The 41,253-nt window shown below is 68.5% G+C and carries 32 protein-coding genes and 3 pseudogenes; 15 read left to right on the top strand and 20 right to left on the bottom strand.

Going from position 1 to position 41,253, the window contains the following annotated elements:
• Both E1182_RS07855 and E1182_RS07850 read right to left on the bottom strand, forming a co-directional pair.
• Positions 1–457: cellulose-binding domain-containing protein (locus E1182_RS07855; protein ID WP_207921311.1), on the bottom strand; the 457-nt coding region annotated here is incomplete at its 3' end.
• Positions 458–902: 445 nt separating this feature from the next.
• Entirely contained in the window at positions 903–1,925 is a 1,023-nt protein-coding gene (locus tag E1182_RS07850) for a LacI family DNA-binding transcriptional regulator (protein ID WP_132262488.1), read from the bottom strand.
• A 441-nt stretch (positions 1,926–2,366) separates the two neighbouring features.
• On the opposite strand from E1182_RS07850, the gene E1182_RS07845 reads away from it, so the two are divergent.
• The 3 genes from E1182_RS07845 to E1182_RS07835 all read left to right on the top strand — a co-directional run bounded on the left by E1182_RS07845 (position 2,367) and on the right by E1182_RS07835 (position 8,299).
• Complete coding sequence (locus E1182_RS07845; protein ID WP_132262486.1) at positions 2,367–3,809, top strand: glycoside hydrolase family 43 protein; 1,443 nt, start codon at positions 2,367–2,369, stop codon at positions 3,807–3,809.
• Entirely contained in the window at positions 3,806–7,087 is a 3,282-nt protein-coding gene (locus tag E1182_RS07840; RefSeq protein WP_132262484.1) for a discoidin domain-containing protein, read from the top strand. The genes E1182_RS07845 and E1182_RS07840 overlap by 4 nt, the downstream gene beginning before the upstream one ends.
• Positions 7,088–7,435: 348 nt before the next feature.
• The gene (locus E1182_RS07835) at positions 7,436–8,299 is read left to right on the top strand and encodes an IS5 family transposase (protein ID WP_132262482.1); all 864 of its coding nucleotides are present in this window, start codon (positions 7,436–7,438) and stop codon (positions 8,297–8,299) included.
• A gap of 120 nt (positions 8,300–8,419) precedes the next feature.
• Here the strand turns inward: E1182_RS07835 and E1182_RS07830 are convergent, their stop codons facing one another.
• From E1182_RS07830 to E1182_RS07820, 3 genes are all read right to left on the bottom strand, one after another.
• Positions 8,420–9,697: a PP2C family protein-serine/threonine phosphatase gene (locus tag E1182_RS07830; protein ID WP_243706088.1), complete on the bottom strand. Its 1,278-nt coding sequence runs from the start codon at positions 9,695–9,697 to the stop codon at positions 8,420–8,422.
• A 340-nt stretch (positions 9,698–10,037) separates the two neighbouring features.
• The gene (locus E1182_RS07825; RefSeq protein ID WP_132262480.1) at positions 10,038–10,673 is read right to left on the bottom strand and encodes a response regulator transcription factor; all 636 of its coding nucleotides are present in this window, start codon (positions 10,671–10,673) and stop codon (positions 10,038–10,040) included.
• Positions 10,625–11,926, bottom strand: coding sequence for a sensor histidine kinase (locus E1182_RS07820; RefSeq protein WP_132262494.1), 1,302 nt, complete (start codon positions 11,924–11,926; stop codon positions 10,625–10,627). The genes E1182_RS07825 and E1182_RS07820 overlap by 49 nt, the downstream gene beginning before the upstream one ends.
• A gap of 126 nt (positions 11,927–12,052) precedes the next feature.
• Between E1182_RS07820 and E1182_RS07815 the strand changes: the two genes are divergently transcribed.
• From E1182_RS07815 to E1182_RS07775, 12 genes and pseudogenes are all read left to right on the top strand, one after another.
• Positions 12,053–13,072: an acyl-CoA desaturase gene (locus E1182_RS07815; RefSeq protein ID WP_243706092.1), complete on the top strand. Its 1,020-nt coding sequence runs from the start codon at positions 12,053–12,055 to the stop codon at positions 13,070–13,072.
• A 171-nt stretch (positions 13,073–13,243) separates the two neighbouring features.
• Complete coding sequence (locus E1182_RS32015) at positions 13,244–13,600, top strand: hypothetical protein (protein ID WP_243706087.1); 357 nt, start codon at positions 13,244–13,246, stop codon at positions 13,598–13,600.
• A pseudogene (locus E1182_RS32010) lies at positions 13,597–13,945 on the top strand (cation:proton antiporter); the annotation flags it as partial. The gene E1182_RS32015 and the pseudogene E1182_RS32010, both read left to right, overlap by 4 nt.
• Before the next feature lie 127 nt (positions 13,946–14,072).
• A complete protein-coding gene (locus E1182_RS32005; protein WP_243706093.1) occupies positions 14,073–14,543 on the top strand; it encodes a hypothetical protein in 471 nt (156 codons plus the stop codon).
• Positions 14,544–15,644: 1,101 nt separating this feature from the next.
• Positions 15,645–15,983: pseudogene (locus E1182_RS32925) on the top strand (DUF5994 family protein); the annotation flags it as partial.
• Between the two features lies 1 nt (position 15,984).
• Entirely contained in the window at positions 15,985–16,131 is a 147-nt protein-coding gene (locus E1182_RS30950) for a hypothetical protein (RefSeq protein ID WP_165942546.1), read from the top strand.
• Positions 16,132–16,551: 420 nt separating this feature from the next.
• Positions 16,552–17,907 (top strand): AI-2E family transporter, encoded by a 1,356-nt coding sequence (locus E1182_RS07800; RefSeq protein ID WP_243706086.1) that lies wholly within the window; start codon positions 16,552–16,554, stop codon positions 17,905–17,907.
• A 215-nt stretch (positions 17,908–18,122) separates the two neighbouring features.
• A complete protein-coding gene (locus tag E1182_RS07795; protein ID WP_243706085.1) occupies positions 18,123–19,019 on the top strand; it encodes a YihY/virulence factor BrkB family protein in 897 nt (298 codons plus the stop codon).
• A gap of 219 nt (positions 19,020–19,238) precedes the next feature.
• Positions 19,239–19,499, top strand: coding sequence for a hypothetical protein (locus tag E1182_RS07790; protein WP_132262474.1), 261 nt, complete (start codon positions 19,239–19,241; stop codon positions 19,497–19,499).
• 357 nt (positions 19,500–19,856) lie between these two features.
• A complete protein-coding gene (locus E1182_RS07785) occupies positions 19,857–20,090 on the top strand; it encodes a lipopolysaccharide assembly LapA domain-containing protein (RefSeq protein WP_132262472.1) in 234 nt (77 codons plus the stop codon).
• 114 nt (positions 20,091–20,204) lie between these two features.
• Positions 20,205–20,741: a DUF5994 family protein gene (locus E1182_RS07780; protein WP_132262470.1), complete on the top strand. Its 537-nt coding sequence runs from the start codon at positions 20,205–20,207 to the stop codon at positions 20,739–20,741.
• Between the two features lie 613 nt (positions 20,742–21,354).
• On the top strand, positions 21,355–22,128 hold the full coding sequence (locus tag E1182_RS07775) for a hypothetical protein (protein WP_371687523.1): 774 nt from the start codon (positions 21,355–21,357) through the stop codon (positions 22,126–22,128).
• Here E1182_RS07775 and E1182_RS07770 read toward each other — a convergent pair.
• The 15 genes and pseudogenes from E1182_RS07770 to E1182_RS07700 form a co-directional block, all read right to left on the bottom strand.
• The gene (locus E1182_RS07770; protein ID WP_132262468.1) at positions 22,114–23,139 is read right to left on the bottom strand and encodes a helix-turn-helix transcriptional regulator; all 1,026 of its coding nucleotides are present in this window, start codon (positions 23,137–23,139) and stop codon (positions 22,114–22,116) included. The genes E1182_RS07775 and E1182_RS07770 overlap by 15 nt on opposite strands.
• 87 nt (positions 23,140–23,226) lie before the next feature.
• Positions 23,227–24,006, bottom strand: a complete 780-nt coding sequence (locus E1182_RS07765; RefSeq protein WP_132262466.1) for an SDR family NAD(P)-dependent oxidoreductase — start codon at positions 24,004–24,006, stop codon at positions 23,227–23,229.
• Positions 24,007–24,565: 559 nt separating this feature from the next.
• Complete coding sequence (locus tag E1182_RS07760; RefSeq protein ID WP_132262464.1) at positions 24,566–25,558, bottom strand: MerR family transcriptional regulator; 993 nt, start codon at positions 25,556–25,558, stop codon at positions 24,566–24,568.
• 112 nt (positions 25,559–25,670) lie between these two features.
• The gene (locus tag E1182_RS32000; protein WP_243706090.1) at positions 25,671–25,880 is read right to left on the bottom strand and encodes a Scr1 family TA system antitoxin-like transcriptional regulator; all 210 of its coding nucleotides are present in this window, start codon (positions 25,878–25,880) and stop codon (positions 25,671–25,673) included.
• 123 nt (positions 25,881–26,003) lie between these two features.
• The gene (locus tag E1182_RS07750; RefSeq protein ID WP_207921310.1) at positions 26,004–27,731 is read right to left on the bottom strand and encodes an IS1182 family transposase; all 1,728 of its coding nucleotides are present in this window, start codon (positions 27,729–27,731) and stop codon (positions 26,004–26,006) included.
• Between the two features lie 110 nt (positions 27,732–27,841).
• Positions 27,842–28,114: pseudogene (locus E1182_RS07745) on the bottom strand (transposase); the annotation flags it as partial.
• A gap of 112 nt (positions 28,115–28,226) precedes the next feature.
• Positions 28,227–29,615, bottom strand: a complete 1,389-nt coding sequence (locus E1182_RS07740; protein WP_165942545.1) for a GH1 family beta-glucosidase — start codon at positions 29,613–29,615, stop codon at positions 28,227–28,229.
• 35 nt (positions 29,616–29,650) lie between these two features.
• Entirely contained in the window at positions 29,651–31,882 is a 2,232-nt protein-coding gene (yicI, locus tag E1182_RS07735) for an alpha-xylosidase (RefSeq protein WP_132262458.1), read from the bottom strand.
• Positions 31,879–32,754 carry a carbohydrate ABC transporter permease gene (locus E1182_RS07730; protein WP_132262456.1) on the bottom strand — a complete coding sequence of 292 codons (876 nt, stop codon included), beginning with the start codon at positions 32,752–32,754 and terminating at the stop codon, positions 31,879–31,881. The genes yicI and E1182_RS07730 overlap by 4 nt, the downstream gene beginning before the upstream one ends.
• Positions 32,754–33,731 carry a carbohydrate ABC transporter permease gene (locus E1182_RS07725; RefSeq protein WP_132262454.1) on the bottom strand — a complete coding sequence of 326 codons (978 nt, stop codon included), beginning with the start codon at positions 33,729–33,731 and terminating at the stop codon, positions 32,754–32,756. Before E1182_RS07725 ends, E1182_RS07730 begins: the two co-directional genes overlap by 1 nt.
• A 57-nt stretch (positions 33,732–33,788) precedes the next feature.
• A complete protein-coding gene (locus E1182_RS07720) occupies positions 33,789–35,084 on the bottom strand; it encodes an ABC transporter substrate-binding protein (RefSeq protein ID WP_132262452.1) in 1,296 nt (431 codons plus the stop codon).
• A 37-nt stretch (positions 35,085–35,121) separates the two neighbouring features.
• A complete protein-coding gene (locus E1182_RS07715) occupies positions 35,122–36,234 on the bottom strand; it encodes a LacI family DNA-binding transcriptional regulator (protein ID WP_132262450.1) in 1,113 nt (370 codons plus the stop codon).
• A 1,224-nt stretch (positions 36,235–37,458) separates the two neighbouring features.
• On the bottom strand, positions 37,459–38,475 hold the full coding sequence (locus tag E1182_RS07710; RefSeq protein WP_207921312.1) for an IS110 family transposase: 1,017 nt from the start codon (positions 38,473–38,475) through the stop codon (positions 37,459–37,461).
• 71 nt (positions 38,476–38,546) lie between these two features.
• A complete protein-coding gene (locus E1182_RS07705; protein WP_243706084.1) occupies positions 38,547–39,851 on the bottom strand; it encodes a glycoside hydrolase family 43 protein in 1,305 nt (434 codons plus the stop codon).
• A 720-nt stretch (positions 39,852–40,571) separates the two neighbouring features.
• Positions 40,572–41,253, bottom strand: a 682-nt coding sequence (locus E1182_RS07700; RefSeq protein ID WP_132262446.1) for a TetR/AcrR family transcriptional regulator, incomplete at its 5' end; no start/stop codon positions are given.

Below are 41,253 nucleotides of genomic sequence, written 5' to 3'. Positions count from 1 at the left end.
GGGTGGGTGCCGGGGTGGTCGGTGCCGGCGTACCCGGCGCGCCGGTGCACGTCACACCGTTGACGGCGAACGAGGTTGGCGCCGGGTTGTTTCCGCTCCAGGAACCGTTGAAGCCGAACGACGTGCGCGCTCCGGTGCTCAGGGCGCCGTTGTAGCTGAGGTTGGTGGCGGTGACCTGGTTGCCGCTCTGGGTGATGGTGGCGTTCCACGCCTGGCTGATGCGCTGCCCGGCGGTATACGTCCAGGTCAGTGTCCAGCCGTTGATCGGATCACCGAGATTGGTGACTGTGACGTCGGCGCCGAAGCCGCCGGTCCACTGATTGGTGATCCGGTAGTCGACCCGGCAGCCGGGGGCGGCAGCCTGCGCCCCGGCGGTCGTCAGCACTGCGCCGCCGGCGGTGGCCAGCGTAGCGATCACCGCGATCACGAGTCGCGCGCCGGTTCTGGGCAATGTCATGGGCGGTCCTCCAGTGGTCGGCCCGAGTGTCCGCCGGCATCGAGCACCCAGGGGGCATTGATTGGCTTCCATGCAAGCTAAGTGCGGCGCGGGGCGGCGGCAAGTGCCATGCGGTGGGGTTTCGCAAGCATCGGCGGAATTCGGCATTACCTCTTGCCGAAATGGTTTTCGTAGACAAAGGTGACACGGTTGCCCTGCGCTGCCCCAGGTGGACATGTCGGGTTTCGATGCAGCTGTGGCGGCCGGCGGGACGTTACGGAGGCTGGTCCAGGTGTGACCCGAAACCGCTTTCGGTGATCACTGCCAACGGCCCGGTAGGCCGAGCCGTCCCCATCACCAGCAGCGACCACGCCGTCGGGCTGATCGGAAGATGGAAAAGGCCTTCGATCTCGCGACGCGTAGGCGCGGTGGCAGGCGAACGCCCGTGCTCGCCGCCCCAATAGGTTCAGCGGTGTCGTGCGGGCCCGGTGGACTCGCGTACCACGAGGCGGCCGGGCTGCCGGATGACGCCGGTGCCGGGATTGCCGTCCAGGGCGGCGAAGAGGTGGTTCACCGCGGCGGTGCCGAGCTGTTCGAGATTGAGGTCCACGGTGGTCAGGGGCGGGCGGCAGTCGGCGGCGAAGAACTCCCAGTTGTCGTACCCGACGATTGCCACGTCGTCTGGGATCCGCCGGCCGAGGTCGCGCAGCGTGTCGGCGGTGCCGGCGGCGATCTGGTCGTTGCCGCAGAAGATCGCGTCCAGGTCCGGCCGGGCGGCCAGCAGCAGCCGGGTGGCGTGCCGGCCCCACCGTTGCGACCATTCGCCGTAAAGCGGGTCGCAGGCGAGGGCGAGCCCCGCCTCGGCGAGCACCGTTCGCAGCCCGGCCGCCCGGTCGCGGGCCGCGCGATAGGTGTCCGGTCCGGTGAGGTGCCCGATCCGGCGCCGGCCCTGGGACACCAGGTGCTCGGCGGCGAGCCGGGCGCCGCCCTCGTCATCGGCGACGATCGACAGATCGCGCGGGTCGGTCGACTCCGCGTAGGCGTACACCACCGGGACCGGGATGTCCTGGGTCAACGACGGGCGCAGGTCGTTGCTGTCGCCGACCACGATGAACCCGTCGACCTGGCGCGCCAGCAGGGTGCGGATGTAGTGCTGGCGGCGGATCCCGTCGCCGCGGGCGTCGCGCAACAGGACGGACATCTGCCCGTTGCCGAGGGCGTTCTCGGCGCCGAGCAGGATGGGGATGGCGAACCGGCCGCCAAGTTCGTCGGTGAGCAGCCCGACCGTGCGGGTGCGCCCCGAGATCAGGCCGCGGGCCAGCACGTTCGGCTGGAAGGACAGCTCGGCGGCGACCCGCAGGACCCGTTCCCTGGTGGCCGGGGCGACCTCCGCGCGGCTGTTCAGCGCTTTGGAGGCGGTGGCGACGGAGACGCCGGCGCGGTTGGCCACGTCGCTCAGGGTTACTGACTGGGATCGTCCTCGGCCCATCGAAACCCTTTCGGAAGCTTTTTCAGGATGGCCGTCAGTCGCTTCCTGCCCTCCGCTGCCCGCAAGCGTAGTGCGCGGCGTGGTCGCGGGGAAGGCGGAGAAGCCATCGAGGATGGTAAAAGTTTACCTCACCGGCATCTTGCCGAAACCGTTTTCGTGCTGCACGCTAACGGCGGGAAGTGATGGATGTCGATCTCTCGGAGGGATTCATGTCGTCCACCCTCCTGTCGGCCGCCCCCCCCGGCCGGAGCCCTCGCTCTCGCAGACGACCGCGATCGCGCCCGATGCCGCGGCGAACCCCACCTGTCGCCGCGAGCGACGGATACCGGGTCTACTCTCGCCCGCCGCCGCCGGGACCGCTCGCACCGCAACCGCTGGCAACGGCACTCGGTTCCCCGGCCCCTGCGCCACCCGTCCGGTTCCTCCTGACAGGAGACCCCCATGCGACGACGACCCGTGGTCCGCGTCCTGGCCGCCGGCTGTGCTGCGGCGCTGGCCGCGAGCCTGACCCTCACCCCGCCCGCCTCGGCCGCCAACCCCATCATCACCTCCATCTACACCGCCGACCCCGCGCCGCTCGTTGTCGGCAACACGATGTACGTCTACGCCGGCCGGGACGAGGCCGCGCCGGGCAACAACAACTTCGTCATGCGCGAGTGGCACGTCTTGTCCTCCACCGACGCGGCGAACTGGACCCACCACGGTGCCCGGGCGAACATCGGTACGTTCCCGTGGGCGGGGGCCGATGCCTGGGCCAGCGAGGTCGAATACCGCAACGGCCGGTACTACTGGTACACATCGGTCAACGGCAACGGTGCGGGTTGGATGAACATCGGGGTCGCCGTCGCGGACAGTCCTCTCGGCCCGTTCACCGACGCCAAGGGAGGGCCGTTGATAAGCGACAGCACCCCGAACTCGTCGCCGTTGAACATCGACCCCACCGTCTTCGTCGACGACGACGGCCAGGCCTACCTGTACTGGGGCGGCTACTGGGGGCCACGGGCGGTCCGGCTGGCCAGCAACATGATCGACACGGTGGGCTCGGTGGTCACCCCGCAGGGGCTGACCAACTTTTGGGAGGCCCCGTTCATGTTCAAGCGCAACGGTCTCTACTACATGATCTACGCGGCGAACGACACCCAGGGCTGCGTCACCTCGTCGAGCTACGCCTGTCAGCGCTACGCCACCGCGACCAATCCGATGGGCCCGTGGACGCACCGTGGCGTCGTGCTCGGGCAGGTCTCCTCGACCACCAACCACGCCGGCGTGGCGCAGTTGAACGGTCAGTGGTACATGGTCTACCACAACGCCAACGCGCCGGGCGGCGGTAACTTCCGCCGCTCGGTAGCGGTGGACCGGATGTACTTCAACGCCGACGGCACCATCCAGCCGGTCGTACAGACCACCACCGGCCCGCCGCCCAACCCCGGCGGCGGAACCCAGCCACCGGCCGGCACCAACCTGGCGCCCGACGCCACAGCCGACACCTCGCACGTCTCAGCCTGGGAGAGCCTCGCCGCGATCAACAACGGCGGCGTGCCGACCAGCTCCGCCGACCGCAGCAACCTGGCCTACGGCAACTGGCCGCAGCAGGGCACCCAGTGGATCGAGTACCGCTGGCCGAGCGCCCGCACCATCGACCGAGCCGCCACCTACTGGTTCGACGACGACCAGGGCATCGACCTGCCCGCCTCCTGCCAGGTGCAGTACTGGAACGGCAACAGCTACGTCCCGGTGCCCAACCAGTCGGCCTGCGGCGTCGCGGGTCACACGTACAACGTCACCACGTTCAGTCCGGTCAGCACGACTCGGCTGCGGCTGAGCATCACCTCCCGTGCCGGCTACTCCACCGGAGTCCTGGAATGGATGGCGTTCCAGTCATGAGCAGAAGTCGACCCCTCCGCGCGACCCTGCCCACCCTCCTCACGGCGACCCTGGCGGCGGGCACCCTGGCCGTCACCACCGGGCCCGCGCACGCCGAGCAGACCATCGGCTACCCCACCTTCTCGGGGCCGGCCGTACCGGCGCCGCCGGTGGCCTACTCCACCGGCAACACCATGCAGGCCATCTACGACGCCGAAAGTGGCGGCACCGACTTCTGGATGGACCGGCTGCTCGCCCGGCCGGGCAACGACCCGGCCGGCACCTGGCTGATGACCCGGGGCCGTGGGCTGTTCATGTACACCCACAACCCGTCGGTGATCGGCTTCGGCGGCAACACCGCCTACTGGGACAACATCAGCAGCCAGAACGCCTACACCATCACCACCAGCACCGGCACCCTGACCGAGCAGGTGGCGCAGCGCTGGCAGGCCCCCAGCCACTGGCGCAGCGTGCACACCGGCAGCGGCCTGCGAATCGATGTCACGAAGTTCATCACCCACCAGAACGTGGCGGTGACCAACCTGACCGTGACCAACACCGGCTCGGCCAGCAGCACCGCGCAGCTGCGGGTCACCTCGCCGTACGCCACCTCGGGCAGCGGCGGCGAGCTGACCGGCAGCCGGCAGGTGAAGAACAACCTGACCACCATCCGGCCGCGGTTGTCCGGCGACGGGTTCACGGTCAGCAGCGGCGGCCTCAACCGCTCAGTCAGCCTCGGCGCGGGCCAGAGCATCACCACCAAGGTGCAGATGGGTTTCGTCACCGACGAGATCCCCGAGTCGCTGACCGAGTACGCCAGCTACCGCGACGCCAACCCGGCGAACGCGTTCGCCACCCACGTGCGTGAGTACAACCGCTGGTGGGCGGAGAACGTGCCCTACATCGACGTGCCGGACCCGGCCATCAAGAAGAACATCTACTACCGCTGGTGGCTGATGCGCTTCAACCACCTCGACGTCGACATCCCCGGCCAGGACTTCCAGTTCCCCACCTCCATCGAAGGGGTGACCGGGTACAACAACGCCATCGTGCTGACCCAACCGATGCACGTCGACGACCTGAAGTACCTACGCAACCCGATCTACTCGTACGGGCCCTGGCTGTCCGTCGGGCAGTCGTCTGCCAACGGTCGGTACATGGACAATCCCGGGGACCCGGAGAACTGGTCGAACAGCTACACCCAGTACCTCTCCGAGGCCGCCTGGCGGGCGTACCAGCTGCACGGTGGGCAGCCGGCGATGCTGCACAACCTCGCCCGCTACGCCGAGTCGGACGTCAAGGGCCAGCTTGCCACCTACGACACGAACAACAACGGGGTGATCGAGTACGACTGGGGAGCGATGACCGGTAACGATGCCGACGCGGTGTCCTTCCACTGGCGCTCCGGCAACCTCGACCGCGCCGAGGGAGCGTACGTCTACAGCAACGCGCTGGCTGCCGCCCAGGCGTACACGCTGATCGGCAACACGGCCAAGGCCACCGAAATGCAGTCCCTGGCCAACCGGATCCGCGACGGCATCGTCAACGTGCTGTGGAACCCGGGCCGACGCCTGCTCGAGCACCGTCACGTGGCCACCAACACCCACGTGCCGTGGAAGGAGATTAACAACTACTATCCGTACGCCGTCGGGCTGATGCCGAACACCGCCACGTACCGGGAAGCCCTCCGGCTGTTCGACGACCCGGCCGAGTATCCGATCTTCCCGTTCTACACCGCCAACCAACGGGACAAGGCCGCCGCGGCCGCCGCCGGCAACCCCGGCAGCAACAACTTCTCCACCATCAATTCGACGGTGCAGTTCCGGCTCTACTCCTCGGTACTGCGCAACTACCCCAACCAGTGGATGACCGCGGAGCACTACAAGAAGCTGCTCTACTGGAACGCCTGGGCGCAGTACATCAACGGCAACACCCAGTGGCCGGACGCCAACGAGTTCTGGTCCAACTGGAACGGCTCGTCGATCACCTACCGGTCTTGGATCCACCACAACATCCTCGGCAGCAGCAACTGGACGGTTGTCGAGGACGTGGCCGGCCTGCGGCCCCGCACCGACAACACGATCGAACTGCATCCGATCCCCATCGGCTGGTCCCACTTCGCGGTCAACAACCTGCGCTACCGCAACGCCAACCTCAGCGTGGTGTGGGACGACCCGGCCGACGGTGTCACCCGGTATTCCGGAGTCCCGCAGGGCTACTCCATATACCTCAACGGGAACCGGGTCGCCACCGTGGACCGACTGACCAGGGTGCTCTACGACCCGGCCACCGGCGCGGTCACCCTGCCGGCGGGCGGTACGACCACCTTCAGCGCGGCTTTCTCCGGACTGCAGCTGCCGCAGGACGTCAGCCACACCAGCGCCCGGATGGTCGGCACGTTCGCCAAGGCCGGTGTCGACCTGGCCTCGACCACGCCCAACCTCGCCCAGGGCGCGACGACGTCGGCGTCGTACACCGCCTCGGGCACCTCCACCGGCGCCGCGACCGACGGATTTCCCACCAACGCACCGATCTGGGGGAGCTTCGGCTCGCCGAACGCCACCGACTGGTACGAGGTCAACTTCGGCCAGTCCCGGACCGTCGACGACGTGTGGCTGTACTTCCGCGACGACCGTGCCGGTAGCCGCTACCGGGCGCCGGCGTCGTACACCGTCCAGTACTGGAACGGCAGTGCCTGGGCTACCGCTGCGCGACAGGTCCTGAGCCCGACGGTGCCGCGGGCCAACTACAACCGGGTTCGCTTCACTGCGGTCACCACCCAGCGCATCCGGGTGCAACTGACCCACGCGTCCGGGTTCCATACCGGTCTGACCGAGGTCAAGCTGTACGCCCGCGGGGGCAACCCGCCGCCGTCGGAGAACCTGGCCGGCTCGGCGACGCCCTCGGCGTCGTACACCTCACCGTGGGAGTCGGTGGCGGCACTCAACGACGGTATCGACCCGCCGTCGTCGAACGACACGGTGAACCCGCGGTGGGGGACCTGGCCGAACGCGGGGGAGCAGTGGGCGGAGCTGACCTGGTCGTCCCCGCAGACCCTGCGCGCGGCGGAGGTGTACTTCTTCGACGACAACGGGGGCGTGCGGTTGCCGGCCTCGTGGCGGCTGCAGTACTGGACCGGCAGCGCCTACGCCGACGTGCCCGGGGCCAGCGGGTATCCGATTGGGCTCAACCAGTACAACCGACTGACGTTCTCCGCCGTGAACACGTCCCGACTGCGGGTGGTGTTGCAGGGTAACGCCGCCTCGGTAGGGCTGCTGGAGGTCAAGGCGACCGGCTGAGCGCACCGGGCGCCGGGCGCGGCGGCCGGTCCCGTCACTGGTGCAAACCCTGCCGCGAACGCCCAGCATCCGAGCATTGACTGAGGTCACACGTCGTACCGTGAATCAGGATGAGACGTCCTCTAACTGGACGTTTGCATCATCTTCGGGCCGGTAATGGCCGATTCGCGCCTCGACCTCGGTAGCGCGAGATGTCCGGCCCGACCCAGAAAGAGAACATATCGGCGGACGTAGACCTGCCCGGGTTCAGCGCATATCGCCCCGGGATCGTGTCTGGTTCACTTTCATATCCACATCGACGGACATGACGTCCGCCAGGTCGAGGCCCCGACACCGTACGCCTGCTGCATGACCGCACGGCGACCCTACCCGTCCGACCTGTCCGACGCCCGCTGGGCTCTGATCGCACCCCGCCTGACCGCCTGGCGACAGGCCCGCACCGACGCCGGCGTCAGCGGACGCGCCCCCACCCACGACCTGCGCGACATCTTCAACGCGATCCTGTACGTCAACCGCACCGGCATCGCCTGGCGCTACCTGCCCCACGACTTCCCGCCGTATCGGACCGTCTACGGCTACTTCGCCGCCTGGAGCAAAGAAGGCATCTTCACCGAACTCAACTACCAGCTCACCGGCCTCGTCCGCGACCACCACGGCCGCACCATCACACCCACCGCCTCCATCATGGACAGCCAGAGCGTGAAGACCTCCACCAACGTTCCACTGTCCACCCAGGGCACCGACGCCGGGAAAAAGATCGTCGGACGCAAACGCGGCATCATCACCGACACCCTCGGCCTGCTCCTCGCCGTCATCGTCACCGCCGCCAGCGCCAGCGACAACACCATCGGCATGGACCTGCTCGACCAAGCGACCACCGCCCACCCCACCCTCACCAAGACCTGGGTCGACGCCGGCTTCAAAAACCGCCTCGTCGAACACGGCGCCGCACTCGGCGTCGACGTCGAGATCGTCACCAAAGACCCGCAGGTCAAAGGCTTCAGCGTGGTCAAACGCCGATGGGTCGTCGAACGCACCCTCGGCTGGCTCATGCACCACCGCCGACTCGTCCGCGACTATGAAGCCCGACCCGACAACTCCGCCAGCATGATCACCATCGCTATGATCGACAATCTCGCCAAACGCCTCACCGCCGAAAGCACCCCAACCTGGCGAGAACCTCCAAAACTACAACGCACGCAAAATACGTGAATCAGACGTCCTCTAAAACAGTCAACGGCTTGCCCAGCACCTGACGCACGTACGACGACCCGAAGCCGCACGCCCCCATCCCCGCGCCGACACCCGCGGCCGGGCTGAACGAAGCGGCCATCACCGCCTGCTGGCTATCGGCGGTAGGGATTTGCTGGCCCGGTGGTGGTCGGCGCCGGCCGCGGTGCGGCGGGTGTCGCCGTGCCCGCCGTGCCAGTCGAGGACGAGCAGGCAGGCGTCATCGGGTAGGACAGGTCCGGCGACTTCGAGGACGAGATCGCCGAGGAGCCGGACGACCTCCCGGGGGTGCAGCGCGCTCAGGTGCAGCAGCCGTGCGGGCAGGTCAAGGGCGGCGGCGCCTCGTTCGAGCATGCCGTCGGTGAGCAGTACGAACCGGTCGCCGGCCTGCAACTCGACCTCGGCAGCCCGGTAGGGCGCGGCAGGTCGTACCCCGAAAGGCCGATTGATGGGTAGGACCACTGGCTGCACCGCTCGGTCGCGCACCAACAGCGGTGCGGGGTGTCCGGCGTTGACGACGGCGAGGATCCCCGTGGACAGGTCCAACCGGCCGAGCAGCCCCGTGGCGAAGGGCGAACCGGCCGCGGCGTTGGCGACGAGCGCCTCGTGCGCGGCCTGCGCCTGTTCGAGCAGGGTGCCGCCGCTGCGCCGTGCGTTACGGAGTCCGCCGACGCACAGGGTCGCGGTGAGTGCGCTGTGCACACCGTGGCCCACCGCGTCGGTGATGCTCAGGTGCAGCAGGTCGCGGGCCAGGCTGTAGTCGAAGGTGTCGCCGCCGATGCTGGCGGCCGGCTCCAGCCATCCCGCCAGGGTGAACGAGTCGGCTTCACAGGTGAACGAGGAGGGCAGCAGCCGCCGTTGGATCTCCGCGGCGAGTGTGAACGCCGTGGTCCGCTGCCCCCACTCGAAGAGGTCGGTGTGGCGCCGGTTGGCGATGACCACGAACGCCAACGTGTGCGCGGCACGCGACACCTGCTGCGCGACCGCGTCGGTCGGTGCGGCAGGCACGGCGATCTCCAACAGCCCGATGGCCTCGCCGCGCTGGGTGACCGGCGCCCGCACCACGTGATGATCACCGGCGTGCTCGACCAGAACCTGTTGTGTGCGCAGCGCCTGCTCCTGCGGACCGCCGTCGAAGGGCAGCACCACTGCCAGGTCCTGGTCCTGCCGGCGTCCGTCGGGCATGTCACCGATAGGGACGTGGACCAGGCGCACCAGGGCGCGCCCGCTCATGTCGGCCACGAGGAACGACACCCACAGCGCGCCGAGGTTCACCCCGACGCTGCGCGTCACCGCCTCGACGGCGTCGACCGGGGCGGCTTTCTCCACCGCTAGCAGAACCTCGTTGAGATCCACGCCGTTCATCTCGATGTCGCTCACCCGGCGCAGCATAAACGGCAGCAGGTCAAAGCTGCGGCACGGAGCCACGTCGCTGATCATGGTCTGAGGTGACGAGCCTCGGCGTCACGTCGAAGACCCGACGCGTGCTGGTTTGCCGTCCGCGCGTCCCTCGTCGGGCCGGGTGGGCTCCTCGCCGGGATCACCCGACCGTTCTTGGGTCGGCGCTCGACGTCGAACTGGATGCCCATTTTGACGAGGCTACCGGTCGGCGGGTCAACGTTCGGTAACGCCTCACCGAGTTACGAGACATCCTTTACGACCTCGTGCATGGTTGCGGGTCTTTGAGCATCGATGATCGTTGTCCCTCCGTTCCAGCCGGTCAGGCGTTGAGGTATGCCAGGACGGCGAGGACGCGGCGGTTGTCGTCGTCGGAGGGTGGCATGTCCAGTTTGGTGAGGATGTTGTTGATGTGCTTGCTCACGGCTTTCTCGGTGATGCGGAGCTTGGCCGCGATGGCGGCGTTGGAGCGGCCTTCAGCCATGACGCCGAGCAGCTCCCGTTCCCGGGCGGTGAGTACCGCCAGTGGCTCCCGGCGGACGAGTAGTTGGGAGATCACCTCAGGGTCCATGGCGGTGCCGCCGTCGGCGACCCGGCGGACGGCGTCGACGAACTCGCCGACGTCGGACACACGGTCCTTGAGGAGGTAGCCCACACCGCCGTGCGGGGTGCTGAGCAGTTCGCGGGCGTACAGGGGCTCGACGTGCTGGGAGAGCATAAGGATCGGCAGGCCAGGCACCTGGGTTCGGGCCGCGATCGCGGCTTGCAGACCTTCGTCGGTGAATGTCGGGGGGAGGCGGACATCGATGATCGCCACCCGGGGCTTGTGCGTGATCAGGGCGGGCAGCAGGGCCGGTCCGTTGTCGACGGCTGCGACGACGTCGAAGTCGAAGGCCTGCAGGAGCCGGGTCAGTCCGTCTCGGAGGAGGGCATGGTCCTCGGCGATGACAACGCGCACGGCAACTCCATGGTGATGACGGTGGGTCCCCCGGGCGGGCTCGACAGCGCCATGGTGCCATCGAACGCGGCGAGGCGGCGTTCGATACCGCGCAGACCGGTGCCGGCGGCGGGGTCGGCGCCTCCTGCGCCGTCGTCGGTGACCACAACGGTCAGCGCGCCGTCCCCGTGCCGCACGGACACCGACCCGGTGTGGGCACGGCTGTGCCGGATCATGTTGGTCAGCGCCTCAGCGACGGCGAAGTACGCCGCGGACTCCACAGGTGTGTCGGGCCGTCCCGGCAGGTCGATGTCGACCGTAATCGGGACCGGCAGGCTGAGCGCCAACGCACGGACCGCGCCGCCGAGTCCACGTTCGGCCAGCACCGGTGGGTGGATGCCGCGGACGAGGTGCCGCAGCTCGACCAGCGCCGTACCGCTGGACTCACGGGCCTCGGCGAGCAGCTTGTGGGCCTCGGCCGGGTTCCGGTCGATGAGTGCGTCGGCCAGGCCGATGACCATGCTCAGCGAGACGAGGCGGGCCTGGACGCCATCGTGCAGGTCGCGTTCGATGCGGCGCAACTCGGCCGCTTGGGCGTCCACCGTGTCGGCGCGCGTGAGGGTCAGCTGCGTGACGCGTAGCCGGAGCTCAGCGGCCCTGGTCGGCGCGAGGAAGAGCCGGGCGAAGAGAGCATCGACGCGGCGCAGCCACGGCGCCGCCCACAGGCCAGCCGCAAGGATGACGGCGCCTTGCGGTAGGCAGAGCAGGCCGGCGGGCGCCGTATCGATGGACCAGATGGCGCCGTAGTGGTACCAGCCGGTGGCGTGCCAGATCCACAGCGGCGTCAGCGTCAGACCCGCGAGGCCGTACAGGGGCACGACGACAGCGATCGTCCCGAGTGTGAACCCGACGATCGCGCCGGGCAGGAGCCAGGCGAGGTCACGCCAGGTGGCCGGGTCCGTCACGGTCCACCGGAAGCGCTGCCAGCCGTCGGCCATGGCCCGTTCCGGGGGCGGGTGGTACGGGCGGGTCACCAGGACGCCGGTTCGTGAAGCACGTCTGCGCTCGAGATCGGCCCGCTTGCGGACCAGCGTCATCGTCCACGGAACCAGCGCTAAACCGAGGAACGGCACCGGCGTCAGGGCCAACGCGACAACCGACGCGGTGAGCAGCGGCAGGTTGGTGAAGGCCAGCCCGATCGCGGCCATGCCGCCCAGCACGGAGCGCGCACCACGCCGACCCCATCGGGGCAGCCGTGCACCGGCCTCGGGCATCTCCACAGGTCATATAGTGCCCGCTGGCGGGCGGTTCAATGGTGGTGCTAGCACCACCGGGCCGTAGGACGTAGCACTCCTGACGATGCATGCCCCTGGCGGTTTGATAGAAGCATGACAATAACCATGGCACCGTTGAGGACAACGACGGGCAGCGACTTCGCCGTGCTGTCCCGCCGGATCAGCGGCGAGGGGCTGATGCAGCGCCGGCCCGCCTACTACCTCGCACGGCTGAGCGTCGTCACGCTCATGCTTCTTGGCGGTTGGACCGCGTTCTTCCTCATCGGCTCGTCCTGGTGGCAGTTGGTGACGGCCGCGTTCCTGGCCGTCACGTTCACCCAGGTCGCGCTCGTGGCGCACGATCTGGCCCATCGCCAGGTGTTCCGCACCAAACGCCCCGGCGAAGTCGCCGGACGGCTCGCCGGAAACCTCTGCGTCGGGATGAGCTACGGCTGGTGGATGGACAAGCACACCCGTCACCACAACAACCCCAACCACGACGACCTCGACCCGGACGTCGCACCGGAGGTGCTGATCTGGGCCACGAAGTCGGCCCTCGGCCGGCGCGGGCTGAAAGGCTTCATCACCCGGCACCAGGCCGCGCTGTTCTTCCCGCTGCTCGCTCTGCTCGCCGCCGACCTGAAAGTCTCCAGCATCAAGGCCTTGCGCAATGGCACGGTGAAGCGACACCGCCTTGAATGCACCCTGCTGATCCTGCACGCCGTCGGCTACCTCTCCGCACTGCTGATCGTCCTGTCGCCACCGCAGGCCATCGCCTTCCTGCTGGTGCACCAGGCGCTGTTCGGCGTCTACCTCGGCATGACATTCGCACCCAACCACAAGGGCATGCCGCACCCGACCGGCGACGAGGACTACCTGCGCAAGCAGGTGCTGACCTCCCGCAACGTCCGTGGTGGCTGGCTGACCGACGCGGCGCTGGGCGGCCTCAACTACCAGATCGAGCACCACCTGTTCCCCGGCATGCCGACGCCCAACCTGCGTAAGGCCCAGCCGATCGTGCAGGCATACTGCACTGAAATCGGCGTCGCGTACGAACAGACCAGCCTCGTCACCTCCTACCGCCAAGCCCTGCAACACCTGCACCAGGTAGGCGCACCAGCCCGCGCCGAACACGCAGCGCGCTGAGCCAGCCTCACCGACTGAACTAAACCAAGAAGGGGCCCTCCCCTGGCCGGATCGCGGCCGGGCTGCAAGCAGCCCACGCAGGATTGCGCAGCATGCAGCCCGAAACTTGCCCTCTGATCTTGGACGCAGGCCCCCGGACGGTCACGCAACCCATGGCTGGAGGCTGGCAGAGTGGATGTCGAGGCGACATTGCTGTTCGTGCTGGGCGCGGTTGCCGTGGTGGTGGCGGTCCGGTGGGCCGCCGAGCGAACCGGTCTGCCAGCCGCGGCCCTGCTGACAGTCGCCGGCATCGGCTACGCGGTTCTGCCCGGCCCGACCGTCGTGCTGAACCCCGAGTTCGTGCGGACGTTCGTGCCGCCACCGCTGCTGTACAGCGCGGCGCTGGGACCCATCCCTGCTCACCATCCGCCGCAACCTGCGCACCGTGGTCAGCCCTCCGTGGCGCTGGTCCTGCTCACCGCATCGGCGGTCGGCCTCGGCTTCGCCTGGTTCGTCGAAGGCGCCACCCTCGCCCCGGCATCGCGATGAGCGCGGTCGTCGCGCCACCCGATCCGGTGGCGGCGCTCGCGCTGGCCCGCAAGGCGGGCCTGCCCGTCAGGCTGGTCACTCTGATTCAGGGAGAAGGGCTACTCAACGACGCCACTGCCCTCACCATACTGAGCGCGGCCGTCGCCACCGCCACGGGCGGCGGGTTCTCCGCCACCTCGGCGCTCGGGCAGTTCCTGCTCACCGCTGTTGGCGGGATCGTCACCGGCGTCACGGTCGCTTACGGCGTGCGCCTGCTGCGGCACCGAGCCAAGGACCCGGCTGACTGCCAACGCCATCTCGCTGGCCACACCGCTCGTCGCCTACCTGTGCGCCGAGAAGGTACACGTCTCCGGCGTACTGGCCGCCGTCGTGGCAGGGTTGACCATCGGACACGACGCGCCGCGCTGGGCGTCGGGCGAAAGCCGGTTGCAGACCAGCGCAGTCTGGCGTACGGGGATTCGAGCAGTACGACATGTCCACGGTCATCGCCGCGGTCGCGGTCACCGTGGGGGTGGTGCTGCTGCTCCGCCCGCTGTGGCTGCTGCTCACCCAGTCGCTGCCCCGGTCACTACACACCCGCCTCGGAGGCACGGAGCCCGCCAACGCCGCCCTCTCCTCGGGCCCGTCAGCGGCGCCAGGCCCAGCGGCCACCGGACGCGAGGTTGTCGCGCTGAGCTGGTCCGCAACCTGCGGCGTCATCAGCCTCGCCGCCATCTTCACCATCCCGCTGGTCACCGACACCGGGGCTCCCTTCCCGGTACGTGACCTGCTGCTGTTCTGCGCCTTCGCCGTCGTACTCGTCACCCTGCTCGGACAGGGACTCACCTTCGCGCCCCTGATCCGCACGCTGGGTCTGCGCGCCGCCGAGACGGATCAGTCGCGTCTGCGTAACGAGGCACGGTCGGCATCCGTCGAGGCGGCCCTTGCCCGCTCGACGAAATAGTCGATCGCGAGGACGTCGATGTACAGGCCGTCGAGGGAATGCGCGGGTACCTGCGCGCCCAGTTGAGCCGCTACCAGAGCCGCCTGGACCTGCTGCGCAACGCCGATTCCGCCGCAATGCCCGTGTCACCGCACTAACGGCACTGCGCGTCCGCCGGGCCACGATCGACGCCCGCCGCGAGGAGCTGCTGCGCTGACGCGACGCACGCCGGTTACCCGATGCAGGCATGCGCGTGCTCGAACGCGAACTAAACACAGAAGAAGGACTACCCTCCCGAACGGCCTGCGCCATGACCCGGCCGGCCCGCCGTCGACTCCGGCCTCCTGCTCGTCAGAATCGGCGTACGGTCAGGGCATCCGGCATCGGTCGGCTGCAGCACGGGGCCCACCACACCGGCTCCGGAGGAAGGCGACAGGCGCTGCCCACCTGATCAGCTGGCGGCGTTGCAGCCGTTGCGCCGGCGAGCGCGCGAGACGGCACGCCATTCGCACGTATTAGCGCTTAAGAGCGAAGATCCAACGGTGCCGCACGTCGCCTACCTCGGACGGTGACGACAGCAGCGGCCCCCTTGCGATATCGGTCGACCGTGAACTCGTCCGGAGGGGTCAAACAGGAGTAGGATAGGGATATCCCGGAATCGACGACATCCCGCCCGAGGTGCCCGCCATACCGGCTCCCGTTCAAGAGACGTCACGGCTGCTCTGCACCCCGCCACGCCCGTCAGCCGACGGATCTCCATGGCTCCAATCCACTCCGGCGGTCGTTGAGCTCCCAGCTGGCGTCCACCAGGGTCGCGACCGCATGGACCGCAATCAATCGCCAACCTCGCCGGCTTTCACGCCGCCGCTGAGCTGCGGCGTAGCCGAACCGCAGGGCTCCTTGTGGCTCGTTACGCCCGAGCCGTCGACCGCGCCCGGCCTGCGCCGGCTCGCCGGAGCACCCGACGAGCCGGCCCACCGACTGGGAAGGAACCACCCACTGCGCCCGTCACCAAACCTCGTACCGTGGGCGGGACAGCGCCACCACGAATGAAGCTGGAACCAACATCATCACGCGCGACGCTGCTCGACGGGGACTGGCGGCGCAAGAAGTGACGCCAACGCTGAACTTCCGACGCTGATCGCGGCGCTGGACAGCCGCCGAAGACCCATCACCCACGTGCGGTTGAACGCCACCGACTGGGATCTGCCCCACCAGCGCCACATTACCGTCAACGGCCGAACCATTCGCCTCGGCTGGTACCCCATGGGGCGGCTCCGCAACACAAGTTCGCTCGGTGTTGCGCCGCACACGGCTCAGAAGGGTGGTCCGCCGACGGACCAACCGCCCGGGGTGCTCAGGTGCCAGCCGGCGCCGCGCCAGCGGACGGGAGGTTGCTTCAGACGGCCCACCCAATGGGGCGCCGCACCGAGGACACGAAACGACAGAAATGAGGCATGAGATGACATCGATGGTGCAGCGGATCAAGGCATTCCTGGCCGGCCCTCGGGGGCGGCGTATGGTCACGCGGGGACGGCAGGAGATGGCCAAGCCGCAGACCCAGCGCAAGCTCCGCGAACTGGCCAACAGGTTCAACCGGAAGCGGTGATCGCGGTACCAAGGGCAGCCGGTGGCGGGCATCGGATCGCTTTCTGGCCCCTCGATCTGAGCTGAGCGAGGCTCAGCCGGGCGGCGCCCGCGGCTCAGTTGCTCGCCGACGACTCCGGGCAGCTCGCCCGAGAGGCTGTCAAGGAGCTGGCGGTTGCGCGCGGTTAGCTCCAGCCCGTCTGCTGGGCGCTTCGGATGGCGGTGATGCGGTTCGAAGCGCCCAACTTGGTCATGGCGCTGGCCAGGTAGTTGCGCACGGTCTCCACGCTGGGTTCCGCCCGCTTCTCCGGAGTCTTCTGATCATGGTCTGATGACCGTGGGGAGGACGTTCTGTGGCAGTCCTGAAGAAGTACCCCGACGAGTTGCGTCAGCGCACTGTGCGCTTGTACCGCGAGTCGGAGCCAAGCCCGTGATCCGGCGTTTGGCCGAGCAGCTGCGTGAGCGGGCGCGGGCGCGTGTGGCGGCCGCGCGGCAGGGCGGCTCGCTGCCGCCGTTTCGGGCTGACTTCCCGTCGGGTGAGTCGACAAGGCCGGTGGTCGTCGCGGAGGCGGCACCGAGCGTGGACGACGGCATTCCCCGCGGTGTGCGGATCGCCGGTGCGTGGGCGTGGCGGTTGATCTTGTTCGTGGCTACCGCCTATCTGCTGATCAGACTGATCGGGTTCTTGCGTATCGTGGTCATCCCGGTGGTGGTGGCGTTGCTGCTCGCCGCCCTGTTCGAGCCGGCGGTTCGGGGGTTGCGGAACCGGGGAGTCAACCGGTCGCTGGCTGCCGGCATGGTGCTCGTGGGTGGGTTGGCGGCCGTGTCAGCCGGTCTGGGTCTGATCGTCGGGACGGTCGTCTCCCAGTTCGGTGACCTGTCCGTGCAGGTCCGTGAAGGGGTGGAGGAGATACAGGCGCGGCTTTCGCGCGGCCCGCTGGGCATCTCCCAGGCGCAGCTCAGCGCCGCGCTCGAACGGCTGCAGCAGCAGGTGTCCGAGAACCAGGGGGCGATCACGTCCGGCGCGTTGAGCACCGCCACGACGTTGGGCGAGGTGGTCGCCGGGTTCTTCCTGGTGCTGTTCACCCTGTTCTTCTTCCTGCGTGACGGGGCGCAGATCTGGCGGTTCCTGTGCCGGATGTTGCCGCGCGCGGCTCGCGTCCCGGTGGCCCGGGCCGGCCACTACTCCTGGCACACCCTTGGGTCGTACGTCCGCGCCACGGTGCTCGTCGCGTTCGTCGATGCCGTCGGTATCGGCATTGGTTTGGCGGTGCTGCGTGTCCCGCTCGCACTGCCGCTGGCGGGGCTGGTGTTCCTGGGGGCGTTCATCCCGGTCATCGGCGCCACCCTGTCCGGCACGGTCGCGGTCCTGGTAGCGCTGGTCACCCAGGGCCCGGTCAGCGCGCTCATCGTTCTGGCTGTCGTCATCGGCGTGCAACAGCTGGAGGGCCATGTCCTGCAGCCGCTCATCATGGGCCGTGCTGTCGCCCTGCATCCGCTCGCTGTCATCCTCGCCATCGCCACCGGGCTCGTTGTCGCTGGCATCGTCGGCGCGCTCGTGGCCGTTCCACTGCTTGCCGTGGCCAACACGGCCGTGCGCTACCTCAGTGAGCACCCGCAGGGCGAGCCCACTCCTGACCGGGAACCGCCGGGAACCCGACCGGTCGACGAGAACCAGCGCGAAGGCGCGCAGATCGCGCGGCCGGCCGACGAGCCTACGGAAGGGGAAACGCCGCCGGTTGCCACCTCTGTCGGTCCCGCCCCAGGGACGCCGGTCACGCCGGTAGATGGCGCATGAGCCGGATAAGGCGCGGCCGGCACATGCCCGCCGGGCGGCGCACGCCGGACGGACGTCAAACCTGGCGTGGTTTGGTGGCGTGCCGTGCGTGACCGGGACCGCCGTCGGGTACGGCAAGCGGCGTGACGGTCGGGAGCAGGCGACAGCGGGGTGCCGCGATGTGGTGGCGGGCCCGCCGCCGGCACGGTTGGCTGGACCACCTGGCCCGGGCCGCGGTGCGCTACGCCGAGGCCGACGGCGGTCGGCTCGCCGCGGCGGTGACCTACTACGCGTTCTTCGCCACGTTCGCGCTGGCCCTGCTCGGCTTCGCACTCTTCGGGTTCGTGCTCGACCATCCCGCCGTGCAACGTTCGGTGCAGCGCTACCTTGACCAGAACCTGCCCAACCTCGACGTGCAGGCGCTACGCACCGCGCGCGGCGCCGCCGGGGTGATCGCGTTCCTCGGCCTGCCGGTCACCGGCTGGTTCTGGGTAAACGCGCTGCGCTCCTCGATCCGCAAGGTCTGGCGTCTGCCCGAGTATCCCGGCACCTTCATCGTCCGCCTGCTGATCGACCTGCTCGTGTTGACCGGGCTCGGCCTCCTGCTGGTCGTGTCCCTGGCGACAGCGTTCACGACAACCGCGTTGGCCAGCCGACTGATCGACACCACCGGCGCGGACGCCGCCCTGACCCGCGGGTTGCTCGCCGTGGTCGGCCTCGTGGTCGGCGTCGCAGTGAACACCTTGCTGTCGATCGCCGTGCTGACCGGGTTGCCGCGGCTGCGGATGCCGCCGCGCCGGGTCGCGTTACCGGCGCTGCTCGTCGCGATCGGGCTGGAGCTGCTCAAGACCGTCGGTGGCTTCTTCGTGCAGCGCATCGAGGCCAACCCGACCTATCACGTGGTCGCGGGCACGGTTGGGCTGCTGGTGTCGCTCAGTGTCGTCAACCAGCTCGTTCTGTTCGCGGCGGCGCTCACCGCTACCGCCACCATCGGCGATGTCACCGACCTCGCCCTAGGAGGCAAATTGCCAAGGACGCCCAGCGATCAGGACATTGCCACGGCGGAACCAACCACCGTCCCCGATACCGGGTCGGCGCGCGAACAAACCGTTGATCACCGGAGTCCGGGTTAGGGGGCGGCCGGCGCGAGCGCGGGCAACGGCAGCGCCAGCGGGCCGCTACCCGCAAGCCTGGTCCTACTCGCCGCCGGCAGCTGGCTCAGTGAGCGAGAGTGGGATGTGGAATCCGCGACGTCCCCCGGGTACAGGTTGGGCAACGGCCGGTGGCAGGCCGGTGCTCGCGAGCCGGAGCGAGGGCTCGACGTGCGATACGCCTCCCGGAAGGAGTCGAGCGTGGCTGAGAATGTCGAACTGATCATTCGGTTTCACCCGGTAGGCGGTGAGGACGTCTCCGTGCTGACCACCGATTTCACCGGCCCCGACGAGGCGCTTGGGGTGATCGCCAAGGCATTGGACAAGCGGCGCAGTCTGGTCCTGACCCGTGCCAGGTACAACCGGGAGGCAACCGAGAATGCCGTCATCGTCAACCTCGCCAACGTGGTAGCCGTCCGGGTGGCCAGGCAGGACAGCGAGACGACCGGCCAGTATCTGTAACGGCGGTACGGACCAGCATCACGGTGCGGTCGCGTACCGAGTGCCGAGGACCCGCTGATGCCGCTGCGAGACTTGCAACAGCTGCCGTTCACCACCGCGTGTTTCGGCGCCGGAACCGGCGGTGTTCCTGCCGGAAACGGCATTGACCGCGGTCGGCGAGACCGCCGAGAAGCAGTTCCGGCCGAACAGGCGTACGATGGACATACCGGAAGCGACATCCCGTCTTGAGGTGCCTGACCCCGGCCAACCCGTAGGGGACGTCATGTCTCACCACACGCACCGCGAACGTGCGGACCGGGCCACCACTGCACCGCAACGGCCCACGACCGCTCCGCCCATGCCCTGACCGCCAGACGGATGCCCCACACCCGCACCGGTGCCGCCTGGGTCGGCATCTGTACGGCCACGTTGCTGGCCGTGGTGTTGATCGTCTTCATGCTGCAGAACACGCGCAGCGCCGAGGTGAGCTTCCTGTGGATGCACGGGAGCTTGCCACTGGCGCTGGGGCTGCTGATCGCCGGTGTCGGCGCGGCCCTGCTGACCATGGCGGTCGGCGCCGCCCGGATCACCCAACTGCGCCGCCAACGCTGACCCGCTCCCGCGCCGCCCAGGGCGGCTCGGTACCTATCGCGATCGCGCACGCCAACCCCTGCCTGACGTCAAAAACTGGTAACCCCAGGGCGACGAGACGGGAGGGAGAGGGATATGACGCTCAACGGTACGTCCCACCGCATGACTGCAATCTCGCCAACGCCGCCGTCTACGCCTCGCCTGCGGATGCAGCCCACCGGGTCGCGCCGCACCCTTTTGGACGGCGGATGGTGGCCCCGTTCGACCGATCCCGTCGCCGAGCTGCCCGGCCTGATCTTGGCGATCGACCGGCTGCACGGACCAATCACCCGGCTGGTCCTCAACTCCGCCGGCTGGACCGACCACCCCCGCCGGCTAAGCGTGGCCGGCCGGCTCCTTCGCCTCGGCTACTTCACCAGCCAACCCGCCAGCCTGCTCACCGCGCTGGTCGAGGACAGCGATCGAGTCGATCTGCTTGTCGTACCGCCGGGCACCGCGAAACGCACCGCCGACGCGGCCCTGGCCATGGCCGCGTCCAGCGACAACCGCGTCCACGCACAAGACATCCTGCACACCGTCGGCATACCGGCTCCTGCCGGGGCCGATCATGCTGCCCAGGACTCATGGGAGGGCGAAGGCGGCCACCTGGCCGTCGCACCCAGGGTGCCTTAGAGCCTGGTAATTGAGGGGTTCAGGCGGTCCGGTGGGCGCAGTGAAGATCGACGACGCGGCTGGGGATGGCGTGGTCTTGAAGTCCAGGTCAACCGATTCCTGGGCGCAGGAGGGGACTAGATCGTGGATGTGGCGGGCCATGAGGGCGTCCAGCGCCGTGCCGAAGACCGACTCCAGGCGACGGGATCGAAGGGCGACCATCTGTACTCCTGTGGGGAGGGGGGAAGGATTGCCAATTCTGCCGCGCTGCCAACCAAGGTGACGTCAGTCAGCTGAGCCACGAGGGCGGAGTAGCGACGGAGTCTTAGCCTTGCCATCGTGCCCCTACCCCTCGACACGTTGGTCTACCTGGCGCGGCCGTGGCAGCTTGGCGACCTCGCGACATGGATCTCCGCAGTCGCTAGCGTCGCCACCGTCATCCTCGTGCTGGTGGCGTCGATCGTCGGCTATCGGGTCTACAAGGTCGAATCCGGGCACGACGCCCGCGGCGAACAGGACAGGCGCGAACGGGCGGCGGAGGAACGGCGGAGCCAGGCGTCCCTGATCTCCGTCTGGTACGGCCGTAGCTCCGAAGGCAGAAACGTGGGGGGGCCAGTGGGTCGCGTACGACTGGGTGCTGGATCGTCAACGCCTCGGGGCCCCGCCTTTGACCGGCGTGGCGGTGACGGTGGCCTGCCTGGTACTGACCGGATGCTCAGATTACCGCGATGGCGACTCGCTGGCGCAGGACATCGCAGCCAACGAAGCGGCGCTCCTCGATGACGACCTCGGTTACCGCAACCGGGTTCGGGACGCCGAGTACATCGCCGCGACCGAGATCTCCAAAGAGGTGAAGGCTAGCGGCTCGACCGTCCGACGTGAGCCGTTGGGCTGGTCAGGTCGAACCGCCGGAAGTGAGCAGGCTACCATCGACGTCCGGTTCGTTGTGACGGTGGCCGAGCAGCCAGGGGTTTCCTTCGGCGACCTCGGCAACTCTGCCGGTCAGGCCACGCGATGCTACCGCTATCTGCTCGAGTTCTCTCGCTACACGTCGTATCACGAAATCGACTGCCCGGCGATAGCCACTCCCGCAGTGCCCACCGCCTCGCCGATTCCGAGGCTGCCGGACAACGGGCGCGAACGGCTCGCCGCGGCGCTGCGCACCGCCACACCCGACACGCTCGCACGCACGGTGCGGGCGGCATTTCCCGAGAAGCACATCACCGTCGACACGGTCACCCACGAGGGCGCCCTCGTCGCCGCGGTGGGCGTACCCGCCGAGCGTAACCGCATCCTCCTGGTGAGGGCTCCGAGCGGAGCCATCGAGTCACCCGGGTACGACCGGATATGGCTGGAGCCAGGCGAAATGGGGTGCAAGACCGGACTGTACGTCTCACCACCGCGTTGACGGGCCCCGCAGGCCGTCGTCCGAACTGCCGGCGGCCACCGCCGGTGGCCCGGCCCGGCCATGACGGCTCGCCCGTCGGGACAGCGGCCCAATTTCAGGCCGGACTCGCCTCGCGTCGACTGGTTGTTCTGGCGGCAGGACTCGCTCAGGGTCTTCGAGCGGCGCTGGTCGCGGGTTGAGGTGTGTTGGCGCTGCGAGGGCGAGGATGAGTAGCGCGTCTGCGGAGGGCGTGCCCGGTTGCGCGGTGTAGGTCACGAGCGCTTGGCTGGGGTCATCGGAGAGCCGTAGTGTCTCGGCGGCGAGTTCCATGGGGCCGAGCAGTGGATGGCAGAACTGTTTCAGTCCCGAGGTCTTGCGGCGCACGGGGTGTTCGGCCCACCAGCGGCGGAACTGGTCACTTTTGACCGACAGTTCCCCGACCAGTGCCGCCAGTTGCGGGTCGTCGGGATGGTGGCCGGCGTCCATCCGCAGGTACGCGACGTTTTCGCGGACGCATTCCTCCCAGTTGGGCAGCAGATCGCGGAAGGACTCGTCCAGGAACATCAACCGCAGGAGGTTGCGGTGCGGGGCGGGCACCGCAGCGAAATCCACGAACAATGCGGCGCCCAGTGGGTTCCAGGCCAAGATGTCCATTCGCCGGCCGAGCACCAACGCCGGAGTGGTGGTCAACGACTCCAGCAGCCAGCGCAAGGCTGGGCGGACCCGCTGCGGCGGTGCCGGCGGTCGGCTCCGGGTGCGGTGAGCGGCCAGGTGGTGCAGGTGGGCTTTTTCATCCTCGTCCAGGCGCAAGGCGCGGGCCACGGCGTCGAGGACGTCGGTGGAGACGGCACGAACCCGGCTCTGTTCCATCCGGGTGTAGTAGTCGACGCTGACCCCGGCGAGTTGAGCCAGTTCCTCGCGGCGAAGGCCCGGGACGCGGCGGCGCCCGAACGAGGCCAGCCCCAACTCGGCGGGGTCCAGGCGGGCGCGACGGGCGCGCAGAAACTGTCCGAGGTCGGTCACGGCTGCCATGGTCATATCATCGCTCAGCTAGGCCGCCGTTAGCCTGGCCCTGCCGGTGCCTGGCTGGCCGGCCGCCGCCGGCCAGCCAGGCGGCGGTCAGCGCGCAACCACGCTCTTCCCACCACGGTCGGCAATCACGCTCACCAACCCACCGTCGACGATCAGATCTTGACCGGTGATGTAGGAGGCCTGCGGTGACAGCAGGAAGACCACCGGACCGGCGATGTCGTCGGGCTCGCCGAGGCGGCCCATCGGCACCTGCACACGGGCGGCCTCCCGGGCATCCGAGGTGGTGATCACGTCGTGGAACATGTCCGTGACGATGAATCCAGGGCTGACCGAGTTGACCCGAATACCCCGCTGCGCCACCTCCGCGGCGTATGCCCGCGCCAGATGGAGCACCGCAGCCTTACTGGCCGAGTACAGCGACGAGGCAGACATACCCCGGTGAGCCGTCCAAGACGCGTTGATGACGACGGACCCGCCGTCGGCCATGAGCGGCAGAGCCTTCTGGACGGTGAAGAAGACACCCTTGACGTTGACGTCCATAACGTTGGCGAAGTCGTCCACACCCAGCTCGGCGGCCGGTGCGAACAAGCCGATCCCAGCGTTGGCGAAGACTCCGTCCAGGCTGCCGAAACGCTCACGGATACCGTCCATGAGCCGGTCGAGGTCGCCGGTGCTGCCAACGTCTGTCGGGGCGCACATCACCCGCTCCCCGGCGTCGAGCTGCGTCGCCGCCGCTGTAAGCCGCGCTGAATCGCGCGCGGCGAGCACTACGCACGCGCCCTTGTCGAGCAGCCGCCGAGCTGTGGCCAGCCCCATCCCTCTGCCGCCACCAGTGATCAGCACGGTCATGTCATTGAACTCGTTCATGCCCCCAGCCTCGCCCCACGGCGTACACGCAACCAGATCCGGCCCAACCCAGGTCCAGCAGTGCCAGCTCCTACCAAAGCGAGACGCCACCGACGCCCACTCCATCGCGCTGGTCGGCACCCGGAGCCAAGGCCACCCTGGTCAACCTGCTGCCGGCCACGGCCGCCCCGTACGCCAGTGATAGCTGGCCCGCGGCGTCAGCTGTGCGGGCGACGCCGTCAAGCACCGCGGTGCGGCGGCGTAGCGTGAGGGCATCTGAAGGGCGCTGTTGCGTTCGCGGATCGGCGGGCACGCCAAGCCGCGTCAGTGGGCACTGGTCAGATCGCTCGGGCCAGTTCGGCGAACCCCGCAGCCACCCGGGTCGCGGGTGACGCGCCGACCAACGGTCACCAGGACAGTGGCGAGCGAACCGGGCAGCGTCGGCGAACAGTGAGGTGAACCGCTGCATCAACGTCGACCGGCCGGAGAGTGCAAAGTAGCCGCGCAAGATCCCCTGCCGGAATCCGCCCGATGCGCCATGTCGACCAGGTAGGCCAACCGCCGAGCCGCGTATCACCAATCAGGAAGCCGGTAGGGCGGACGCGCGCAGTGCCGCGGCCAGCCACTCGAACGGGAACCGCTCCGGTGGCATGTTGTTCACGGCGGCGACCAGCTCCATGTACCGGTCGAATGGTCCCTCCGGCTCCGGCGGGGTGCGGTCCCACTCCGCGCCTGCCAGCATGTGGTCGGCCGCCTGGATCCGGAACTCGGGCGTGTCCGGCATCCCAGGGCTGTCCGGTGTCGCGAAGATGCCGGTCAGCCACCCGATCCACTGGTCGGCGATCTCCCGCCCCCTGGGCGAGTCCGGTGGCACCCGCTCCCGCGCCGCGTCCATCAGCGGCTGTCCGATCGCCGCGCCCGCTTCCAGGGCGTCCAGCATCGGCGACGAGGTCATCGGCGGCCCGGCCCCGGTGGTGCACGCCTCGTGCAGCTCACGACGCACGGCCTGCCGGACCTCGGTGTCCCGGACCAGCTCGGCCAGTTCGATCCACGCCTCCAGCTGCGCCGCGGTGGGATGTTCGGGCAGCTCCGGCCGGGCCGCCCGCCACCACTCGACCATCCGCTCTGGTGGCTCCCAGCCGGTGGAGACCTCGGTCCAGAACTCGTCGATCAGCCGATCGCGTTCCTCGTCCGGCATGCCAACCAGCTTGTGCATCAGCGTGACCTGCTCGGCTGTGGAGTCCTGCCGCAGGACGGCCGACAGCACCGCGCGGCGGCTGCGCAGCCGCGCCTCATGCCGTGCCAGCAGGGCCAGGTGGGTGGTGGCCAACTCGCGCAGCGTCGCCCGGCCGGCCAGCACCCGCCGGATCTCGTCCAGGCTGGCATCGAGTTCCCGTAGCGTCCGGACCAGTTCTAGCCGGGCGATGGCCGACACGTCGTACAGGCGGTGGCCGGCCGGGGTGCTGGCGGCCGGCGTGACGACACCGGCGTCCGCGTAGTACCGGACGGCGCTGACGCTCAGGCCGGTCCGTCGGGCGACATCCCCGATGGCATACAGCTCGTTCATGTCCACGACGCCACTATGCGATCTCAAGCGGCTTGAGATACAAGCCCCTCATCAGATCGCCCGGCAATCTCGGGAGACGGGCCCAGGTAGCTGGACTTGCGCCAGGTGGGCTGGTGCGTCATGCCGGGACTCCTTCGGTAGGTGCGAGGTTCTCCGCCGCGGCGCGGAGGAGACGGATACTCGATTCGGGTGAGAGCGCGGCGGCCTTGAGTCGACTGTGCAGGCTCAGATAGGGATCTATCTCGCCTGGTTCGGTGTGGATCAGGTCCTTGGTGAGGGTGTCGACTGCGGCGGCCTGTGAGTTCTGCGGATCGCGGTAGCGGTAGATCGAATACGCGGACCGGGGAGCTGTGGCCCCTGATCGACGCGTCGACCGGCAGGACCCGAACGGTCACGGTTGAAGGCTCTGTCTCACATTCGGGATGCTGTTGGTGATCTTGGTGGTTTGTTGTCAGCTGGCGCGGAAGAGTTCTTGTAGGCGGCTTCGTGGTCGCTGGTGCTGGTCGGGTCGGTGTTGAGCGAGGCGGATGATGTTCGTGCCGGCTGCGGTGAGGACGTGTTGGACGTGGGTCTTCGCGAGTCCGCGGTACCGGCAGTGGCGTAGGCCGTGCGCGTGGACGGTTTCGGAGACGGTGGCCTCGCACCCGGCGCGGAGGTCGTAGCGCCGTTTCCACTCGGGTGTTTGCTGTTGGGCGCGGGCCTGGGTCTGGATGATCTGTAGCGGCTCGGGTAGAAGGAGCAGGTGTCGGCCCTTGCCGTCGACGTTGCCGGTGCATTGCTGCCGGACGGTGCAGGCGCGGCAGTCCGCCCGCCGGAACAGCACCGAGAGTCGGGGTTTGCCGTCGGCCGTGGTCGGCTTCCATCGCGGACTGACGGTGCCTCTCGGGCAGGTGGCGGTCTCGGCTCGCCAGTCGATGTGGAAGTCCTCCTTGGCGAACCCGGGCCGCTCGACGGCACGGGGGTCCTGGCGGACCGGACCGACGATCGTGATCCCGTGGGTCGTCGACGCCTGGTGAACCGTCTCGGGTGTGACGTAGCCGCTGTCCAGGAAGTGCTCGGCCGGCGCCATGCGCTGCCCGGCCAGCGCGGAGTGGATCGTATCGACGGCGCCGACGTCCTGGTGCGGGGCCGGGGTCGTCACCACGTGCACGATGACGTTCGGTCGTTGCTCGTCGCAGGTTTCCGTCTGGTGAGCCTTGTATCCGACCCATTCGACCTTGCCCGGCTTGTGGCTGAACCGGGCCTGCGGGTCGTGTGGCGACACGATCTCCACGCTCGACCACGGCACGTGGGCGGTCTCCGCCTCGTCATCGGCCGCCGTGTCGACGCGACGCCTTCGAGTCGTGCCCTCCCGGCTCTTACGAGCCCGGGTCGCCTTCGCCTCCCGCCACCGCAGGTGTCCTGACTCGTCGTGCCAGTACTGTTGGACCCAGACCTGACGCAACACCTCGACTGCGGCCACCCCCGGCCCGGCCGCCGGGGCGGTCGGGCCATAGACGGCCCGTAGCAAGGCGATACCGTCAGCACCGACCTGTTGCACGTACTGGCGGACCGCGACCGCCCCGGTCGGCTGCCGCTCGTGACGCGCCGACCGGCCATACCGCTGCGCCCACTCCGACGGCATGACACCGGCCAGCCACACCTCATCCACCTTCGCCAGGGCCTCCAACGCCGCCCGTATCGTCTCCGCGACCAACTCCACCCGACTCAGCCGGCGCACCGCCGCAAGGACATGTGTGGAATCCGTACGCTGCCGGCCCCGCGCCCGCACCAGCCCCGCCTCCGCAAGCCGATCGACCATCACCGCGAGCAGCCGATCAGCCCGATCACCCTCGGCCAGCCGATCCCGGAACTCGCTGAGCACCGAGTAATCGAAGCCGGGCTCCGTCAACTCCATCCCCAACGCGTACTTCCAGTCGATGCGACACGCCACCGCCCGCGCCGCCTGCCGATCAGTCAGGTTCTCCGCGTACTGCAGCACCGACACCAACGCCAACCGGGCAGGCGACACCCCACGACGACCATCGGCCGGGAACCAGCCGACGAAGTCATCGTCAACGAACAGGTCCTCCAACCGATCCCGCATCACCATCGCCGGCGTGCCCTTCGGACTCGCCGCCCACGCCACCCGAGCCGTCTCCACCGGCACCACCGAACCCGAACCCCGCCCCATCGACATCCCGCTACTTCAACATCGAAGAGTCCTCAGCTCTGGCAGCGACGCACCCGGCCCAACCAAACCACCAAGATCACCAACAGCATCCATTCGGTGGTGTCGGAGGGTGCTGGTCAGCCGAGCAGGATTCGATGGCGTAGGAGCGCGAAGCCAGCGCGTCCGTACATTTGTCGCTTGATCAGTTTGGTCTTGGTGTTGACGCCTTCGGTGCCGCCGTTGTGGAACGGATGGGTCAGGGCGGCGTTGACAGCGGCGCGGTCCAGGCCGAGGCCGCGGATGAAGGTGTGTAGATGGGGCAGGTCGATGGTGTTGACCTCGGCGATCCACGAGTCGAGACGGATGTCGTTGCCGGCTGTGGGCGTGAGGAGCGCGGCGAACGAGCCGATGAAGCGGCCAGCGCGGTCATCTGTTCTGGTCGCCGGCATGAGCGAGACATGCGTTTGCGTGGGCGAAAACTGCATGATCGACGAGATATGGAGCCGGGGGCCAGCCGCACAGTCAGGGCAGGCGGTTGGTGGTGGTGAGGCGGTGGTACCAGTGGGCGGAGTCTTTCCAGGTGCGTTGCTGGGTGTCGTAGTCGACGTGGATGATGCCGAAGCGGCGGTCGTAGCCGTACGCCCACTCGAAGTTGTCCAGCAGGGACCAGACGAAGTAGCCCCGCACGTCCGCCCCGGCCGCCATCGCCTCGGCCGTCGCGGCGATGTGCCGACGCAGGTAGTCCACGCGGCGGTCGTCGTGCACCGCGCCGTCGGAGGAGACAACGTCGTCGAAGGCGGCACCGTTCTCAGTGATCATCAAGGGCAGGTCTGGGTAGTCGTGGTGCAGTCGCAGCAGCAACTCGGTCAGGCCGGCCGGTTCGATGTTCCAGCCCATCGCCGTGTGCGGGCCGGGTTGGGGCAGGAACTCGACCTGATCGGCGCCCACCCAGGCCGAGTGCGCCGAGCGGCCGTGACCGTCTGCGGCCGACCTGGGCGAGACGCCGTCCCAGGCGCGAACCAGCGTGGTCGAGTAGTAGTTGACCCCGAGCACGTCCAGCGGAACGGCCGTCGTGGCCTCGTCGCCGTCGTGCACGAACGACCAGTCGGTGACCTCGGCCGTGTCGGCGAGCAGATCCGCCGGGTACGCCCCGTCCAGCATCGGGCCGAGGAACGCCCGGTTGGCCAGGGCGTCGATCCGGCGTACCGCGTCGTGGTCGGCCGCAGAGTCCGATGCCGGCCGGATGACGTGCAGGTTCAGCGTCACCGACAGTTGCGCCGCCGGTGCCAGGTCGCGGATCACCCGGCCGGCCAGGCCGTGCGCCAGGTTCAGGTGGTGTACGGCCCGCAGCGCCGCGGCCGGTTCGGTCCGTCCCGGCGCGTGCACCCCGGAGGCGTACCCGAGGTATGCCGAGCACCACGGCTCGTTGAAGGTGGTCCAGGTGTGCACCCGGTCGCCGAGCGCGCCGACGATGTGTGTGGTGTAGTCGGCGAAACGCGACGCCGTGTCCCGGGCGGGCCAGCCGCCGGCGTCCTCCAGTTCCTGCGGCAGGTCCCAGTGGTAGAGCGTGGCCACCGGCCGGATGCCGAGTTCGAGCAGCCGGTCCACCAGCCGGGAGTAGAAGTCCACACCGGCGCGGTTGAGCGCGCCCGAACCGCCCGGCTGCACCCGGGGCCACGCGATGGAGAACCGGTACGCGCCGAGCCCGAGGGCGGCCACCTGGTCGAGGTCGGCGGCCCAGCGGTGGTAGTGGTCGGCCGCCACGTCGCCGGTGTCCCCGTTCAACGTCCGCCCTGGCGTGTGGCTGTAGGTGTCCCAGATCGACGGTCCCCGACCGTCCTCCTTCGCCGCGCCCTCGATCTGGTACGCCGCCGTAGCCGAACCCCAGACGAAGCCCTGGGGGAACACCACATCGCTGAGTTGATGATTCGCTCGCTGACGATCGCTCAATTCGCCACCTCCGTAACCTCGCAGCTGTATCCCGACGAGACGCCCGCCACCAGCTCCACGGTGGCCGTTCCACCCTGGTGGTGCACCTCGAACTCGGTGCCCGGACCACCGTCCGGCGACGGTATCCGAACCCGGGTCCGCTGCCCGGGTGCTGGGGCGAACAACCGCAGCCGGACGCCGTCGGCCCACGGGTAGTCGGGCCGGTCGGTGACCGATCCGAACGCGATGACCGCGCCGGGGCGGGCCAGCACCGGAACGCTGTCGTAGCCGTGCTTCTCGGTCACCCAGCCCGGCCCGGTGACCTGGGCACCGGTCATCAGCTGCGTCCAGGTGCCGGCCGGTACGTAGTAGGTCACCTGGCCGTCGGCGCTCATCACCGGCGCGACCAGCAGGTCCGGACCGAGCATGTACTGTCGGTCGAGGTACGCTGCGGTGGGATCGTCCGGGAACTCCAGGATCATCGGCCGCATCATCGGCACGCCCTCGACGTGGGCCTGTTCGGCCGCTGCCGCCAGGTACGGCATCAGGCTCAGCTTGAGCCGGGTGAAGCGGCGCAGCACGTCGACCGCCTCGTCGTCGTACGCCCACGGCACCCGGTACGAGCCGGAGCCGTGCAGCCGCGAGTGCGACGACAACAGGCCGAAGGCGATCCACCGTTTGAACACCGCAGGGTCGGGCGTGCCCTCGAAGCCGCCGATGTCGTGGCTCCAGTAGCCGAACCCCGACGCCGCCAGTGACAGCCCTCCGCGCAGCGACTCGGCCATCGCCACGAAGGTGGACTCGCAGTCGCCACCCCAGTGCACCGGAAACTGCTGGCCGCCGGCCGTCGCGGACCGGGCGAAGACGACCGCCTCGCCCTGCCCGCGTTCGGCCTCGAGCAGCTCGAAGACCGTCCTGTTGTAGAGGTGGGCGTAGTAGTTGTGCATCCGCTGTGGGTCCGAGCCGTCATGCCACACCACGTCGGTGGGGATGCGCTCGCCGAAGTCGGTCTTGAAGCAGTCCACGCCCATGTCCAGCAGCACCTTGAGCTTGCCGGAGTACCAGGCGACCGCGTCCGGGTTGGTGAAGTCGACAAGCGCCATGCCGGCCTGCCACTTGTCCCACTGCCAAACCGACCCGTCCGGGTTGCGGACCAGATATCCGGCTTGGCGGCCCTCCTCGAACAGGTACGACCGCTGGGCGATGTACGGGTTGATCCAGACGCAGACCTTGAGACCGCGCTCGTGCAGCCGGCGCAGCATGCTCTCCGGTTCGGGGAAGGTCGCCGGATCCCAGATGAAGTCGACCCAGTGGAACTGCCGCATCCAGAAGCAGTCGAAGTGGAACACCGACAGCGGCAGGTCCCGTTCGGCCATCCCGTCGATGAACTCGGTGACCGTCTTCTCGTCGTACGAGGTGGTGAACGAGGTGGACAGCCACAGCCCGTACGACCAGGCCGGCACCCGCGCCGGCCGCCCGGTCAGCGCTGTGTAGCGGCGCAGCACGTCCTTGGGGGTGGGGCCGTCGATCAGGTAATACGTCAGCGACTGACCCGGCACGCTGAACTGGGTCTGCGACACCACCTCCGACCCGACCTCGAAGGACACGTGTTCGGGGTGGTCGACGAAGACGCCGTAGCCGGCGCTGCTCAGGTAGAACGGCACGTTCTTGTACGCCTGCTCGCTGGCCGTGCCGCCGTCGGCGTTCCAGATGTCGACGGTCTGGCCGTTCTTGACGTACGCCCCGAAGCGTTCGCCCAACCCGTAGATCGTCTCACCGACGCCGAGTGCCAGCCGCTCGTGCACGTACCTGTTGCCCGCGCCGTCGGTGACCACGCCGATGCTGCGCTCGGTGGAGGAGGTGACCAGCCGGTCGCTGTGCAGGAAGTCGACCCGCCACGGGCCGGTCAGCGCCACCCGGACCGTAAGTTCGCCGGTGGTCAGCCGCGCGCTGATCCCGGTCACCTCCACCCGCACCGGATGGTCGGTGCTCTCGGTCAGGGTGAAGCGGGGCTGCCTGGGCAGCCCGCCGCTGTGGTGACCGATGGTCACGCCGACCACGCCGGGTGCGGGAGAGAAGAACCGTACGGTGATCACCGGTCGGTTGAGGGTGTCGCCGCGTCCGGTGATCTGGCCGGTCGGTGCGAAGACGGTGAAGGATCGCTCGTCCGGCTCCACCGACTCCACCGTGCCGGGACGCAGCACACTGACCCCGGGACGCAGTTGCCAGTATCCGTCGGTGAACTTCACTTGTCGGCTCCTGCCGTGATGCCGCGCGAGAGGGTGCGCTGGAAGATGAGGAAGAACAGGATCGCCGGGAGGAGGCTGATCAGTGCCCCGGCGTTGGTGGTGGGGGCGTCCATCAGCCGGTCGCCCTGCAACGAGGCGAGTGCGACCGGGACGGTCTGCGTCTGGTTGTCGATGAGCATGACCAACGGAATGAGGAACTCGTTCCAGGTCCAGATGAAGAAGAAGACCAGCAGCACCGAGATGGTGGGGCGGACGTTGGGCAGCACCACCCGCCACAGGATCCGCCACCGGCCGGCCCCGTCGAGCGCGGCGGCCTCCAACAGGGTACGGGGGAACGTGCCGAGCACCGAGGCGAGCAGATAGGTACCGAAGGCGGCCTGGATGACGGTGAAGATGATGATCACTGCCAGCCGGGTGTTGTAGAGCCCGGCCTCCTTGGCGAAGTGGTAGAGCGGATAGATTAACGCCTCCTGCGGCAGCATGTTCGCCAGCAGGAAGAGGCCGATGATCCAGAGCCGGCCGCGGACCCGGCCGACGCCCAGGGCGTACGCGCTCAGCAGCGAGACGACGACGGCGAGTACCGCCACCGAGCCGGAGATGAGGACCGAGTTCCACAGCTTGACCGGGAAGTCGACCTGCTCCCAGTAGGTCCGCAGCCCGTTGGTGTAGAACTGGCTCGGCCAGCTCAACGGTCCGTTGGTCGAGTAGTCGGCGGGCGACTTGAACGCGTTGAGCAACATGAACGCGAACGGCACCAGCATGGCGAGCGCCGCCGCACCGACCAGCGCGAGCACGATCCACCGGCCGGCGCCCCGGTGCCGCCGGTCGGCCGGTCGCCGTACCCGCTGGGGTGGGGTGAGGGTGATCGCCATCAGAGCACTCCGTCCCGGCGTTCGGCCCGGTTCTGCGCCCGGATGAACAGCACCGCCACCACGACGATGATCAGTGTCAGCACCATCGAGATCGCCGAGCCGTAGCCGACCTGCAACCGTTTGAAGAAGGTGAAGTACGCGAAGTAGGACGGCACGTTGGTGGCGTTCTCCGGCCCACCCCGGGTCAGGGCGAAGATCGGGCCGAAGACCTTCATCGCCGCGATGGTGCAGGTGAGCCCGACCACGAACGTCTCCGGCCGGATCTGCGGCAGGGTGATCGCGCGGAACCGTCGGAACCAGCCGGCCCCGTCGATCTCGGCTGCCTCGTACAGCTCCGGGTTCACCCGCTCCAGGGCAGCCATGAAGACCACCACCGGATAGCCGAGCTGCACCCAGATCATCACGGCCATCACGGCGGGCAGCGCGGTGTTCGGGTCGCCGAGCCAGTCATGGGCCAGCGAGCCGAGCCCAACCGCGTCGAACAGTCCGTTGAGGGCACCGTCGGGCCGCAGGATCCAACCCCAGACGATGCCGGCTACCACGACCGGGAGCACCTGCGGCAGGTAGAAGGCGGCCCGGAGGGCGGCGGCGGTACGGGGCCGGAACCGGCGTCCGATGGTGTCGAAGAGCACCGCGGCGAGCACCAGCCCGATCAGGGTGGGCAGCACCACCATCGCGATGATCATCGCGACGGTGTTCTGGAAGGACGTCCAGAAGACATCGTCGGTCAGCAGGTTGCGGTAGTTGTCCAGTCCGATGAAGGTGGGGTCGCCGACGCCGGACCATTTGGTCAGCGAGAGGTAGCCGGTGTAGACCAGCGGACCGCCGATGACCAGCAGGAAGAGCAGCGCGCCGGGCAGCAGGTAGAGCCAGTACCCGGTGTCGGAGCGCGACCGCCGTCGCCGGCCGGCGGATGCCGGTGCCGAGGGAGGTGTCGAGGTCGCCGGTGCGGCGACGACCGTGTCGGGGGATGCCATGGGAATCCTTCCAGGGTGGGGCAGGCGCGCCGGTCGTCGCACCTGCCCCGGCCGCCGTCAGTCGCGCTTGATCTCCGCGACGCCGTCCTGGTAGGGCTTGGCGATCGCGTCGAGCACCTGCTCGGGCGAGCGGGACTGGTTGATCAGGCCCTGGAAGCCGGAGACCAGCACGTCGTAGTAGCCGGGGACCGGCCAGTCCGGGTAGAAGGCCAGGCCGTCCTGGGAGCTGACCCGGTTGAAATCCTCGATCAGCTTGCGGTCCTTCGGGTCCTTGATCGTCGCCGGGTCACCGGCCACCGGAATCCCGCCGTTGTTCCCGATCAGCGTCTGGATCTCCGGCCGCATGGTGATGTCGATGAAGTCGTAGGCCAGGCTCTTGGCCTTGCTCGTCTCCGGGACCACCCACAGGTTGCCCGACGAGCCCGCGTGCAGGGTGTTGCCGGGAAAGAGGAAGGTGTCCCAGTCGAAGGAGATCTCGCTCTTGAAGCGGCCGAACCACCAGCTGCCCGAGACGATCATCGGCGTCTTGCCCGAGATGAAGCCAGTGCCCATGTCCTCGGCCTTCAGGCTGGCCGAGTCCTTGGCGACGTACCCCTTGCGGACCCACTCGGCGAACGTCTCCGCGCCGTAGCGCAGCGGGTCGGCCTTGAAGTCGACGGGGTTGGCGTAGAGCTGGTAGTTGTTCACGAAGGCTCGGTCGGCCCGGGAGAGGGCGAGCTGGTAGAAGAGCTGGCCGGCCGGGTACTCGGCGCCGGACATGCCCAGCGGGGTGACGCCCTTGGCGACGAAGGTGTCCATCGCCGCCGCCATCTCGGCCAGCGTCCTCGGCACCGTGACGCCGTGCTCGGCGAAGAGTTCCTTGTTGTAGTAGACCGTCACGTACTCGCCGTAGTTCGGCACGCCGTACCAGTTGCCGGATCCCATCACGCCGTTGTCGTACCGGGCGGTGGTCTGCAGGCTGGGGCTGAGCGCGGTGTCCCAGCCGCGCTTGGTCGCCTCCTCGGTGAGGTCGGCGAGCAGGCCCTGCGAGGAGAGCAGGCCCGATGTGGCGTTGCCCTTGTTGTACTCCATGATGTCCGGGCCCTCGGACGAGTTGAGGATCATACCGGCGTTCTGCTGGATCTGCTCGAACGCCTTGCGCTCGAAGCGCACCTCGACGCCGGGGTGCTCGTCTTTGAAGATCTCGATCGCCCGGTCCCAGGCGATGCCCATGGCGCTGTTGGCGCTCTCGTAGTGCCAGAGCTTGAGGACCTTCGCCTCGCTGTCACCGCCGTCGTCGCCGCAGGCCACCAGGCCGGTTGCCGCGAGCGCCGCCACTGTGACGGCTACGGCTACTTTACGGAATCGTCGCATTGCTAGTCTCCCTGGTGAGTATCGAGCCGGTACTCCTTCAAGCCCGCCGTCGCGTGGCAGCGCGGCGGCGGGCTGCTTCGGTGCTCGGGGACAGCCGGTCAACGGCGGGCCCCGGGTCTACTGCGCTGGCGGCCGGCGTACGGGGCGGTCCACTGGAGCCACGGACCTCCAGCACGCACGGCAGCAACTCCTGGTGGATCTCGCCGGCGCCGCCCTCCACGTGCCGCAGCAGTGTCTCCACCGCGATACGGCCCAAGGCGGACCCGGGCGAGGTCATCGCGGTCAGGGCCGGGGTGGCCAGCTCGGCGACCTGGGGTGAGGTGACCATCGAGACGACGGAGACGTCGCCGGGGACGGTCAGGCCCCGGGTGGACAGCTCGCCGAGCAGCCCGAAGACGGCGCTCTCGTTCATCGCCAGCACGGCGGTGAGGTCGGGTGCCTGTCGCAGCGCCACGGCCAGCGCGGCCCGGCCACTGGCCGCGCTGTCCTCGGCGGGAATCATCAGCGGAGCCAGGCAGTGCTCGGTCATTGCGGCGATGAACGCGTCGCGGGTGCGCAGCGCCGGGCCGTAACCCTCGGCGATGGTGTCGGCCGAGTGGTTGACGTAGACGATGCGACGGTGGCCCAGCCCCACCAGGTGGTCGACGGCGTCGCGGACGGTCCGGTCGAAGTCGATGTCCACGTACGGCAGGCCGGTGGTGTCCTCGGTGCGTCCGATCAGCACCGTGGGTACGCGCGCCTCACGCAGCACGTCCACCCGCGGGTCGTGTAGCTGGACCTCCATCAGTAGCGCACCGTCGAGCATCCGCTGGCTCGCCAGCCGGCGCAGTTCGTCGAGGTCGCCCACGCCGATCGGGGAGAGCACCAGGTGGTAGCCGGCCGCCACGGCGGCGGCGGTGGCGCCGGTGACGAAGGCGGTCTCGGTAGCGCCGATGCCCCGTTCGTCCATCGGCAGCAGCAGACCGAGGATCCGGCTGCGTCGGCTGGCCAGCCCTCGCGCCAGGGCGTTCGGCTGGTAGTCCAGCTCGGCCATGGCGACGAGGACCTTGTCCCGGGTCGCCTGGGAGATCGGGCGTGCCCCGGTGAGCACGTACGACACGGTGCTGACCGAGACCTGGGCGCGGCGCGCGACGTCCTGCATGGTGGCCATCGGGCACCTCCTCACGGTCCGCCTCGGCTGCTGTCGAAGCGCTTCGACTAAGCGGTTCGACAGAAAGTAGGTCAGGTGTTACGACCACGTCAATAGGCAGTGACGAAGTGAGGTCGGATCACGCCCGATCAGCCGGCGGGCAGGCCGAGCAGGCCGGTGGCGGATCCGCGGCGGGCCGACCGCAGCCACTCGTCGGCGAGCCGGGCCAGGGCGGTTGGGCCGCGGCCCTGCCCTGTGGCGCGGCGTGCACGTGCCCGAACCCCTCGTGCCCCGCACCCGCCGCGCCGTGGTGGTCGATTAACCATCTACATGCGCGGCACACCGGCTGAGCCGCTGATCCGGGCTCTCGCAGGCGATCCCCGCGAACCTTCGACGACGACAATCGCGATGTGGCGCAACGCGGTCGACAACGTCGATTCCGCATTCGCGGCCAGGATCTGCCTGCATCAGCTTGCCCTCAGAGGCGCGCTCAGCACGGCTGAACTGGCCCGGCTGGGGCCGGTGGGCAACCTCGACGACGATGACCGCGCCGTCTGCACCGCCCGGAACACCGCTGCCGCCGGCAACCTCGATGAGGCGATCACGCTGTTGCGGTCGCAGGGGTCGCCCGCTGCGGCAGAGGTGCTGATTGAGCTCCTCCGCGAGGGGGGCCGCTACGACGAGGCGCTCGCTGTTTGCGACGAGGCGTGGGGCGCGTTCGGAGGTCGAGCACCAGGAGGATGCCGAACGCGGCGTCCGTCTGCGTGTAGGCGCTGGCCTGGCCGACGTACCTGCGTAGGCCCTCTTTACTGGCGTCGTCCTGCTCGCGTTTACATTCCACGCTGAAGCAGGCGTGGGCGAAGTTGACGATGATGTCGGCCCGGCTTCCACCTCGATCGAATACCTCGGCTCTGACCTGGTTGTAGAGCGGGCCTTGGTCGAGCCAGTCCTTATAGTCCTGATGCATTGGTCGTTCTTTCGGCGGCGGGTTGCCGGGGGGTAGCGCGAAGGAATGCGGTGCGGTCGCCGCCCATCTCACCGCCGATCTCGAAGCGACTGACGAGGTAGAGCAGCGTCTGCCGGAGCAGAACCTTGAACGGTCCCGCGATTTCCGGGATCGCCCAATCCGGGGCGTCCGATAGCTCGCTGAGAAGCTCCTGGAGCTTACGTTCTACCTTGACGTTCCCGGTCGATGCTTGCGCTACTTCCTCGTTCGGGAATGTGGATCTAACGGCACCTCTCTTGTCAACCTGCCGGCAGCAGAGAGGTCTCCGTATCTTTGATCATGGCGCGGTAGACGACGTCGGACAGGCGCCGTTTCAGGCAGCGCATGGCTTCCTTGTGGGTTTTGCCTGCGGCTCGTTTGTGCTGGTAGTAGTCCCGGCCGGGTGTCGCTCGTTTGATCTGGGCCATGGCCATGACGTGCAGGGCGTAGTTCAGCTGTCGGTCCCCGGCGCGCGAGAGGCGGTGTCGTTGGATGTCGCCGGAGGACACTTCTATCGGCGCGACACCGCAGTACGAGGCGAATGCGGCCTGCGACCGGAACCTGTTGACGGCTCCGGCGCGGGCCAGGATCTTCGCGGCGGTGACGTCGCCGATGCCGTGTAGATCGGTCAGGGTGGTGCCGGAGGCTGCGACCGCGGCGGACAGCGTTGCTGTTGCCTCGGCGATGCGCCGATCGAGGCGGCGCACCTCGCCGAGCAGTTCCACGGCGACCTGGCGCATGGTACGGGCCAACAAGGCCCTGGGGCGGATGCTGCATAGCGCAGCGGCTGCGTTGTCGGCGGTCAGTCCGCGGGGCAGACCGGCGGGAATGAGCTGTGCCAGCAGTGCATGAAGCCGGTTGACGATCTGGGTGCGGCCGCGGACGAGGTCATCGCGATGTTCGGTCAGGCACCGCAGGGCGGCGATGGTCTCATCGACGACGGCGGTGTTGAGTCGAGCAGCGGTGTGTGCGGCGATTCCGACTGACAGGGCGTCGGCCTGGTCGGTTTTGCGGCCGTGCCCGGTGGAGAGCATCCGAACGCGGCGGGCGCTCGCGGGCACATCAACCACGTCGACACCGTCGGCTGCCAGCCGAGAGGTCAACGTGGCGCCGAGGCCGGTGGCGCCTTCGACCGCCCAGACGGCATGTGACCAGCGGCCGGCGAAGCGACGTAATTGCCGGTAGCCGTCGCGGTTGACCTCGACGCGGATCGCGGCCAGTGGCTGAAGTCGGTTGTCGACCGCGACGGCGGTCCAGGACGCCTTGTGAGGATCGATCGCCGAGACGGGATTGCTTGTGGGGATGCCGGTGCTCTCCCTGTGAGGAGAGCGCCGGCATCACGGTCGGGTCAGTTGGTTACGCGGAAGGTGGCGTCGCCGCGTGCTGTCGTGGTGGTGATCGGGTCGAGGCGCAGTTGGTAGGCGTAGTGGCGGATGTAGCGGTCGGGGTAGTTGTACGACTGGAAGGACGACCAGGTCGGGTCGGCGAGCCCGGCGACCTGGCGGAAGGTGGCGTCGGCGGCGAACTGTGCGGTGCCGTTGTTGTAGGCCAGCTGGAAGTCGTATCCGGCGTGCCGCAGGAAGTAGCCGGGGAAGTTCACCGACTCGAAGGAGACGGTGCCGGCGAGGCCGGGCCGGAGCCGGAACTGGGCGTCGTCGGCGGGGCTGACATTGGGGTCGATGCGCACGTCCGTGTTGAGGTGGCGTACGTATCGGTCCTGGAAGTTGTACGACTGCAGCCGCTGGGCCGGGGTGTTGGGCCAGCGCGCGAGCAGGCGGCCCTCCTCGGCGGCGGTGAGGGTCATGATCGCGCCGTGGCGCTTCGGGGTGCCGCCCATGTCGTAGCTCGCCGGCGCCTGAAGCTGGTACGTGCTGACACTGGACGGGTTGGTCGTCAGGATCGGTCGGTATTCGCGTACGCCGTTCTGGAGATGGTCGATGTAGAGGGCCCACTCATCGCGGTCTCTGAACTTCATCCAGACCGGGCCTTCCACCACATTCCCGGTCAGGCCGATGCTGGAGAGGTTGCCGAGGTTGGTCCACGTCCCCAAGATCGAGTTGGTGCCCTCGACCGTGTTCTGGCCGTCGCCGGAGACTCGTATGTAGCGGTAGTTGCCGACACCGGGGGGCAGCTCGGTCATCTGGGTGTCGACGACCGGTGTGGTGCCGGGGGGGTCGATCCAGACCTGCGGGGTGGTGATGGTGCGGAAGTCCGTGGTGCGGGCGGAGTAGATGCGGTACTTGAACACGCCGTTGAGAGAGGCGTTCGTCGCCCAGTACAGGACGTAGTCGTTGGTCTCGGGGTTCCAGATCGCCTCCGGCGCCCACGCGTTACGCCCGCCGGGGATCGCGCCGGCGACGTTGATCAGCCAGGGCTGCGACCAGGTGACCAGGTCCGTCGACTCCCACACCACGAAGCTGGGGCTGCCGTTGGTGTACGTCGAGCCGCAGCGGACACACAGGTCGGTCGCGATGATCCAGTAGCGGCTCCCGTCGGGAGAGCGGATCAGTGCGGGGTCACGCACCCCCTTCGTGCCGATCGGGGAGTGCAGGACCGGCGCTCCGGCGTTGAGGTCGTTCCAGTGCAGGCCGTCCGTGCTGTGCGCGAGGTACAACCTCTGACCGGTCGCAGAATCGCCGGTGAAGTGCACCATCAGGTAACCCGGGTCGGCGGCGACGGCCCGCTACGGTGTGCTCACCGCCCAGGATGTGAACAGCAGGCAGGCGGCAGACAACGTCGCCACCAGCCTGATCAAAATTTTCGACATTTGTCTCCTTCGGGACAGTGTGGGTGGTGTATCAGATACGTGGATCAGTGGATGTTGCTGGCCGTTCCGCAGGTGAGCTGTCAGCGAGGTCAGCGGTGGAGGCGCCGACGACGGTGGCACGCTTGCCGCTGCGGCGGGCCTGCTCATATAGGGCGTCTTCTCCGAGGTGGTCGAGCGGGAGGACACCGACCCTGTTAGCGCTAACATCTATCAACGCGCTCATGGGATCGTCGATGTTTTACGTGCGTGTTAGCGCTCACAGGCCCGTTGTTACGGCACAAGCTAGGTGCGCCCAGCGCGGCCGTCAATACTTTGCCCACTGCGTAGAACCGGCGAGGACGCCCTGCCCCTGCAGGTCTCGCTGCAGCTTCCGTCGAGGTGGGACCGGCAGCGGACTGGGATCGGGCGCACGTCGCACTTTCTCACCACCCTCGCCATTGACAGGCGGTCAACGTGACCGGCGCCGGGCAGCCGACCCAATTCGGCAGCGAGCTGACTGAGGTGCTCGTCGAGGTTCAGCCGGCGTACGTGGGTGATGGACTGTTCCACGCAGCCGACCGCGCCCGGGGACGCGTGGGCGTGCGTCACGCCGAGGAGCCCGCCGCATCACAGCTCGGACATCGGGCCGGCCTCGAGGCCGTCGAGAAGCGTGGCGAGTGCGAATTCGAAGAGCGCGTCGTAGTCGACGGCCATGTCGTCGGGGGCGAGGTGGGTGGCGATGAACGGGAAATCGTTACCGCGGAGCAGGCCGACCAGTTCTTCGGACCGGTGGCGCCACCATTCCTCGGGGGTCTCGTCGGTGGTGGCGCGGGCGGTCTTCTCGGCGGCGGGGAGCAAGGCGAGGCCTTGGACGAGGCCGGACACGGTGAGGTAGACGGCTAGGAGCCGTTTCGGGTTCATCCCTGGACGCTTGATGCCGGTGAGGATGCGCTCAGCGGTGGCGAGGAGGCCGCGGCCCACCGGCGGGCGGCTTGTGGCGATGGCGGGGAGCAGCCAGGGGTGGCGCAGGTAGAGGCGCCACTCCTCGCGAGCCTCGTGTTCGAGGCGGGAACGCCAGTCGCCCAGTTCGGGGCCGGGCGGTTCGATGTCGTCGAGGACGGCGTCGGTCATGGCGACGAGCAGGGCGTCGCGCGAGGGGAAGTAGCGGTAGAGGCTCATGGTCGCGACGCCGAGTTCGGTGGCGAGGCGGCGCATGGTGAACGCGTCGAGACCGGTGGTGTCGGCGAGTTCGACGGCGACGGCGGCGATCCGGGCGGGACTGAGTGTTGTGGGGCGGCGGATGCGGCCC

Origin of the sequence: Micromonospora sp. KC721, from assembly GCF_004348355.1 — a bacterium.
Lineage (GTDB): Bacteria > Actinomycetota > Actinomycetes > Mycobacteriales > Micromonosporaceae > Micromonospora.
This window is presented reverse-complemented; position numbering and strand designations above follow the sequence as displayed.

Excerpts from the sequence above, each read along its gene's own strand:
- E1182_RS07785 (WP_132262472.1), top strand. The coding sequence starts at position 19,857 with ATGCCCCACACCCGCACCGGTGCCGCCTGGGTCGGCATCTGTACGGCC.
- E1182_RS07845 (WP_132262486.1), top strand. The coding sequence starts at position 2,367 with ATGCGACGACGACCCGTGGTCCGCGTCCTGGCCGCCGGCTGTGCTGCG.
- E1182_RS07705 (WP_243706084.1), bottom strand. The coding sequence starts at position 39,851 with ATGGTGCACTTCACCGGCGATTCTGCGACCGGTCAGAGGTTGTACCTC.
- E1182_RS07780 (WP_132262470.1), top strand. The coding sequence starts at position 20,205 with ATGACGCTCAACGGTACGTCCCACCGCATGACTGCAATCTCGCCAACG.
- E1182_RS07720 (WP_132262452.1), bottom strand. The coding sequence starts at position 35,084 with ATGCGACGATTCCGTAAAGTAGCCGTAGCCGTCACAGTGGCGGCGCTC.
- E1182_RS07770 (WP_132262468.1), bottom strand. The coding sequence starts at position 23,139 with ATGGCAGCCGTGACCGACCTCGGACAGTTTCTGCGCGCCCGTCGCGCC.
- E1182_RS30950 (WP_165942546.1), top strand. The coding sequence starts at position 15,985 with ATGACATCGATGGTGCAGCGGATCAAGGCATTCCTGGCCGGCCCTCGG.
- E1182_RS07850 (WP_132262488.1), bottom strand. The coding sequence starts at position 1,925 with ATGGGCCGAGGACGATCCCAGTCAGTAACCCTGAGCGACGTGGCCAAC.
- E1182_RS07835 (WP_132262482.1), top strand. The coding sequence starts at position 7,436 with ATGACCGCACGGCGACCCTACCCGTCCGACCTGTCCGACGCCCGCTGG.
- E1182_RS07725 (WP_132262454.1), bottom strand. The coding sequence starts at position 33,731 with ATGGCATCCCCCGACACGGTCGTCGCCGCACCGGCGACCTCGACACCT.
- E1182_RS07765 (WP_132262466.1), bottom strand. The coding sequence starts at position 24,006 with ATGAACGAGTTCAATGACATGACCGTGCTGATCACTGGTGGCGGCAGA.
- E1182_RS07715 (WP_132262450.1), bottom strand. The coding sequence starts at position 36,234 with ATGGCCACCATGCAGGACGTCGCGCGCCGCGCCCAGGTCTCGGTCAGC.
- E1182_RS07815 (WP_243706092.1), top strand. The coding sequence starts at position 12,053 with ATGGCACCGTTGAGGACAACGACGGGCAGCGACTTCGCCGTGCTGTCC.
- E1182_RS07820 (WP_132262494.1), bottom strand. The coding sequence starts at position 11,926 with ATGCCCGAGGCCGGTGCACGGCTGCCCCGATGGGGTCGGCGTGGTGCG.
- E1182_RS07840 (WP_132262484.1), top strand. The coding sequence starts at position 3,806 with ATGAGCAGAAGTCGACCCCTCCGCGCGACCCTGCCCACCCTCCTCACG.
- E1182_RS32005 (WP_243706093.1), top strand. The coding sequence starts at position 14,073 with ATGTCCACGGTCATCGCCGCGGTCGCGGTCACCGTGGGGGTGGTGCTG.
- E1182_RS07730 (WP_132262456.1), bottom strand. The coding sequence starts at position 32,754 with ATGGCGATCACCCTCACCCCACCCCAGCGGGTACGGCGACCGGCCGAC.
- E1182_RS07750 (WP_207921310.1), bottom strand. The coding sequence starts at position 27,731 with ATGTCGATGGGGCGGGGTTCGGGTTCGGTGGTGCCGGTGGAGACGGCT.